Below are 54598 nucleotides of genomic sequence, written 5' to 3' on the forward strand. Positions count from 1 at the left end.
AGCAGCAACAACCGGTCTGCCTTGAGCGCTGCAGCGATGGCACCGGCAGCGGTGTCCCCGTTAATATTGAAGGTCTCGCCATTCCGGCCCATCCCGAGAGGCGCAATCACGGGGATGATCCCCTTGTCGGCCAGATCGCGCAGAAGACGGGGATTTACTTCGGTAGGGGCACCAACAAGGCCCAGTTCGGGGTCTTCCTGATCGCAGATGATCAGACCACTGTCCTTGCCCGACACGCCCACACAGCGGCCGCCTTGGGCGGTGATGGCCTGAACGATGCGCGCGTTCACAAGACCGGACAGGACCATTTCAACCACTTCCATGGTCGCTGCATCAGTGACCCGCTTGCCGTTTATGAACTCCGATTTGATGTCCAACCGACGAAGCATGTCATTGATCATCGGTCCGCCACCGTGAATGATCACGGGGTTCACACCAACCTGTCGCATCAGGGCGACATCACGGGCGAATTCTTCCATCGCCTCGTCGCTGCCCATGGCATGGCCGCCCAGCTTTATCACAACGGTCGCATCAGCGTAGCGCTGCAGATAGGGCAGGGCCTGGCTTAGGGTTTGGGCGGTAGCGATCCAGTCGCGGTTCATGTCTTGTTTTCTCATTCTTTGCCTCGGTGACCTCGCCGGAGCATTACTCCAACGTGGCGATGATGGCACGAAGCGTGGGAATGCCCCAGCCCTTTTCCGACGACGTTACAACGATTTCCGGATAGGCGGCCGGGTGTTTGGCCAAGGCACCGCGTACCTGGTCCAAAATCTTCGCGCGTTCAACTTCCTTGACCTTGTCGGCCTTTGTCAAAACGCATTGAAAGGTCACTGCCGAACTGTCGAGCAGGGACATGATTTCTTCGTCGACCTTTTTGACCCCGTGGCGGGCGTCAATCAGGACAAAGGCGCGGCGCAGGGTCTGGCGACCGGACAGATATTGCTTGAGCAGCCGTTGCCATTTTTCCACGATGGGCAGGGGCGCGTTGGCATAGCCGTAGCCGGGCAGGTCGACCAGATAATGATCTTCTCCGGCGGTGAAATAGTTGATCTCTTGTGTGCGGCCAGGTGTGTTGGAGGCCCGCGCAAGTGCCTTCATCCCGGTAAGCGCATTAATCAGCGTGGATTTCCCGACGTTTGACCGGCCGGCAAAGCAAACTTCCATCCGGTCGGCAGGGGGCAGGCCGTCCATCGCGACCACGCCTTTGACGAATTGGGTTTCGCCAGCGAACAGCAGGCGGCCTTTTTCAGCCGTGAACGCGTCGGGTTCGTCTGCGATTTTGAACTGGATTTGCATCAGATCACCTTTGCTGTGTCGCCAAGCGCGATGTCGCCTGTGGTTATGACTTCGGCGTAAACGCCAAAATTCCGGTGGCCGAACTGGCTGCTCAAGATATCCAGAGTAGCCGTATCGCGCAGGCCTGTGATGGGGTTCGTGTTGGTCACTTGGCAGCGTTCGATCGGTTCGCGCACACGCAGCACGGCAGAGCCTATGCTGATGTCACGCCCGATCCAACCCAGTTCGACCCATTCTGCCAGATCGTCGAGCCAGATGTTACCGCGCCAGCGTTCCTTTGTGATCGAGGTGCCCAAGGCATCTGCAACGGCGCTATGAGACGCCGCATTCATGATCGAAATCGAAGGATAGGTCGTGTCGGTCATGCCGCGTCCCTGCACACGTACGATGCCCCTGGGCTGCGCACGGTTGGAAGGGCAAAGCGGTGCGACCCACGCCAGAAAACGGTCGCTGTCGGCTGGATTGTCCGGGTTAAAAGACAGCGGCTCAAGGTCCTGATGGGTGAGGGTCACCATCTGTGTTTCTTCGTCCAGCTTTGCCCAGATACCCGCAAGGGCGGGGGTCCGTGCACCAATCATGAAGTTATTGTAGCTCGCCCAGGCGGGGCTTTCCGTGCTGAATTTAGAGACCTCATGCGTTACCGCCCACGCGCGATCCCAAGGCATGGTCTTGCCTTGGGTCAGGTGCACATGCTTGATCGCCTCGCGCCCGTGGCTCTTTATGGGATGCCGGTAAAGGGCGCGGACGTGCATTACTTCTTGCCTTTGCTCGGTGCCTTGGTGTCATTCGCTGCGGCCTTGGCCTTGCGTTTGGCCCCACCGGTTATGTTCCCTAGAAGGTCCGGTTTATAGCCCTGGCTGCGCATGATCAGGTATTGCTGTGTGAAGGTGATCGTGTTGTTTGCGATCCAGTACACAACCAGACCCGATGCAAAACCACCCAGCATGAACATGAAGACCCATGGCATCCACGCAAAGATCATCTGCTGCGTGGGGTCTGTGGGGGCCGGGTTCAGTTTCTGCTGCAGGAACATCGAGATGCCCAGAAGCAGTGGCAGAATACCGATGAAGATCAACGCCATGACGCTGCCGGCCTCGGGCACACCCCAGGGAAGCAAGCCATAGAAGTTGAAGATCGAGGTCGGATCAGGGGCGCTGAGGTCCTGGAATGGGCCAAAGAACGGCGCGTGACGCAGTTCCAGTGTGACAAAGATCACCTTGTATAGCGAGAAGAAGATCGGGATCTGCATGATGATGGGCAAACACCCTGCAGCCGGATTGACCTTTTCGCGCTTGTAGAGCTCCATCATGCCTTGCTGAAGTTTCTGGCGGTCGTCGCCGGCATCCTTCTTCAACTTCTCCATCTGCGGCTGCAGTTCCTTCATCTTGGCCATCGAGACGTAGGATTTGTAGGCGAGCGGGAAAAGCAGTGCTTTGATCAGAAGGGTCAGGCCGATGATGGCGACACCCATGTTCCCGATCAGGATATTCAGGTGGTGGAGGACCCAAAAGATCGGTTTGGTCAGGAAAAAGAACCAACCCCAGTCGATCGAGTCGACGAACTTGTAAACGCCGGCGGCCTCGTAGTCGCGTAGTGCTTCCCATTCCTTTGCACCGGCGAAAAGCTGCGTCGACACCGAGGCAGAGCTGCCAGCGGCGATGACCTGCGTCGGCAGTACCGCTTCGGTCTGGAAGATGTCGGTACGGGGCAGATATTTGGCGGTCAGGCGCGATTGTTGTGCCGGGTCGGGGATCAGGTTGGTCATGAAGTAGTGACCGGTGAAGCCGATCCATCCGTTCGTGACGCCATCAATACGCTTTGACGGCACGCCACCGACCGGGTCAAGGTCAGGAATGTCTTCCCAACCGGTCTCGATCAGCTCGCCATTGTTCATGGCGACCATGCCTTCGTGCAGGATAAAGAAATTCTGGGCATCGGTCGGAATGCCATGGCGTGCGATGATGCCATAGGGCGCAAGGGTGACCGAAGTTTCGGATGTGTTCTGAACCGATTGTTCGACTTCGAACATGAAGTTCTCGTCGACCGAGATCACCCGTGAAAAGACCTGACCGGCACCATTGTCCCAGGTCATGGTCACAGGGCTGCCGACAGAAAGCGTGTCGCCGGACGCAAGGGACCAAAGCGTGTTGGGGCCGGGGACCTGTTCTGGCGCGATGCCAGCACCTGCGGCCCACCCATAAAGCGCATAGTAGGCGTCGTCGGTGCCTGCTGGCGACAAAAGCGTGACGATCGGCGCATCATCTTCGATTGTGGTGCGGTAATCTTTCAGCCTGAGGTCATCGATCCGCCCCCCCAGCAAAGAAATCGATCCTGTCAGGCGGCTTGTTTCTACGGGCACGCGTGGTGCCTGTTCCAGCGAATCTGCGCGTGTTTCTTCCGGATCAGCAGTCGTTGCCGGAAGCGCTGTCCCCGCAGGAACCGCTGCGTCAGGGGTCGTGACATCTGTTGGCGCGGTCGCGGAAATCTCTGTTCCGTCAAGTGGCGTGTTCGGCTCTGGCGGTGGGAAAAGTAAAAACCACCCAAGGATCACTATGAAACTTAGAACCGTCGCAATGATGAGATTCTTGTTCTGATCGTCCATTTGACCGCCACCCGATGTCTATAATATCAGCGTGGGTTCAACAGAGTGCAGCACCAAAGGTCAAGCAGATTCGGGGCAGGTTGTTCTGGAATGGCCTATTGGACTGGCAATACACTCAGGGTTTCCCGTCCATTATCCGAGGGACCTCGCGCAGTTTGGTGCAATGTGTCTCAATCCAGCTTAATGTCTGCTCTATGGGCATCGGGCGGGCAATCCCAAATCCTTGTACATGATCACATCCCAATTGCGCCAGAATGACGTGTTCCCCAACGCTTTCGACGCCTTCGGCCAGGGTTTCGACGCCCAACCGTTCGGCCATCGTCAGGATGGCGCTGATCATACGCTGCTGTTCCGGGTCCCTGTCCGCTTTCATCACGAAAGAGCGATCAATCTTGATGCGATTTACCGAGAACCGGCGGATCGACGCAATGGACGCGTGGCCGGTGCCAAAATCATCAAGGTCAATGCGGCAACCCAGCTTGCCTAGCGCATTGATGTTGCGGGTGATCATGTCATCCGGTGCGCTGGCGACGACGGTTTCAAGGATTTCTATGGCTAGACGGTCGGGCGTCAGGTCAAAACGATCCAGTTCCCAAGTGATCTTTTCAATCAGACGGGGATTGCTGAGTTCGGAACCTGCAAAATTCACCCCGATCTGGGGTACTTTTACGCCCGCTGTATCCCACGTCTTCAGTGCAGCAAACGAATGGTACATCATCAATTCTGCGAGACGCTCAAGAAGTTCGGCGCGTTCCAAGGCTTGCAGAAAATCGGACGGGTTAAGGACGCCCCGGGTTGGATGCACCCAACGCGCAAGGGCTTCGAATCCGGTGATTTCGCCCGTGTCGGTAGAGATTTGCGGTTGAAACCACGGCATAATCTGACCGTCTTCCAATGCCTGGGCGACTTCTTCCATAAGGGCATTGGAATGTTCCGGTTGCGGCAGCATCTTGGTCGAGAACGCGCGTATTGCCGAAGGGCCACGGCGGAGCGCGGCGGAAAGCGCTGTCGAAGCTGCCTCCAGCCATGCGTCGCCATTTTTTTCGGGGGTCCGGGACTGCTGGCAAAAACCCACCGAAACGGAGATGTAGATTACTGTCCCATCTACGGAAACGGGTTCTTCCATCGCGCGCTGCAGACGGCCTGCCATCTGGATGCAAAGTTCTAGATCCAGGTGGCGAACAGGGTCGAGGCAGACGCCAAACCGTGAGTCATCGAGAACACCGACGCAATCCCGGTCACGCAGCGCAGCAATCAGCCTTTCGCCGGTCCGCGCAATGACCTGATCCGCGGCTGCTTTGCCGTAGCGGTCATTCAATTCGCCAAACTCTTCGACCGCAAAGGCAAAGGTGGCAGATTTCCAGCCCAATTCCTCTGTCCGATCGAATACCTGATTTGTAAGTTCTTCAAATGCGCTGCGTTGCAACAAGCCTGTTATGCCGTCGCGCGCGTACAAAAGCGATGCCGTAGGGCCGTGAAATCCACCCAAAAAAAGATAGGCCAAGGGGATCGCTGCCGCACAGATCAGCAGCGCACCTTCGCCCCCGAACCAGAAAGTAGCCAGGCAGATCGCCGGCAGGAAGGCCAAGGCGGGCGGACCAGACATCACGATGGAAAGTTTTCGTGCCCATCTGAGAAGCTTCGTTTCCAGTCTTTGCGCCATGCAACCGATCCCCCTGCCAATGCGACCGTGCGCACTGCTAGGATTTTTTTAGCGCAGGTCGGGTGTCGGGGGGGTTAATGTTCTCTTTTTGATCTTCGAGAAATGCAAAAATTTTGAAATAGATTGCAGACTAGGAGTTTCGGACCAGTGCATTGAAATCAAACAGTTCAGGATCCAAAAGATGTGAGGGCCGTGCATTCATCAACGCGCGGAACATCACTTGGCGGCGGCCGGGGCTGTTTGTCTCCCAGCCATCCAGAATCGCCTTGACCTGTTGGCGTTGCAGACCGTCCTGCGACCCGCAAAGGTCGCACGGAATAATGGGGTAATTCATCGCTTTCGAGAATTTTTCGCAATCTATTTCAGCGACATGCGCCAAGGGGCGGTACACGAACAGATCGCCTTCTTCATTGACCAGTTTCGGCGGCATCGTCGCAAGGCGACCACCGTGGAAAAGATTCATGAAAAACGTCTCAAGGATGTCATCGCGGTGATGGCCAAGGACCACGGCGGTGCAGCCTTCCTCGCGGGCGATACGGTACAGGTTACCGCGGCGCAATCGGCTGCACAGCGCACAAAATGTCCGGCCCGACGGAATTTTATCCATGACGATCGAATAGGTGTCCTGGTATTCGATCCGGTGTTTTACGCCCATTTTCTCGAGAAACTCGGGCAGCACGGTGGCGGGGAAATTCGGCTGCCCCTGATCCAGATTGCACGCCAGAATCTCAACTGGCAGCAAGCCGCGCCATTGCAGTTCGTGAAGGACTGCCAGCAAGGTATAGCTGTCCTTGCCGCCGGACAGACAGACCAGCCATTTGCCGCCCGGTTCTATCATGCCGTATTGGTCAATCGCCTCGCGCGTCTGACGCACAAGGCGTTTACGCAGCTTGCGGAATTCAGTGCTTTGGGGGGCACCGTGGAAAAGCGGGTGAATGTCGTCAGGTTGATCCAGCATGGGTTTGGCTTAGATCATGTCACATTGCCGATCAAGCGGCGGATAGATCAAGGGGCCAGGTGATGCGAAATATTATGATGATGCTGGCAATGATGCTGGCGCTGGCTGCCTGTACCGCCAAACCGGATGCGGATGATCCGCTGCTGTCTGACCGTGTGCTGAAGATCGAAGAGTATTTCGACGGCCATGTCGTTGCCACGGGGCAGTTTCAAGACACGTTTGGCACAGTGCGCCGCCGCTTTGTCGCGGACATCAACGGCACTTGGGATGGTCAAACCCTGACCCTGATCGAGGATTTCGTATATGAAGACAAAAGCACCGAACGGCGCATCTGGAAAATGACCAAGACCGGTCCTGATACGTGGACAGGTCAGGCGGATGGCGTGATTGGCACGGCGAAGGGGGTGGCGCGTGGCGATACGTTCAACTGGACGTATAAAATTGACCTGCCCGTGCCGGACGGCACCTTGCGCGTAAACTTTAACGACTGGTTCTGGCAGCTTAGCGAGACGCGAGTCTACAATCGCGCCTATATGAAGAAGTACGGCGTCGATATCGGCGAGGTACAGATCACCTTCGACAAGAAGCGCTAATCCGGTACGTTGTCGATGCCGCTGTCGCCCCAGGGATGGCAGCGTGCTATGCGCCGCGCCGCAAGCCACCCGCCTTTGAGGCCGCCATGTTTGCGCAAGGCCTCAAGCGCATAGGCGCTGCAGGTGGGGTGATACCGGCAGTTGTGACCGACCCAGGGGCTGAAAATCAGCCGGTACCCTTTGACGGGCAAGGCCAATAGCCGGGCGAGCGGAGTCATCTGAGCTTGCCGTGCAGAATACCAAGGGCTTTGGCGAAATCATCCTGCAACTGGCAAAAGGGCAGGATGGCCGTGGACCCCTGACGCCCAACCAAGACGTAGTCCATGCCATCAACCCCCTGATCGGGCAGCGCCAGACGGGCGACCTCGCGCAGGCGACGCTTGGCGCGGTTGCGCGCAACGGCATTGCCAACCTTCTTGGAGCAGGTGAAGCCGACCCGGATTCCATCGGCTTCGCCTTCAGCACGTTTGCGCATCTGAAGGATAAAGCCGGGCATCGCCACGCGCGGCGATCTGGTGGCGCGTTGGAAATCAGGTCTGTTCTTTAGGGTCGTAACACGCAAAGAAACCGCCGGTGGCGTTTCCCTTTGGGCGGCTGTTGTGCCATCCATGGGTGCCTCCGACGGTGTCATATCTTGCAAGAACCGAAAACGCGTATTACGCGCTCAGTTTGGCCCGGCCTTGTGCGCGGCGCGAGTTGATGATCTTTCGGCCCGCTTTTGTTGCCATGCGTGCGCGAAAACCGTGGCGACGCTTGCGCACCAGGTTTGAAGGTTGAAAGGTGCGTTTCATCGCTCCGACTCCACTTTATACGTTAGGTTTGCACCGGATTCGGCACATCACTGTCAATTCAAGCCCTGCCTCTAAAGGTGCTGCGCGCTCAAGTCAAACACTTGGGGCGGCTAAATTCACAACATTGCAATAAATTTGGCAAAACCCGGCGCTAATGTTTCAATATGGTGGCCAAGGCTGCGGTTTCCGCCTGCAACTGCACTATGTGATCAAGCACCCGTGATCCCCCTACCTACCTGCGTGGTTTGGGGCCATTTATGACGCAGGGGTCTTGCGACCGCGGAATTGAAAGTGACTTGACGTATGATCGACCAGAGAACCGACAAACCCGCATGGCTTGGATATCTTCCGCTGGCGGTGATCTTGACGGTCGCTATCATAGGTTTCTTCACCCTGCGGGAGTATTTGAGCTTTGAAACGCTGCGCGATAATCGCGAGGCGTTGATCGCCTTTCGTGACGCACATTATGTGCTGACAGTAACCATTTTCATTGCAGCCTATATCCTGATTGTCGCCTTTTCACTGCCTGGTGCGGGGATTGCCACGATCACGGGCGGTTTCCTGTTCGGGACGGTCTTCGGCGTATTGTTCAATGTCACGAGCGCAACCATCGGTGCCGTCTTGATATTCATGGCGGCCCGCATGGGGCTCGGCGAACGGCTCAAGGCGCGGATGGATGCCTCAGAGGGGATGGTGCGCAAGATCAAGGAGGGAATCGATCAAAACCAATGGTCGATGTTGTTCTTCATCCGGCTGGTCCCGGCTGTGCCCTTTTTCGTGGCAAACCTGATTCCCGCGTTTCTGGGCGTGCTGCTGCACCGCTTCGTCATTTCGACCTTTCTTGGAATCATTCCCGGCTCGCTTGTGTATACTTCGGTCGGGGCCGGGCTGGGGGCGGTGTTCGCCCGCGGCGAGACACCGAATTTCGGGATCATCTTCGAACCGCACATCTTGTTCCCCATTCTGGGCCTTTGCGTACTTTCCTTGCTGCCCATCATCATCAAAGCCGTGACCGGCAAGAAGGAATTGCTGAAATGAATCGCATCACAACAGATCTTTTGATTATTGGGGCCGGTTCCGGCGGGCTGTCCGTTGCTGCGGGCGCGGCGCAGATGGGGGCGGATGTCGTGCTGCTTGAGGGGCACAAGATGGGCGGCGATTGCCTGAACTACGGTTGCGTGCCCTCCAAGGCGCTGATCGCGACGGGCAAGGCGGCGCATAACCAGCGTCATAGCGCGCAATACGGCGTCGCGGATGGCCCTGGCGAGGTTGATTACGCCGCCGCCAAGGACCACGTCGCGGACGTCATTGCACAGATCGCCCCGGTGGACAGCCAGGAACGGTTCGAAGGCTTCGGCATCAACGTGATTCGTGAATTCGGGCGCTTTATCTCGGCAGACGAGGTGCAGGCGGGCGATACGATCATCAAGGCCCGTCGCATTGTAATTGCCACAGGGTCATCCCCGCTGGTGCCGCCGATTCCCGGACTGGATAAGGTCCCCTACGAGACCAATGAAACCCTGTTCGATCTGCGCGAAAAGCCGGAGCATCTGCTGATTATCGGGGGTGGCCCCATCGGGATGGAGATGGCGCAGGCGCATATTCGCATGGGCTGCAAGGTGACGGTGATCGAAGGCGACAAGGCCTTGGCCAAGGACGATCCCGAAATGGCGCAGGTCGTGTTGCAGTCGCTCAAGGACGAAGGCGTCGAAATCGCCGAAGGTGCGCTGGCTGCGGAAATTCGGGGCAATGCCGGCGCAATCGAGGTTGAGGCGAAAGATGGCCGCATCTTTAAGGGGTCGCATCTGTTGGTCGCGGTGGGGCGCAAGGCCAATACCGACAAACTGGACCTCGAGAAAGCCGGTATCGAGCCGATCAGAAACGGCATTAAGGTCGATGCATCCCTGCGCACCACCAACCGCAAGGTTTACGCCGTCGGAGACGTGGCCGGTGGGATGCAATTCACCCATGTGGCGGGCTACCATGCGGGCGTCGTGATCCGGTCGCTGATGTTCGCTATTCCGTCCAAGGCAAAGACGTCCCATATCCCGTGGGCGACCTATACCGATCCGGAACTGTCACAGGTCGGTCTGACCGAAGCGCAGGCAAAGGAAGAGCACGGCGACAAGGTCGAAATCGTAAGGTTTCACTACAACCACAATGACCGCGCCATTGCGGAGCGCAAGACCAAGGGCCTGATCAAGGTCATGGTCGTCAAGGGCCGCCCCGTCGGCGTCAGCATCGTTGGCCATCAGGCGGGCGAATTGATCAACCTGTGGGCTTTGGCGCTGGCAAATAACATGAAAATGAGCCAGATTGCCGGCATGGTTGCACCGTATCCTACCATTGGCGAAGTGAACAAACGTGCCGCAGGGGCTTATTTCAGCCCGCGCCTGTTTGAAAGTGATCTGGTCAAGACCGTGGTGCGATTCGTACAACGTTTCATCCCCTAGGGCGCAGGTATGTTCCGGTCCCTCTCTGGTAGATTGCTGATCCTGACCACCGTCTTCGTGATGTTGGCCGAAGTTCTGATTTTTGTGCCGTCAATCGCGCGGTTTCGCGAAGAATACATGATGAACCGGCTTCAACGGGCGCAGATCGCGTCTTTGACCTTGCTGGCGAATGACATGATCGACCCCGCGCTCGAGGCTGAATTGCTGCGCACTGCCGAGGTGTTCAACGTGGTGCTGCGCCGCAACGAGGTGCGCCAGCTTGTGCTGTCATCGCCAATGCCGCTGACGATCAAGGCGACCTATGATTTGCGCAATGCCTCTGCGTTGGTTCTGGTGAGGGACGCATTCTTGCAACTGGCCGATACCCAGGACGGGGTGATCCGGGTTATCGGTGCCCCGGTGCAGGACGCAGGCCTGCTGATCGAGATCACGATGGAAACGGCCCCGTTGCGCTCGGCAATGCTTGATTATGGCATTCGTATCCTCATCCTTTCGGCCGTGATCTCTTTCATCACTGCCTTTTTGCTGTTTCTGGCGATGCGGGCGTTTTTGCTAAAGCCGATCAAGGGCGTCGTCGGGCATATGCAGAACTATGCGCTGGCCCCCGAAGATGCGCGGCGCATCATCACGCCCTCTGCCGGTGTCACCGAGGTCCGCGAGGCCGAAGAGGCGTTGATGAAGCTTGAAACGGAACTGACACAGGCCTTGCGCCAAAAAGAACGACTGGCCCAATTGGGTCAGGCTGTCAGCAAGATCAGCCATGATTTACGCAATATCCTGACCTCGGCGCAGCTGTTCACCGACAGGATCGAGATGTCCGAAGACCCCACTGTCAAACGGATGGCCCCCAAGCTGGTCAGTTCGATCACCCGGGCTGTGCATCTTTGCGAATCGACGCTCGCTTTTGGGAAGGCGGAAGAACCCAGTCCGACGCTCACGGTCGTCTCGCTGGATCACATCGTCGATGATGTCATGGTCAGCGAGCGTTTGGCAGTAGGGGACGCCAAGATCGGCTTTACCGCTCATATCCCGCCGGATTTGATGATCCGTGCCGACCCCGAACAGATTTTCCGGGTGTTGGCCAATCTGGTCCGCAACGCACGTCAGGCGATTGCCGCAACCGGACAGCCCGGCCACATCAGCGTGACGGCCTTGGATCATCCGAAAAACTGGTGCATCGAAGTCCATGACAGTGGCCCGGGCTTGCCGAAAAAGGCGCAAGAGCATCTGTTCACGGCCTTCAGGGGCGGTGCACGCAAGGGCGGTTCGGGCCTTGGGCTGGCAATCGCTGCTGAATTGGTGCGCGGTCATGGTGGCGCGTTGGAACTGGTGGAAACAGGCGCTTCGGGTACCGTATTCAAGATAACCCTGCCGAAAGGCGACGGTACCTTTTAGTGCCGGTTTTGTAAGCTGCGTGCTGCCGGGTGCTGGCAATCCCTTAGATGAACGCGGCCAATTCGTGCGGGCATTAAGATGATTGCCGGGCGGGGGGACCAAATTCGTCTTGGCGCTTTTGGATGTTTTGATGGTGTCGAATTTTAAACCTGCAACGTGGATTTTTCTGCTTGACGCTGACGGGCGCGCACCCTATTCCACCCCCAACATCAAGCGACGAACGAATGCTTGGTGGCTAGTGCACCCGTAGCTCAGCTGGATAGAGTACCTGACTACGAATCAGGGGGTCGGGCGTTCGAATCGCTCCGGGTGCACCACTTCAACCTTCTTGGACAATTTGATTAGAACGGTATCGCTTGTCGGATGATATTCATCATCTTTGACCGGTGTTCAGGTATGACGTAAGATTGACCGGACTGCTTCCGTCAATCTAGGCTTCACAGCTTTTCGCCGAGGCCCTGCACTACATCGCTTAAGGTTTTGGTAGCGTTCTTCTGCAAGTGTAGCCCTGCATTTTGTCAGGGGATTTGCATGAACCTTTATCACTGCTCAGTAGATTTACGAGACAACGCAAAAGCTGTTGGGTTTGCCGTCGCTGTCGAGGCGTGGATGGGGCATCTGAAATCCAGCGGCGTCATTCAGTCTTGGCGGTTATGTCGGCGAAAATTGGGTTTCGGTGCACCGCGTGCCCGTGATTTTCTGCTGGAGATTGAGGTCGAGGATATGACCCAACTGGATATGGCGTTTCGGTTCACAGCCACCAGCGATGAAAACGTCGAGAGACTTTATACCACCGTTCATCAAATGGTGGGGGAGGTCGATATTGCGCTTTACCGCCCTTTCCCGGATCCTGAACGCGCGGAAAGAATGGCCCTGATTTGATGGGGTACGCATCTTCACCCCGAACACCGACAATCACTGCGAACTTTCCGAAGAAACGACCTGAATCGTTGTAAAAGGCTTGCATGCCCCGATAACGTCTCGGCTACAGGGGGCATGCGCACCGCACCGCATCTTGGCGGGCAGACGTCGGCGGATCTAACCATCCGCCGACGTGGGTCTTCCAGACTGGACGAGGTAAGCCCGCTGGCAGACGTGTTTAGGCCTCTTTCGCGGCCAAAGTACCGATGGTGACGGCGCGCGTGACCTGCTCGCCCTTGTGCAGGACCACGACATCAGCCGTCTCGTCGGGGTCGGTTTCGGCCACGGCACGGGTCAGATCGCGGAGTTCGTCGATTGCGGTGCCGTTGAACGACAAGATGATATCACCCTTCACCAACCCCGCTTTCTTGGCGGGGCTATCATCCCCAACGGCCTCGATCACCGCACCTTTCGGCGCGTCATACCCCAGAAGCTGAGCAATTTCGGCGGTCATCGGGCGGATTTGCACGCCTAGCCAGCCGCGGGTGATGGTGCCGTCATCGGCCAGATCCGCGACGATCGTCTGCACCAGATCAGAGGGCACCGAAAATCCGATCCCGACAGAGCCGCCACCGGGGGACAGGATCGCGGTGTTCACGCCAATCACCTCGCCAGCGTTGTTGAACAGCGGCCCGCCCGAATTGCCGCGGTTGATCGCGGCATCGGTCTGGATGAAATCATCGTAGGGGCCTGCGTGGATGTTGCGCGACTTGGCCGACACGATTCCGGTGGTGACGGTCCCGCCCAGGCCAAAGGGGTTGCCCATGGCGACCACTTCATCGCCCACACGCATGGCATCCGACGATCCGAAGGTAACGGCGGGCAGGTCGACATCCGCTTCGATCTTGAGCAGGGCAATATCGGTCATCGAGTCACTGCCGACGACAGTTGCGTCAAAGCTGCGGCCATCGGAGAGTTTCACGGTGACCTTGTCTGCGCCTTCGACTACGTGATTGTTGGTCACGATCTGCCCGTCTTTCGACACGATAAAGCCCGAACCAAGCCCCTGAACCGGCTGCGCGGGCGCATCGCCGTTGGGCATCATCTGTTCGAACCGGCGGCGCAATTCTTCGGGCATGCCTTGGGGCATTTCCATCTTGGGGCCGGATTGCGCGGCCTGGCCGGACACTTCGATAAACACCACCGAAGGCGAGATGGTTTCGACCAGATCGGCGTACCCGCCTGCGGGTACCGCAAGGGCCGTGGTCGGGGCCAGGGCAAGGGCCGAAGTCGAGGCGAGGGCCGCTGCCAGAACGAACGGGGCTGCGCGGCGGGGGGCTTTGAAAAGGGATGTCATGTCTGTTTCCTTATGTCTTCAGGGATGACACCCAGATGGCAGCCCAGTCTTACAGAGTGTTTCAGCGTGCTATACAAATTTGTTAGGCTGCACTGCACTGCTGTCAGACGTGCCTATATGGGGTATCGAAACAGTATATTTGGAACGGAGCCGGCAAAAATGAAACTGCTTGTAGTCGAAGACGACGCCACCACTGGCAGCTATATCGCGCGGGGCCTGCGCGAAGAGGGGCATACCGTCGATCTGGTACCCCATGGCCGCGAGGGGCTGTTTCAGGCCAGTTCGGGCAGCTATGACGTGTTGGTCATCGACCGGATGTTGCCAGAGGTCGACGGGCTGACGCTGGTCAAGACCTTGCGCGGTGCGGGGAACACCACGCCCGTGCTTTTCCTGACCGCAATGGGCAGCGTTGATGACAGGATCAGCGGGTTGAACGCGGGGGGCGATGATTATCTGGTCAAACCCTTCGCCTTCGGAGAATTGTCCGCCCGCGTCGCAGCCCTTGCGCGGAGGCCGCAGGTGTTGGAGCAGGATACCGTCTTGCGCGCCGGTGATCTGGAAATGCATCTGATCACCCGCAAGGTCACGCGGGGCGGTCAGGACATTGATCTGCTGCCACGCGAATTTGCCCTGCTGGAACATCTGTTGCGCCGCAAGGGCAGGGTGCAGACGCGCACCATGCTGCTCGAGGCGGTCTGGGACATCAGCTTTGATCCGATGACCAACGTCGTCGAAACCCATATCAGCCGGTTGCGCGCCAAGGTGGACAAGCCCTTTGACCGCGAACTGATCCATACGGTGCGCGGCGCGGGCTACAGGATCGACGGATGACAGGGCGGATTGCGCACCTGTGGCGCTCCATGCCGGTACGGCTGGCACTTTTGCTGGTGCTGCTGTTCTCGACCGTGAGCCTGCTGAGCCTCGCGGGGAGCTATGCGGTGACGCAGAATTCGTTTGAAACGGCGATCCGAGCGGATCTGGAACAGGACATCGCGGGCTTTCGCGCCGCCCCCAATGCGCGGGCAGTCGCCTTGCTGGTGGAGGGGGAATCGCGCGATGCCGACCCGGGCCGCGTGATCCTTAGCTATATCATGCCGTCCGGGCGCATCTATGGAAACGGTGCGATTGCGCGCGACGATGAAGGTTATCACATTGTGTCGCTGGCGCGGGACCGGGCGGAATATGACGGGGATTATCTGTCACTGACCACCCGGCTTTACGGGGGCCAACTGACCGTGGCACGCAGCCGCGCGCAGATCGAAGCGCTGCGCACAGTGTTTTTGAACATCCTGCTGATCAGCCTGCTGCCGACCGTATTGATCGCCCTTTCTGGGGGGCTTTATCTTGCCAGGCGCAGCAAACATCACGTCGAGGTCATCGGTGGCACGCTGGATGATCTGACCAATGGCGATCTTTCCGCGCGGGTCAGGGTGTCGCCCCATTGGGCGGATGACCTGGTACGGATCGGCAACAAGGTGAACCAGATGGCCAGCGCGCAAGAGGCGCAAACCCAGATGCTTCGGCAGGTGTCTTCTGACATTGCCCATGATCTGAAAACGCCGATACAGCGGGTCGCCGTGCATCTGGATGACCTTGCCCGCACCGTCCCGCCCGAAACCGAGGACGGTGCGTTGCTGGCGAAGGCGCAGGACGAGGTGACCGGTATCGCATCGGTGTTCCAGTCGCTGTTGCAGATCGCATCCGTCGAAGCCGGTTCGCCCAAGGCGCATTTCAAGCCGGTCGATCTGAACCGTCTGTGCCAGACCATGACCGAGGTGTACGAGCCCGCAGCCATGGCCAAGGACCAATCGCTGGTTTGCGAGGTGCCAAAGGATCCGGTCCTTGTGCAGGGCGACAAGAATCTGTTGGGGCAGGTATTGGCCAATCTGATCGAAAACGCACTGCGCCATACGCCACAGGGCAGCCGGATCAGCGTATCGCTTTGCATGTCCCAGGGCCGCCCCACACTTGAGGTTGCGGATAACGGTCCGGGTATCCCCGAAGCCGAGCGTGAAAAGGTACTGCGCCGGCTTTACCGTCTGGATACCAGCCGGAACACGCCGGGCAACGGGCTGGGGCTAAGCCTGGTGGATGGGGTCGTGAAACTGCACGGGGGTGCGCTGGGCCTGCTGGACAATGCACCCGGGCTGAGGGTGCGGATCGTTTTTTGAAGATCGATTGCCCTTTGAAAGGTGACGCGCGGATGGGGTTGCAAAATCGCCCGACCTCTGGCCCATTCGCATCCAGCCAAATCAAAGGACCCGCCCCATGCGCGCCATGCAAGTCACCGCCTATGACCAGCCCCTGACCCTTCAGCATCTTGATGTGCCGGTGCCCCGGGCCGGAGAGGTTCTTGTTCAGGTCGATACTTGCGGTCTGAACTTCGGCGATCTGCTGGTGATCAAAGGCACCTATCAGGAAAAGCCCGCGCTGCCCGTCACCCTGGGGATGGAGCTTGCGGGGACGGTCACGGCCCTTGGTGACGGTGTTACGGACTTGAAGGTGGGGCAGCGCATCGCGGCCTATAGCGGCTTTCACGGCCTTGCCGAATACGCAGCGGTCCCCGCCGATATTTGCGTGCCGATCCCGGACAGGATGACATCGGTCGACGCCGCGGCCTTTCTGATTGCCTATGGTACCAGCCACGTGGCGCTGGACTATAAGGCGCGGCTGCAACCGGGCGAACGCCTGCTAGTGCTTGGGGCATCCGGCGGTGTGGGGCTGACGGCGGTCGAACTGGGCAAGCTGATGGGGGCAGAAGTCATTGCCTGCGCACGCGGCCAGGCCAAGCTCGAGATTTGCCGCGCGGCAGGGGCCGATCATCTGATTGATTCCGACACGGACGATATCCGCGAGATCGTCAAATCCCTTGGCGGTGCCGATGTGGTCTATGACCCGATTGGCGGCGATCAATTCAAGGCGGCCCTGCGCGCCTGCAACCCCGAAGCGCGGCTGCTGCCGCTGGGCTTTGCCTCGGGCGAGGTGCCGCAAATTCCCGCGAACATCCTGTTGGTCAAAAACCTGAACGTGCTGGGCCTGTTCTGGGGCGGCTATAAAAAGTTCAAACCCTCGGTGCTGACAGACAGCTTCAAGACGCTGATCGACTGGTATGTCGCGGGTCAGCTGAAACCCCATGTCAGCCATGTGCTGCCGCTGGAACAGGCGAACGAGGCGCTGGATCTGCTGCGCAGTCGCAAGGCGACCGGCAAGGTCGTGGTGCAGGTGGCGGGCTAAATACTGCGCAGGGGCCGAGTCTTCAGCAGGCGGCGAGCTTTTTGGCGTTCACGCAGGAACACGAAAAGCCCCGATCCCAGAATAAGCGCGATGCCGACCCAGATCTCCCAGACGGGCAGGTCTCCGAAGATCACGAGGCCCCAGAACACGGCAAGCGGCAAGCCGATGTATTCAAACGGTGCGACGGTGGCGGCATCCGCGATGCGGTAGGCCTGGCTTAGGCAATAGCCGATCACCGCCGCGTTGACCCCGAGGCCCAGAAATACCCATAGATCTTCTTGCGCGGGCCAGACCCATTCCCGCAACAAGAATAGCATGGACGGCGCGCTGTTGGCGTCGACGAAACGGCCATCGCCTGCAATCAGGAAGAACCCCAGCGATACGATCAGAAACGTCCCCTGAATGTATATCGATAGGGCGGATGCTTTGCTGTGAACGCCCAGACGGCGGGTCATCAACTGGTTCAATGCATAGGTCAGAGCCGAGATTACCGGAAGCAATAATACAAGCCTTGAGACTTGCAAAGCCTGCGTATCGGCCCAAGGCCGCTGCATGATGATCACCCCGACAAACCCTACGGCCACCGCCGTCAATCGCATGATGCCGACTTTTTCGCCCAAGATAGGGATCGACAAAAGCGTGATGAACAGCGGGGCCACAAAGAACAACGCCGTTGCATCCGCCAAGGGAATCGCGGCAAGGGCAAGGAAAAAGGTCATATTCGCCACGACCACCAGCAGGCCGCGCAGAATATGCCAATGCGCTTGGGTGGTTTTCAAAATGCGCCACCCGCCCTCAAGCTGGACCAGCACAAGACTGAACAGAATGCCGATAAAGGCCCGCGCAAATACGATCTCGTGGAGGGGGTAGCCACCTGAGAGCTTTTTGATCAGCATATCATTGATCGAAATCGCCAGGATTCCGGCCAAAACGAAACCGATGGCAGCTCCCGACCTGTTATGTGCATCTGCATTCATATTCGAGACTTACCACCTTTGGGTATCCTGTCCAGCGCGTTTCATCTTGGCGCGGGGGCTGCATCTGGGCTAGGTTGTCGAAAACACCGCCTGCACAAGGATACCGCCCATGCAAATGTCAGATACCCGCCAGATCGCAGCCACGCCCGCCGAAGTTTACGCCGCTTTGTTGGACCCCGACATGCTGATCAAATGTGTGCCCGGTGCGACCGAGGTGTCCGGTTCCGCAGAAGAAGGTTTCGAGGCGACAGTCGTGCAAAAAGTCGGCCCGGTGAAGGCGACATTCAAGGGGCAAGTTGTGATGTCCGACATGGTGCCTGACCAGTCGATCACGATCACGGGCGAAGGCAAGGGCGGTGCAGCGGGTTTCGCCAAGGGCGGCGCGGTCGTGACGCTGCTTGAAAAAGACGGCGGAACCGAACTGACCTATGATGTCGAGGCAAAGATCGGCGGCAAGCTGGCGCAGCTTGGCAGCCGGATCATTGATGGTTTCGCGAAAAAGATGGCCGATCAGTTCTTTAACAACCTGCAAGAAACGCTTGAGGGGCCAGCCGATGAGGGCGCGCACGCAACCGATGAGGCAGCAGACGGCAAATCGAAGAAAAAGGGTTGGTTCGGCCGCGAAAAGACCTGAACAGCACCTCTGTTAACCCGCTGCTAATCAGGCTAGTTTCCGGCAAAATCATCCGGAGGCTTCGATGCCAGATATTGTAGAAATCAACGACCTGCGCAAAGCCTACGCCGATGGGTTCGAGGCGCTCAAAGGGGTCACTCTCAAGATCAAACAGGGCGAAATTTTAGCGCTGCTCGGGCCCAATGGTGCGGGCAAGACAACCCTTATTTCAACGGTTTGCGGGATTACCACGGCAACCGGCGGGACCGTCAAGGTCGGGGGGCATGACACGATCACCGATTACCGCGCGGCCCGTGGGATGATCGGTCTGGTTCCCCAGGAAATAAACCTTGAACCCTTTGAAAAAGTCATCAGCACCGTAAGGTTTTCCCGCGGATTGTTCGGCAAGCCCAAAGATGACGCTGCGTTGGAAAAAATCCTGCGTCAGCTGTCGCTTTGGGATAAAAGAGACAGCCAGATCCGCGCGTTGTCAGGTGGTATGAAGCGCCGGGTGCTGATCGCCAAGGCGTTGGCCCACGAGCCGCGCGTGTTGTTTCTGGATGAACCGACCGCCGGCGTCGACGTCGAATTGCGTCGCGACATGTGGGAAATCGTGGCAGGTCTCAAGGCCGATGGCGTCACCATCATTCTGACAACCCATTACATCGAAGAGGCCGAAGCCATCGCCGACCGCATCGGCGTCATCGCTCATGGTGAATTGCTGTTGGTCGAAGACAAGAACAAGCTGATGGCGCGGATGGGCAAGAAACAGCTTCAGGTCCATCTGACCAAGCCAATCGATGCCGTTCCCGCCAGTTTGGTGTCAGACGCGCTGACCCTGTCCGAAGACGGTAGCACGCTGATCTATACCTATGACACCCGTGCAGAACGCACCGGGATCACGAAACTTCTGTCCGATGTTGCCGCTGCCGGGCTTGTTCTGACGGATCTTGAAACCTCGCAAAGCAGTCTGGAAGAAATCTTTGTGGATCTGCTCAAGGAGGACGCGGCATGAACTGGATCGCAGTCAATTCCATCTACAAATTCGAGATGGCGCGCTTTTTCCGCACGATCACCCAAAGCTTCGTCTCGCCCGTCCTGTCCACATCGCTTTATTTCGTGGTCTTCGGCGCGGCCATCGGCAGCCGCATTCAAGAGGTCGAAGGCATCAGCTACGGCGCGTTCATCGTGCCGGGTCTGATCATGCTCAGCGTGATCACGCAGTCGATCTCCAATGCGTCCTTCGGCATCTATTTCCCGAAATTCATCGGCACGGTGTTCGAACTGCTGTCCGCCCCGATCAACTTTATCGAGATTGTGCTGGGCTATGTCGGCGCTGCGGCAACCAAGGCGCTGTTCATCGGGGTCATTATCCTTATGACCGCGTTTTTCTTTGTCGATATTACCATAGCACACCCCTTCTGGATGGTCGTTTTTCTGGTGCTGACCTGCATCAGCTTTTCCTTGTTCGGCTTTATCATCGGTATTTGGGCGGGCAATTTCGAACAGTTGCAACTGGTGCCCTTGCTGATCATCACGCCTTTGGTGTTCCTTGGCGGATCGTTTTATTCGATCTCCATGTTGCCGCCCGTGTGGCAGGTAATCTCGCATTTCAATCCTGTGGTGTACCTGATTTCGGGCTTCCGGTGGTCGTTCTTCGGGGCGGCGGACGTGCCGATCGTTACAAGCCTGCTGGCGATTGCCGGGTTCACAGCATTGTGCCTCGCGGTGATCTGGTGGATTTTCCGCACAGGCTGGCGAATTCGGCAATAAGTATCCGGCGCTTGCCTTGTTTGGCGACGGGTCGCACTCTACATGGAGCGATATGATAAATTATCTTCCTTTCCTCCCCAAGCATCCCACCGTCGCCGTTATCCGCCTCTCCGGCGTAATCGGGGGCCGCGCACGCGGCGGCCTGAACGACGGTGGCATCGGACCCGCGATCGACAAAGCCTTCAGCCGCGGCAAACCCGTGGCTGTCGCCCTCGAGATCAGTTCGCCCGGGGGCAGCCCTGTACAGTCGTCCCTGATCGGCGCACGCATCCGGCGGCTTGCCGATGAAAAGAAAATTCCCGTGATTGCTTTCGTCGAAGACGTCGCTGCTTCGGGGGGGTATTGGCTGGCCGCCGCGGCTGACGAGGTGTACGCCGACCCAAGTTCCGTCGTTGGGTCCATCGGGGTCATTTCGTCATCCTTCGGCGCGAGCGAACTGATCAGCCGTCATGGGATTGAACGGCGCGTTTATACCGCAGGTCAGTCGAAATCCATGCTTGACCCGTTCCGCCCGGAGAAACCCGAGGACGTCGAACGGCTGAAACACATCCTTAATGACATCCACACCAATTTCATCGACCACGTCAAAGCACGGCGGGGCGACAAACTGGCACCCGATGTGGATCTGTTCACCGGAGAAATCTGGCTGGCCAAGCGCGCGGCTGAATTGGGTTTGATCGATGGCATCGGCCACCTGCGACCGTTCCTGAAAGAACGCTTTGGCGACAAGGTAAAGTTCGCGCGGTACGGCACCAAGAAAGGTCTGCTGTCACGCTTTGGCGCGCAGATCATCGGGGATGCGGTTGACAGTATCGAAGAGCGCGCCGCCTATGCGCAGTTCGGCCTGTAAATCATGGTTCTTAAAGTCGTTATTCTGTTTCTGGTCGCCATGGGCACGCTTGCATGGTTCGGCAAGATGCATTGGCTGGGCGGCAAGACGCTAACCCAGAAAAAATGTAATTCCTGCGGACGGTTCCGCATCGGCAAGGGCCCCTGCGGCTGTGGGGGGAAGCGCGGATGATTATGCCTTGGGTTCTAAGTGTTCTTGGGTTGGCTATTCTGCTGCTTGCGGGCGATGCCTTGGTCAAAGGGGCGGTCAACCTGTCCTTGCGCCTTGGCGTCCCTGCGCTGATCGTCAGTCTGACCATCGTCGCTTTCGGGACGTCCGCACCCGAACTGCTGATTTCGATCAAGGCTGTGCTTGAGGGGGCTCCGGGCCTTGCCCTGGGCAATGTCGTGGGGTCGAACACGGCCAATATTCTGATGGTGCTGGGCATTCCTGCGCTGCTTGCGACGATGCACACGTCTGAATGCAAGACCCGGAAGACCTTCAACATGATGATCGCAGCATCGGTCCTGTTCATGCTGTTGGCCTTGCGCGGCGTCTATGATGTCTGGGCGGGTCTGATCCTGTTGGCCTGTCTGGGATTTGTCCTGTTCGACGCCTTTCGCGACAGCCAAAAGCACCGTGAAGGGGCAAAGGACGCCGCCGCAGACGATCTGGAGGAACCCGAGGGGGCTGATCCGGACCTGCCCGGCTGGCGCATCGCGCTGTTTTTGGTGCTGGGTTTGGTCGGTCTGCCGCTGGGGGCCAGCCTGTTGGTCGATAATGCTTCGATCATCGCGCGGGCTTACGGCGTGAGCGATACGGTGATCGGTCTGACGCTGGTCGCCATCGGAACATCCTTGCCCGAACTGGCAACGACCGTGATGGCCGCGTTGCGCCGTCAGGCAGATGTGGCGTTGGGCAATGTGATCGGCTCAAATATCTTCAACCTGTTGGGGATCATCGGTGTCGCAAGTCTGGTTGGCCCGATCGAGGTGGACCCCGAGTTCTTGCAGTTTGACTTGTGGGTCATGCTGGGCGCGTCGTTGCTGCTGATCCCATTCGTTTATCTTGGGCGGGATATAACGCGGATCTGGGGCATTGCACTTTGTGCGATCTACGCGCTCTACCTGACTGCTGTGCTGATTTAAGAGAAAGACCAAGCCATGAAACATGCGTTGGTAACGGGGGCAGGTGCACGTCTGGGGCGTGCGATGGCGCTGTATCTGGGTGATCGCGGCTTTGACGTTGCGGTGCATTACAACACGTCTTGCGAGGGCGCGGACGAGGTTGTCGCCCAGCTTGCCGCGAAAGGCCAGCGCGGGGTTGCCGTTCAGGCTGATCTGCTGAACGAAAGCGAGACGCAAAACCTTTTCCCCCGCGCACTGGAAGCGTTGGGCGGGCCGATCACCTGCCTGATCAACAACGCGTCGATCTTTGAATATGACAACGTTGCGACCGCCACCGAAGAAAGCTGGCACCGTCATATCGGCAGCAATCTTCGCGCGCCGTTCGTGCTGACCCAGGCGATGGCGGCGCAGGGGCTGGTTGCCGAAACTGATGACAGGGGCGAACCCCGGGGGGCCGGTCTGATCATCAACATGCTGGATCAACGGGTGCGCAAACTGACACCCGAGTTTATGACCTATACGATCGCCAAAATGGGGCTGTGGGCGATGACACAGACCACCGCGCAAGCGCTGGCCCCGACGATCCGGGTCAATGCGATCGGACCGGGCCCGACGTTGAAAGGGGCCAACCAGACCGAAGATCATTTTGCCAATCAACGCGCGCGGGTGATTCTCGAGCGTGGGTCGAACCCGGAAGACATCAGCGCCGCTTTGGGGTATTTTCTGGACGCACCATCGGTCACCGGACAGCTTTTATGCACGGATGGCGGGCAGCATCTGGGATGGCGCACGCCGGATGCACAGGGCCTCGAATAACCGACGCTCCGAAAGTTTTGCACTTTGGTGGAGGTAGTTAACAAATCTGTTACAAATAGCACCTTGTTATCAGTGGCTTGCAGGTGGTTTATAAAAATAACGTTTGAAAACAGTGCGTTAAAAAAGTGCTTAAAATTTGTGCGATCAAGGGAAGGCCGTTAAAAACAAGGGAAATTTCGATTTCACAGAAAGTTATCTGCACAGTTATCCACAGGAGTAGGGGGTATGTTTTTCCTTGTCGCCAAGGCCAAGCTATTGCAGCACTTCAGCCAAAGAAGCCGAATCAATGACTGAGACCACCGATACCCCAAAGACTGGCCATGAGGTCATTCAATCCTATCTTAAGACCATTGACAGCTCGCCCGGCGTGTACCGCATGCTCGATTCCGAGAGCAGGGTTCTGTATGTCGGCAAGGCGCGCAATTTGCGCGCGCGGGTCAGCAACTATGCGCGGTCATCGGGGCATTCGGGGCGCATCGCGCGGATGATATCGAACACAGCGTCGATGATGTTTCTGACCACCAAGACCGAAACCGAAGCGCTGCTGCTGGAACAAAACCTGATCAAGCAGCTCAAGCCCAAGTTCAACGTGTTGCTGCGCGACGACAAAAGCTTTCCGAACATTCTGGTGACGGCGGATGGCGATTACCCCCAGATCAAAAAACACCGCGGTGCGAAAAAGGAAAAGGGCAATTACTATGGCCCCTTCGCCAGCGCGGGCGCGGTGAACCGGACGCTGAACCAGTTGCAACGCGTGTTCTTGCTGCGTGATTGTTCCAATGCGATGTTCGACAGCCGCACGCGGCCCTGTCTGCAACACCAGATCAAGCGGTGCTCGGCCCCTTGCGTGGGCAAAATCTCGCCCGAGGAATATCGAAAGACGGTGCAGGATGCGCAGAAGTTCCTGAATAGTAAATCGACGGATATTCAGGTGCGCCTTGCGGCTGATATGGCTGCCGCGTCCGAGGCGATGGAGTTCGAACGCGCTGCCGCCCTACGCGACCGGATCAAGGCGCTGACACAGGTTCAGACAGCACAGGGCATCAACCCTCAAGGTGTGTCCGAAGCCGATATCATCGCGCTGCATCTGGATCAGGGACAGGCCTGCGTGCAGGTTTTCTTTATTCGGGCCAATCAAAACTGGGGCAATCGCGATTACTATCCCCGCGTCGGTCCGGACGTGGACGCCGCCGAGGTGCTGGAGGCGTTCATCGGCCAATTCTACGACACCCGCGAACCTCCGCGGCAGTTGATCCTGTCGAACGAGATCGAGAACCCCGATCTGATGGCGGATGCCTTGTCAGGCAAACTGGGCCGCAAGGTCGAACTGCTGGTCCCGCAACGCGGCGAAAAGGCAGAGCTGGTCGACGGTGCCTTGCGTAACGCGCGCGAATCGCTGGCCCGCAAACTGGCCGAGACAGCGACCCAGACCAATCTGCTGAAAGGTCTGGCCGACGCTTTCGAATTGCCTGCGTCGCCGCAGCGGATCGAGGTCTATGACAACTCTCACATTCAGGGAACCAATGCGGTCGGGGGGATGGTCGTTGCCGGGCCGGACGGCATGATGAAGAACCAGTACCGCAAATTTAACATTCGCGGAGATGAACTGACCCCCGGTGATGACTTTGGCATGATGAAAGAGGTGCTGACCCGGCGTTTCAAACGTCTGCTAAAGGAAGACCCCGACCGCAAACTGGGCATGTGGCCCGATCTGCTGCTGATCGATGGCGGGGCAGGGCAGGTAAGCGCCGTTGCCTCTATCATGCGCGAATACGGGGTCGAGGATATTCCGATGGTCGGTGTCGCCAAGGGCGTTGACCGCGATGCGGGCAAGGAAGAGTTCCACCGCGTCGGCAAGCGGCCGATGGCGCTGCGGCATAATGATCCGGTGTTGTATTTCATCCAGCGCATGCGGGATGAGGCACACCGCTTTGCGATCGGCACCCACCGCGCCAAGCGGGCCAAGGCGGTCGGCGCAACACCGCTGGACGAGGTGCCCGGTGTCGGCGCGGCGCGCAAGCGGGCCCTGCTTGCGCATTTCGGATCCGCCAAGGCCGTGGGCCGCGCGAATCTGAGCGATTTGTTGGCTGTTGACGGTGTCTCGCGGGCATTGGCAGAGCGGATTTACGCTTTTTTCCACGAACGTGGCTGATGGGGCCGCGGGCGTGATCATGATTTGCAAGGGCGGGACGCTCCGCGGGGAGTTTATTTTGCAAAATGAAGCGGATATGTTGGTGCTTTCCCCTCTGTGCCTTGCGCTGTAGAGTGCGGGAATGAAGTGGAATGTCCCCAATATCCTGACGCTGATGCGTCTGATCGCGGCACCGGGTGTGGCTGTGATGTTTTTGTATTTTACCAGGCCTTTTGCGGATGGTCTGGCGATGCTGCTGTTTGTGTCTGCGGCGATTACGGACTGGTTTGACGGCTATCTTGCACGGGCCTGGAAGCAGGAGACCAAGCTGGGTGCGATGCTGGATCCGATCGCTGACAAGGCGATGGTGGTGATCGCGTTGATGGTCATCATCGCGTTTTCAAGCTGGTCGCCCTGGCTGGTTCTGCCTGCCACGGTGATCTTGTTTCGTGAGGTTTTCGTTTCGGGATTGCGGGAGTATCTGGGGAATGTCTCGGGCACGCTCAAGGTCACGCAACTGGCCAAGTGGAAGACCACGGCGCAGATGGTGGCGATTGCGGTTCTGTTCAGCCAGGGTGTGTTCGAGCATTATTTCGGGATGTCGATTCTTGGCATGAATGATGAACTGGTATCGGCCATTCTGATGGGCCAGCAGGAAGACATTCACGGGCTGAACTGGAAGTTGGACGGCATGATCTGGGCCGGGCGGATCGGACTTGGCCTGCTGTGGATTGCAGCTACGCTGACGGCGATCACTGGCTTTGACTATTTGCGCAAGGCGCTGCCGCATTTGACGGAGACACGGTGATGGATGTTTTGTATTTTGCATGGGTCCGCGAACGGATCGGTCTGCCCCGCGAGCAGGTCCAGACCAATGCGGCCACGGTGGCCGATCTGGTGGCTGAACTGCGCGCGCGCGAAGACCGCTATGATATGGCGTTTTCGGATCTGAGCAGCCTTCGGGTTGCCGTCGACCAAGAGCTGGCCGATTTTGACGCTCCCTTGGCCGGTGTGCGTGAGGTCGCGTTTTTTCCACCGATGACCGGAGGCTGACATGCATGTTTCGGTGCAGGAAGGTCCGTTTGATCTGGGCGACGTGTCATCGGAATTCGCAAGCGGGCACAAGGATATGGGCGCGATCGTGACCTTTACCGGCATCGTGCGCGATTTGCCCGGTGATCCCCTTCAGGCCATGGAAATTGAACATTATCCCGGCATGACGGAATCGGCGTTGAAGTCGATGGCGCAGACGGCGATTGATCGATTCTCGCTTGGGGATGCGCTGGTCATTCATCGCTACGGGCGGCTGGTTCCCGGTGAGATGATTATGATGGTGGCCACCGCAGCGCGGCATCGCAAGGACGCTTTCGAGGCGGCTGAATTCCTGATGGATTACCTGAAATCACGGGCACCGTTCTGGAAGCGCGAGATTACTGCCAGCGGTGCGGAATGGGTCGAATCCAAGGATGAGGACGAGGACGCCCTGGCGCGCTGGTGATCAGCCCGCCTGCTGGCGGTCGATATAGCTGCGCATTTCTTCCGCCTCGTGACGGGCGTCGCGCAGGCCATCCATGGCGGCACGCAGCTCTGCTTCAGTCTGGCTTAGCTGGTTGGTCAGCTCCGCCTCGCGTTGTTGCAGGTAGGTGATCGCCTGATCGCGGGTTTCTTCGGCTTCGTGTAGTTCCTGGCTCATCCGGTCCAGCTGTGCCACGTCGTCGGCAGCCACGCGGGTAAAGCGGTGCAAGAGCCAGTTCGCAAACCACCCCAGGCAGAAGGCGACGAACAGGATGATCGCGGTCGCGATGACAAATTCGGTTCTGCTCATGTCAGTTGCCTTCTTGGGTCGTGTTTGCAGGTTCGTCTGTATCACCTGAATCGCCGGCGTTTTCCAGCGTTGTTTCGGGTGTTGTGGCACCTTCTTCGGGGCGGATCAGGCGAAATTCGATGCGGCGGTTGGCTTCGCGGCCCTCTTCGGTGTCGTTCGACTCAACCGGGGCCTCTTCGCCAAAGCCTTTGGCGACGAATGATGCAGTCAGAACCCGGCGTGCGCGCAGTTCGTTCAACACCGATTGCGCCCGCGATTGGCTGAGCGCCAAGTTCATTTCTTCGCGGCCCTGGCTGTCGGTATAGCCCTGAATTTCAAGCGCGATGTCACCGCAGGGTTTCAGAATTTCCGCAATTTGATCCATCGTCGACAGGGCCGAGGCATCAATTGTTGCACTGCCCGGTTCAAAGTTGATCTTGCCAGCTTTCACGACCTCGCCGATCTGGGCCTCGCATTCCTCGGGGGTGGGCAGACCCAGAACAGGGTCAAGTTTTTCCTGATACACGACTGCGATATCGTATTGCTGCCCTTCGCCAAGTTTCCCCGCCAGAAGCGTTGCGATCTGCGAGCCGGCGTCAGGGTTGCCTGTATTGCCTTTGACGCTGACATTGTCCGGCTGGACGATCACCGACCCGTTCGCCAGCTTTGACAGGGCATCAAGGCCCGAAAGAACGCGGGTCGGCCAATCTGCGGGCAGATCATCGACGATCCGCGCGGCGGTATAGACCTTGTCCGTGCCAAAGCTGGCCTTGGCATAGCTATCAGCCAGTTCACGCAGCTCCTCGTCGCTGAGCCGTCCGCGCAGCTGGACCTTGCCGTCCGTTGACAAGGTCGCAACAAATTCAGGGGGGCCGGCATTGGGGTCGACGGCTTCGGTCAGGCGCGCGTCGAGCGCAAAAACATCGGGAAGCGCGTTTTCAAGCTCTCCTACCACGCGGTCGAAGAGGTCTTGATCGGTGCCTGCGGCGGCGACAAGCGTGATGTCGGCATCCACGAAGTTTACAGACCCTTGACCGATTTCAGTCAGGGCCTTGATGGTTTTCTCGACCGCTTCGGCCCAGCGTGGGCTGGGTACGCCAAGGCCGACCGTGCAGCGGATCGTGCCGGTCGCACCTGCCGTCTTTGCGGCGGCGGTGATCTTTGCACTGGCTTTTTCGGTGTCGGCGCTGCAGGCGTCAAACCCTGTGGCGTCTTCGGTGATCTGAAAGCGCAGGGTGAACGGCGTCAGGACCGGGCGCGGCGTTGCGATGTCCAGCGTCATGGACAGGCCCGGCGGCGCGGCGCGGCGCAGCTGTTCCTCAAGGCGGGCCTTTTCAGCTGCGCTATCGGAAATGGCGGTAATGTCGATGCGACCGGCGGAAACGGATGCTTTGGCGCGGGGGAGCTTCTCCATCGCGAGAATCGCAAAGGCAAAGGCGTCTTCCCAGCCGTCGGGGGCGGGGTAGTTGGCGGACTCCAGAAGATCGGCGACGTTTTCGGACCCCACAATGGAGTAGAATCGGCTGATGGCGGCGTCCCGATCGGTGGTCGTGGGGATCAGCCCGATGATGGAAACGCCAGAATCGTTGCGCAGTATTTCAGCCGAGAACCGGGGGGCTGCGATTGTCGCTTGGGACACGACCTCCATGTCGTCAATTACCCGTGCGGCGTCTACAATCGACCCCGCGGCGCTGAGCGCGTTAAAACGGACCACCTCGTTCGGGGCTGTACCGGACAGGGTGACCTGCAGGCCGTCAGCCTCTACCTCCGCCCAGACCATGCCCTTTTCATCAAGTGCATCGCGCACGCCGATTTCGGAATTTTCCTCGATCAGGGTTACCGAAAAATTGGCCGCGACAAGCGACAGTGCCGCCGCTGCCGAAAAGGTCAGCGCGATGATCAGGATGACGGATAGACGCATAGGCTCGTTTCTGGGACAGTTGACGTTAGCGCCGTTGATACGCGCGGGTGCGCTGTGGTGCAATCACGCCAGCAGCGCTGCGGCGAAAAAGATCAGCGGGATCATGCCAGTGTCCCGGTTCACGCGAAACAGCTGCAGCAGCTTTGCATTGTCGGTGATGTCGAACCCGCGCAGTTGCCACGCCATGTGCCAGCCCATCGCCCAGGGGCCGCCAAGCGCCAGCACCATCGCAAGAAACGATGCGTTTTCGCGCAGTGCGAAGATCACGGCCAACCCCATCAGACCTACCGTGGCCATGAGGAAGCGGCGCAACCATTGCGCGGTGTTTTCGCCGAACAGGCGCGCGGTGGATTTGACGCCGATCAGGGCGTCGTCTTCTGTGTCCTGATGGGCATAGATCGTGTCGTAAAACAGCGTCCAGGCGATGCCGGCGAGGTAAAGAACCACCGCAGGGGCCGCCAGCGATCCGGTATGGGCCGTCCAGGCCAACAATGCGCCCCAGTTGAAGGCGATGCCGAGAAATACCTGCGGCCACCACGTGAACCGTTTGGCAAAGGGATAGATCGCCACAGGCAACAACGCCAAGATCCCAAGTGAAATAGCGGCATAATTGAACGTCAGCAGGATGCAAAAGGCGATCAGGGCTTGGGCGATCATCCAGGCCGCAGCGCCTTTGACGCTGACCTGGCCCGACGGGATCGGTCGCGACCGTGTACGGGCGACCTTGGCGTCAATGTCGCGATCGGTGATGTCGTTCCACGTGCAGCCCGCCCCGCGCATCAAGAACGCACCAAGGCCGCAGCCTGCGAAAATCCAAAGGTCAAACCAGCGGGGCTGCTGGTCGAATAGTATCGCCAGCGCCAGCCCCCACCAGCACGGCAGCAGCAGAAGCCACGTCCCGATCGGCCGGTCCGCGCGGCTTAGCCGAAGATAGGGTCGCGTGAAGGCGGGCGCATAGCGGTCAACCCAATTGTCCGAGGCCGCATCTGCCACACGGCTATTTTCGCGGGCATTTTCCGTGGCATCTGGTGTAGGAGGGTTGTCTTGCATATATCATGTCTCATGAACGCGAAAATCAGACTATATGTAGAGCATGGCTTGGGGCAGGGGCAATCGGTTCCTTTGGACAAAGCACAGGCGCATTATCTTTTCGGGGTGATGCGGCAGGCGGTTGGGGCCGCCGTCTTGTTGTTCAATGGCAAGGATGGCGAGTGGCGTGCCGAAGTTGTCGAGGCGGGCAAGCGGGGCGGCGTGTTGCAGTGCGTGGCGCAGACCAAGCCCCTGCAAATGCCGCCAGATCTGTGGCTGATCTTTGCTCCGATCAAGAAAACCCGCACCGATTTCATTGTCGAGAAAGCCGCCGAAATGGGCGCGCGTCGCATCGTACCGGTGCAGACCGACTTTACCAACGCAGGCCGCGTGCAGCGCGACAGGCTTCAGGCCCATGCGGTCGAGGCCGCAGAACAGTGCGGCGCGACCTTCGTGGCTGAGGTGACCGAGATGGTGAAGCTGGACCGGTTGATTGATCAATGGGATGCCGGACGATCCTTGATGTTCTGCGACGAGGCGCTGGCGGGATCAGATGCGGTGCTGGGGCAGTCCGGGCGCGGCGCGTGGGGGATATTGATCGGCCCTGAGGGCGGTTTTTCGGACCGGGAACGCAGCCGTTTGCGCGGTCTGGAGTATGCCAGGTCGGTCACTTTGGGCCCGCGCATCTTGCGGGCCGATACGGCGGCGGTTGCCGCGATGACCGTCTGGCAGCAGGCATTTGGAGATTGGACGTGATATATGGTTTTGATTTGACCGTCGTGCCAGCGGGGGTTTCACACCCCCGAACCCCCGTGGGATATTTGAAAGCCAGAGAAGTCGGGAGCCGGACATGTCGTTTCTGAGGCCTGAGGCAAAGGCGGAGTTGTGGCGCTGGCGCGAGGTTCTTGTCGGAGTGACCGCGGCGTTGTTTGGGCTTTGGTTGATCATAGGGCCCGGATTGTTGCTGGCGCTGCCGGGTGCTGCCTTGGTGGCGACAGGGGCGGCCTTTACATGGGTTGGCGTGCAGCGCGTGCGGTTTCGCAAAAGCGGCATGGGGGCCGGGGCGGTTCAGGTTGATGAAGGGCAAATTGCCTATTTCGGACCGTTGACGGGCGGCGTCGTGTCCCTGCGCGAGATGGAGCGGTTGAGCCTTGAGCGGGGGGGCTATCCTGCGCATTGGAAGCTGGAACAGCCCGGACAAGATGCCGTGAGGATCCCTGTGGATGCTGCAGGATCAGAGGCGTTGTTTGATGCTTTTGCATCGCTGCCGGGCCTGCGGACAGAGCGTATGTTGGCCGAATTGGCGGATGACAGGACGCTGTCGGTTGTGATCTGGGAAAGACAGACGTTGCGGCCAAGATCTGCCCTGTTGCATTGACACCTCCGGCAATTCGCACCATCCCTAAGTCAAAGCGAAACAAACCCGGAGCCACCCCTTATGTCCATCCCTCAATCCGGCGGCGGCCCGATCGAACATCACGACCAACTGGCGCAATATCTTGCCGATGGCTGCAAGCCCAAGGAAGATTGGCGCATCGGAACCGAACACGAGAAGTTCGGCTACAACAAGGAAACGCTGCTGCCCCTGCCCTATGAGGGGGAGTGTTCGATCCTTGCGATGCTGGAAGGGTTGCGCGATGGTCATGGCTGGGACCCGGTCGAAGAGGGCGGCAAGCTGATCGGTCTCGTCAAGGACGGTGCCAATGTGTCGCTTGAGCCCGGCGGTCAGCTTGAATTGTCCGGCGCGCCTGTCGAAACGATCCACGAGACCTGCGACGAGGTGAATGCGCACCTGCGTGAAGTGCGCGATGTGGCGGACCGGATCGGTGCCGGTTTCATCGGGCTGGGCGCTGCGCCTGAATGGTCGCATGAGCAGATGGATCTGATGCCCAAGGGCCGCTACAAATTGATGAACGAATACATGACCAAGGTTGGCACGATGGGCCAGGTCATGATGCGCCGGACGTGCACCGTGCAGGTGAACCTTGATTTCGGTTCCGAGGCTGACATGGTGCAAAAACTGCGCGTCGCCCTGGCGTTGCAGCCGGTCGCGACCGCTCTTTTTGCGAATTCACCGTTTTTCGAGGGAAAGCCGAACGGTCATAAATCCTGGCGCAGCCGGGTTTGGCGTGACCTTGACCCTGCGCGCACAGGCATGTTGCCGTGGGCCTTTGAGGACGGCATGGGCTTTGAACGCTGGGTTGAATACGCTCTCGATGTGCCGATGTATTTTGTGTATCGCGACGGAAAGTATATTGACGCTTTGGGGCAATCCTTCCGCGATTTCCTGAAGGGCCGGCTGCCGGCATTGCCCGGTGAAATCCCGACGCTGAGCGATTGGGCCGATCATTTGACAACGGCCTTCCCAGAAGCGCGGATCAAGAAATTCATCGAGATGCGCGGCGCGGATGGCGGCCCTTGGCGGCGGCTGTGTGCCCTGCCTGCGTTCTGGGTCGGCCTGATGTACGACCAGACGGCGTTGGATGGCGCATGGGATCTGGTCAAGGGCTTTGATGCCGAAACGCGCGAAGGAATGCGGGTCGCAGCATCGGTAGACGGGCTTCAGGCACAGGTGAACGGCGTGAAGATGCACGATCTGGCCCGCGAGGCAGTCGCATTGTCAGAGCTTGGTTTGAAAGCGCGTGCGCGCGCCGGGGCCGGTGGCCTGGTGCCGGACGAGACGCATTTCCTGAACGCCCTGAAGGAAAGCATCGAGACAGGGAAAACCCCTGCGGATGAGCTGCTTGACGACTACCACGGCAAGTGGGGCGGCGATCTGAGCCGGATCTACGCCGATTATTCCTATTAAGGCGGTTTAGGAACGACCCACTTCGCGGGGTAACCCCAATGCCTTTGAAACGCAAATCGTGATGGGGCCTTGCGGGGTCATCATGTTCGAGAAGCGTTTTGACCTTCAAGCGTCAGCCCGCAGACAAAGGCGATCACCTTTTCTGCGGGCATTTCGCAAGGATAGAGGCGTGGGCCGCTGGCAAGATCGTACAGGTTCAGGCTGATATAGTCTGTTCCGCCCAATTCCTCGGCGACCAGTTTCCAGCTTTTGCCAGCGTTGAAGACGGATTTCGATACGATATATCGTTTTCCGTCGAACTCCCCGGTATGGGTGCCAGTCGGAAGTGCTGCAAAGGCGGCGAGGAAAGCGTCCAACGCTGCGTTATACCTTCTTCGCGCCGATCTTGGGTTCTTCGCCTGCCCTGATGCGTTTGATGTTGGCGCGGTGACGCCAGAAAATCAGCAAGGTCAGCACGATCCCGAGGGTCAGGGCCGACGCGTAGCCCATGAACACCAACAAGAACGTCGAGGCTGCCGCCGAGGCCAATGCACCCATTGACGAGATGCGCGTGGCATAAGAGGCGATCAGCCAGACGGCACAACAGGCAAGGCCGACGGGCCATGCCAGCGCCAGCAAAATCCCCAGAAAGGTCGCCACGCCCTTGCCGCCCTGAAAGCGCAGCCAGACCGGATAGCAGTGGCCAATCATCGCGGCGAGCGCGGCAATCTGGGCTGCGGCCTCTCCTGCGAAGTGGCGCGCGAGCAGGACGGCCACGGCCCCTTTGGCCCCATCCAGGATCAATGTAAGGGCCGCGGCTTTCTTGTTGCCGGTGCGCAGGACATTGGTCGCGCCGATGTTGCCAGAGCCGATGGCGCGCAAATCACCCAGGTTCATGACCCGCGCCAGCACCATACCAAAGGCGATGGAGCCGATCAGATAGCCAAGCACGGCCCAAAGCGCGAGCACGGCGAGCGAAGAATCAATAAAGGGCATAATCAGGGAGCCTTATAAATGGAGCGTCCGGAAACGAAAGTTTCCAAGACCTTACCTTGCATGCGCATGCCGTCAAAGGGGGTGTTGCGGGATTTCGATTTTAACGTCTCGCGGTTCATCACGAAAGGCGCGCCATCGTCAAACAGCACCAGATCAGCGGGGGCACCGGGGGTCAGGCGGCCACCGGGCAGGCCAAGCCGTTTTGCGGGGTTGAACGACAGTGCACGCCACAAGGTCGCGATATCCATCATCTCGGAATGGACAAGGCGCAGGGCGGCGGGGAGCAACGTCTCAAGGCCGACGGCACCCGATGCGGCTTCCTCGAAGGGCAGGCGTTTGGATTCTTCGTCCTGCGGTGTGTGCATCGAACAGATTATGTCGATCAGGCCCGAAGCTACGGCTTCGATCACGGCGATGCGGTCGTCTTCATCGCGCAGGGGCGGCTTGAGCTTGAAGAAAGTCCGGTAATCGGCCACATCAAGCGCGTTCAGCGTCAGATGGTGAATGCCCACACCCGCCGTGATGTCCAGCCCGTTCTTCTTGGCGCGTGCCAGCGCGGGCAATGCGCGGGCGGTGGTGATCTGATCGGCGTGATAGCGTGCGCCTGTCATCTCGATCAGCGCGATATCACGGTCCAGACCCATACGTTCGGCCATGGGCGACACCGCCGGCAGGCCGCGCAGGGATGCGAATTTGCCCGACGTTGCGGCAGCACCATGGCTGAGGATCGGTTCCTGCGGGTGGGCGATGACCAGCGCGCCAAGGCTGCGGGCATAGGTCAGCGCGCGGGAAAAAACCTTGGTGTCGGTGATCACCTGATCGCAATCGGTGAAAGCAATGGCACCGGCATCCATGAGAAAGCTGATTTCCGTCATTTCGCGGCCTGCGCGGCCTTTGGTCAGGGCGGCCATGGGCACGACATGCACCGGCGACGCCTCGTTCGCGCGGCGGGTGACGAATTCAAGGACCTCGGGGCTGTCGATTGCAGGTTCCGTATCGGGTCGGGTGACCATCGTGGTCACACCTCCTGCCGCTGCGGCCAACCCTGCGGACCGAAAGCTCTCCTTGTGCCGCTCGCCGGGTTCGCAAACCTTTACACCCAGATCTACGATGCCGGGGGCAAGGTATTTGCCACTGCAATCAACAATGGTGGCATCACCGGGAATTGGCGCGCCATCGGGCAGGATCGCAGCGATCTTGTCGCCATCGACCCGCAAGGTGCCCTGGGTGACTGTCCTGGCTTCGGGGTCGATCAGTTTCGCGTTGATGAAATGCAGCATGGCGAAGTGTTCTTTCAAAATAGGGGCTTACGCGCCGATCCAGACCATCATGCCCGCCACGCCAAAGGCAACGAGCAGCGCGATCATCGCAATGCGACCGGACATCTTGGGATCAGGTTTGGGTTCTTTCATATCAGCCACCATAGGATCAGGCCCACCAGTACGAGGATTGCCAGAAAGATCATCGCCCCTCCGGCACGTCCGCCCGGCGGGGTTTTGGGTGTCAGGGACGGCACACCGGAATAGGGCTGGGCCGATTCCGCCGTCAGGGGCGGTGCGGTCCAATCGGGTTGTTCTTCGCCGTAGGTACCGATCAGCGTCAGGTCAGAACCGATGTTGAGCGTCGCCCCGTACCCCTCGAATGCCGAGGAGAACAACAGCAGCACATAGCCGTCCAGCGCTTCGATCCGGGTGTGGTCGCGTGCGATCTGGGCGTCGGTGGCCGTGTAGCCGTCGGTCAGATAGCGGGCCAGACCGACGCCGGTCAGGTCAGAGACGGGGAAAAGCTCGGCCGTGTCGGGCGGGGCGTCGAAGCCCAGCAGATCCGCAATCAGCGCGGTCTTTTCCACGCTGCGCAGATCGCGCGCCATCACATCTATCGGGCGGTTGACGGCAAACAGCCTGATCTGGCCGTGCTCGCCCTTGGGTATATGCAGTTCGGTCACTTGGGGTCCCCCTCAAAGCGGTTGGCCAGCAAGGCACCAAGCCCGTCGCTGTCATGAATATATTCAAATCCCAGATGCGCGGCCAGAACGGGATTGTCGGCCCGTTCCTGCCGGATAAAGAAAACCGACGGCGGGCTGGTTTTCTTGACGTCCGGCTTGGTTTCCGCGCTGCGCGGGAACGCTTTGACACGGGTTTCACCCTTTTGCAGGCGAAAGAAAAGCGCGCGGTGACTGGTCAGCGCGTAGCGGGTTCGGGCCAGGTCGGTCCAGCGGTTCAAACCCTTGACCAGTGACAGCACTACAAGGGCGATGATCACGGCCAGGATCACGGATTGCGACACGGGCAGGTCGTTGTAGGTCAGCAACAGGCCGCCCGCAATCACGGTACCGATAGCCCCGATAAAGGGTCCGAGCAGTTGAAAATTGCGCAAGGACAGGCGCGGCCGGGGGCGGCCCGTCCAAAGCAGGTCTTCGCCGGGTTCAAGAACCTTTGCCCAGAAATCATCGGTCATAGGACAGCCGCGCGGGCTGCCGCGATGCGGGCCTTCGTCCTGCGCAGGTCAGGGACCAGAGGCAAGGTGATGCTCTGCCGGTTTGGCAGGCGCAGGTTGATCGACCACAAGGACAGCTTTCCGATTGCGCTGATGTCCGTGAGCGCCAGCGTCAACGGGTCAAAAGCATCCGGTTCCTTGATATAAAGCGCGCGGTTTGTCAGCCGCCACACGGTCTTGCGATTGCTGTACCAGATCTGGAAATCCTCAAAGATCCACATGTAAAACAGCGCCGTCATGGCAGAGGCCAAGACCCAGGTCACCACATTGAAATAGGGCAGGATCGGCGCGCAGACCAGCATGGTCAGGGCCATCAGCGTCAAGGAACGCCACAGGAATGCGCGAGGGGAAATCCGCCAGCGCAGCAATTCCTGTTCGTCTTGCGCGTCTGGCGTCATGCGGCCCCCTTGCGGCTGTCAGCAAGGTTGCGCGCCAGCAGGTCCATCGCGGCCATGCGCACGGCGACGCCCATTTCGACCTGATCCTGAATGACGCTGCGGTTGATGTCATCTGCAAGCGTTCCGTCAATCTCGACCCCGCGGTTCATCGGACCGGGGTGCATGACGATTGCGTCGGGCTTGGCATGGGACAGCTTTTCGGCATCCAGACCAAATCTGTGATAATACTCGCGTTCGCTGGGGATAAATCCGCCATCCATGCGTTCTTTTTGCAAGCGGAGCATCATGACCACGTCGACGTCCTTTAGACCTTTTTCCATGTCGTCGAACACCTCGACGCCAAATTCGCCGATTTGCGCGGGCATCAGGGTGGGCGGGGCGATCAGGCGGATGCGGTTCTCCATCTTGCCCAGAAGCATGATGTTCGAGCGCGCCACCCGGCTGTGCGCGATGTCACCGCAGATCGCGATGGACAGGCGGTGCAGGCGACCTTTGGCGCGGCGGATGGTCAGCGCATCCAGCAAGGCCTGGGTCGGATGTTCGTGCCGCCCGTCGCCCGCGTTCAGGACGGCGCAATTCACCTTTTGCGCCAGCAGGTCCACTGCGCCCGATTGCGGATGGCGCACCACCAGAAGATCGGGATGCATGGCATTAAGGGTCATCGCCGTGTCGATCAGGGTTTCCCCCTTTTTGATCGAAGACGCCTGCATGGCCATGTTCATCACATCCGCACCAAGGCGCTTGCCTGCGATCTCGAAACTCGCCTGTGTGCGGGTGGAGTTTTCGAAGAACATGTTGATCTGGGTCAGACCGCGCAGCGCGTCGCTGTGCTTGTGTGGCTGACGGTTCAGGTCGACATAGGTATCGGCCAGATCCAGAAGCGTGGTGATGTCGGTTTGCGACAGGGGTTCGATACCCAAAAGATGTCGGTGTGCGAAACTCATACTGGCGGACCCCACTCTATTTGGGGCGTTATAGGCGGCGGCGGCCATGTGGGCAAGCATTCGGGCGCGCGTCTGGTCGCAGGTGTGGAATGGATTTAAGGCCATTTGGAAGTTGGGATTTTTATTGCCGGCCGCAGCGCGTAAGTTGGCGGCATGGAATCAGTCGAATATCATCAGGCATTGGCACTTTTGCACTGGCAGATCGAACTTGGCGCGACCGAGGCGATCTGCGACGCGCCGGTCAATCGTTATGAGGTACCGGCAGCCGTCGAAAAACCTAAACCGGCAAAGCCGGGGCCAGGGCGGGTCGTGCCGATGGCGGCGGGGATTGATCCGCTTGCGGAAGCGACCCGCTTTGCGGCCGCAGCCCAGACGCTGGAAGACCTGCGCGCTGCGATGCAAGCTTTCGAGCATTGCGAGCTGAAGCGCGGTGCGCGCAATATGGTGTTTTCTGATGGCACACCCGGCGCGCGGGTGATGATCGTCGGCGAGGCACCGGGACGCGACGAGGACCGCGAGGGCAGGCCGTTCGTCGGAGCCGCAGGGCAGTTGCTGGACCGGATGCTGGCCGCGATTGACATGGGGCGGACCCATGCCGATGCACCGGTTTACATCACTAACGTTCTGCCATGGCGGCCGCCGCAAAACCGCGACCCGAAACCTGATGAAATTGCCATGATGAAGCCGTTTCTGATCCGTCATATCGAACTGGCCAAACCCGAGGTGTTGGTGATTGTCGGAAACTGGGCGGCGCAGGCGTTGCTGGGCAAGCGCGGCATCACCCGGCTGCGCGGGCAATGGGCGCAGGTGCAGGGCCTGGCAGCACTGCCGATGTTCCATCCCGCCTATCTGCTGCGCAGCCCCGAATTCAAACGCGAGGCTTGGGCCGATCTGCTCGAGCTGAAAGCGCGGCTGGCCCGTGGTTGATCCGCTGACCCTTTTGGCGTTTGTGCCTGCGGCCCTGGCGCTGAACCTGACGCCGGGGGCTGATATGATGTTTTGTCTGGGGCAGGGCATGCGTTTCGGGCCCAGGGCTTCTGTCGCTGCAAGTGCGGGGATATCGCTGGGCGGAATGGTACATGTGACGCTGGCCGGACTGGGACTGGGTGCGGTGGTCGCTGCCGTGCCGTGGGCGTTTGACGTCATCCGATGGGGTGGCGTCGTCTATCTGTTGTGGCTCGCGGTGCAAACCTTGCGCGGTGGGGCGGAACAGCAGGCCGTAACGCTGCGGCCGTCGGCCTTTCGTGGCGCGTTGATCGTCAGCCTCACGAACCCCAAGGTCATTTTGTTTGTGCTTGCTTTCGTGCCGCAGTTCGTCGTGCCCGATGCGGGCCCTGTCCTGTTGCAATTCCTGATCTTTGGGGCAGTCCTGTCTGCTGGCGGGTTTGTCATCAACGCGGCGGTTGGCGTTTTTGCCAGCGGTCTGGGGCGCAAGCTGGCGAAAGGCGGGCAGGCCTTGCGGTGGATCAGCAGTGGAATTTTCGTGGCACTTGCCGCGCGACTGGCAGTATTGGAGCGGACATGAGCCGAATTGACGAAACGATAGATTTTATTCCTGTGCGTATCGCGGTGCTGACCGTATCCGACACGCGCAAACTGGCCGAAGACCGATCGGGCGATGCGCTGGTCGGGCGCATTTCTGAGGCGGGGCATACGCTTGTGCAGCGCGCGATCGTGCGCGACGAGCGTGACCAGATCGCTGATCAACTGCGGGCCTGGTGTGCCGATCCCGCGATTGATGTTGTCATCTCGACGGGGGGGACCGGGCTGACCGGACGCGATGTCACGGTCGAAGCGCACCGCGACGTCTATGAAAAGGAAATCGACGCGTTCGGCACGGTTTTCACCATCGTATCGATGCAAAAAATAGGCACATCAGCGGTTCAAAGCCGCGCGACCGCGGGCGTGGCGCAGGGCACCTATCTTTTCGCACTTCCCGGATCGCCGGGGGCCTGCAAGGATGCTTGGGATGAAATCTTGGTCAAGCAGTTGGATTACCGGCACAAACCCTGCAATTTCGTCGAAATAATGCCGCGTCTGGACGAACATAAACGCCGCAAATAGAAAAATCTGTTAAATCTTGCCTTGGTGCGACGGAATGCGCCTGTTTGGACGTATCATAACTGTGATTTGGTTGTTGGGACGTCTAGGCTAGCTTGCCGTGGACAAGGCAGTTTTTGGGATCGGATGGGTATGCGTTTTCTTCGGCAAAGCATGATCGGGCTGTTTCTTGCAGCGATGACGCTGGGGCTTTTGATCTTTGCGGTCGATCTGGTTGGCGGCGCTGTCCAGAAACGCATGGCGGATGAACCTGAGGCTCGCGTACCGCGCGAGCGGGTGTTCTCTGTCAATGTGCGGACGGCAACGCCCGGGACCGAAGTGCCAATTCTCGAAAGCTTTGGCGCAGTCCAAAGCCGCCGCACGCTTGAACTGCGCGCCGCGGTCGGGGGCCGCGTGACAGAGCTGGCACCGGGGTTTGAAGATGGCGGTGTTGTGGAGGCCGGGCAGGTCCTGATCCGGCTTGATCGCGCCGATGCCCTGGCCGAGGTTGCGCGCGCCAAAAGCGCTGTTCAGGATGCAACTGCCGAAGGCCGCGATGCCGCGCGTGCGCTTGATCTGGCCCGTGATGAGCAGGCAGCGGCCGAGGAACAGGCCGCCTTGCGCGCCCGTGCTTTCCAGCGTCAGGCTGATCTGGCGGATCGCGGCGTCGGGACGGCGATTGCAACGGAAACGGCAGAACTGGCAGCGTCAAGCGCGCGGCAGGCGGTTCTTGCCCGCCGTCAGGTCGTGACCCAGACCGAAGCGCGGATTGACCAGGCCGCGAGCCTTCTGTCACGGACGAAAATCGCGCTGGCCGATGCGGAACGGCGTTTGGCCGAAACGACGATCACCGCACCTTTCGACGGGACATTGACGGAAACAGCCGTCGTCGAAGGCGGGTTGGTGTCTGCAAATGAACGGCTGGCCGAATTGATTGACCCGCGCGATCTTGAGGTGTCGTTCCGCGTGTCAACGGCGCAATATGCGCGTTTGATCGATGAAAACGGCGCGCTGATCAAGGCGGATATCACTGCGCGGCTGGACGTGGCCGGCATTGACCTTGAGGCGACTGGGGCGATCACCCGCGCCAGTGCGGCAGCGGGCGAAGGGGCCAGCGGGCGGCTGATTTTCGCGTCGCTGACCCAAGCACGGGGCTTCAAGCCGGGGGATTTCGTCACCGTGAGTGTGCAAGAGCCTGCGCTGGACATGGTCATCCGACTGCCAAGCTCTGCGCTGGATGCGCAGGGCCGCGTGCTGGTCTTGGACGACGAGAACCGGCTTGAGACGACGCAGGTTGAAGTACTGCGTCGCGTCGGGGATGCCGTGCTGGTCCGCGGCACTATCGCGGGGCGTGAAGTGGTCGAGGCGCGGTCGCCCTTGCTGGGGGCTGGTATCGCCGTCAAGCCGCTGCGCGCGGGTGCTGCGCCGGACGTCCCTCAAATGATCGAGCTTACCCAGGAGCGCCGGGCCAAGCTGGTGGCCTTTGTCGAAGCCAACACCCGCATGCCCAAAGAAGCGAAAGCCCGCGTATTGGCGCAGTTGTCAGAACCGCAGGTGCCCGCGCAGATGATCGAGCGGATTGAAAGCCGGATGGGGGGATAAGCGGATGGCCGAACCTGCGTTCCGCAAATCCGGCGGCATCCTGTCCTATTTCGTGCGCCACAAGACGGCAGCGAATTTGTTGCTGGTCTTGCTGCTGGTGTCCGGTGTGGCCTCCGCCCCCAATATGCGGGCGCAGTTTTTTCCCGACGTTATTCTGGACAGCGTGACCGTCACGACCGTCTGGACAGGGGCGGGGGCCGAAGACGTGGACAGCGCGATCGTTCAGGTGCTTGAACCGGCGCTGTTGACGGTAGAAGGGGTCGAAAGTTCGACCGCCGCATCGCGCGAAGGCAGCGGGACAATCACGCTTGAGTTCGAGCCGGACTGGGACATGGCCCGCGCGGCGACCGATGTGCAGACAGCGGTTGATGCCGTGACGACACTGCCCGAAGATGCCGAAGACCCGGTCGTGCGCCGTGGCACATGGCGCGACAGGGTGACAGATGTGGTGATCACGGGGCCGATCAGCCCCGAACAGTTGGGCCGCTTTGCCGACGAATTTGTCTCGCGGCTTTTTGCGGTCGGGGTGACGCGCAGCACCATTCAGGGTGTCGCATCGCCCGAGACCTTGATCGAAGTGCCGTCGACCAAGCTGATCGGCTATGACATCACCATGGCTGAAATTGCCACCGTCATCGCAGCCGAGGTTGACGCCGACCCTGCTGGCGATGTGACGGGGGCCAATGCCCGCGTACGCACGGGGACGGCAAAACGCAGCGCCGAGGCGCTTTCAGGTGTGGTCTTGCGTAGCAATGCGGATGGATCGACGCTGACCGTGGGCGATGTGGCACGGGTGATCGAGCGTGGCTCTGACCGCGAGGTGGGGTATTTTGTCGGCGAAGACCCCGCAATTTCCGTGCGCATCGACCGCTCTGACGGGGGGGATGCCATCGGCATCCAACACAGCGTCGAAGAAGTCGCGGGTGATATGGCCGTCATGCTGCCCCAGGGGGTGACGATCGAATTGATCCGCACGAGGGCGGCGGCGATTACTGGCCGTCTTGACCTGTTGATTGACAACGGTCTGATGGGGCTGGCGTTGGTTGTCAGTCTGTTGTTCCTGTTTCTGAATGCGCGCACCGCGTTTTGGGTCGCAGCGGGCATTCCGGTCGCCATGGCGGCAGCGATTGCGCTGATGTATGCGGGCGGCATTACCATCAACATGATTTCGCTTTTCGGGTTGATCATCACGCTGGGCATTGTTGTCGATGACGCTATCGTGGTCGGAGAGCACGCCGATTACCGCCATAAGGAGCTTGGTGAGACACCTTATCAGGCGGCTGAAAACGCCGCGCGGCGCATGTCAAAGCCGGTATTTGCGGCAACGATGACCACGATCATCGCATTCTTCGGGTTGCTGGCCGTGGGCGGGCGCTTTGGCAGTCTGATCGGGGATATCCCTTTTACGGTGATTGCCGTCCTGGCCGCGTCCTTGGTGGAATGTTTCTTGATCCTGCCCAACCACATGGCCCACGCGATGATTTCCGGTGCCAAGGAACGCTGGTACGACATCCCGAGCCGCGTGGTGAACAAAGGCTTTGTCTGGGTGCGGGAAACCCTGTTTCGTCCCTTCATGGCGGGCGTGATCAAGGCTCGATATGTGGTGCTGGCGGGTGTGGTTGCTGTGCTCGCCTCGCAGGTCGCTTTGTTCATCCAGGGCGATGTGCAATGGCGGTTTTTCAACGCACCTGAACGCGGGTCGGTCACCGGTAACTTTGCCATGGTTGAAGGGGCCACGCGCGAAGACACGCTGGCGATGATGCGTGAAATGCAGCGCGCCACCGAGGCCCTGGGGGTCGAATATGCCGAGCGCCATGGCACCAACCCCATCGATTATGTGATTGCCCAGATCGGCGGCAATGCGGGACGCGGTCTGGATGGTGCCGACAGCAAGGACGAGGATTTGCTGGGCGGTATTTCGATTGAACTGATCGATGCTGATCTGCGGCCCTATTCCAGCTTTGCCTTTGTCGGCGAATTGCAGGAAGCCGTTGTGAATCACCCGCTGGTCGAGACAGTCAGCTTTCGCGGCTGGCGTTCGGGCCCCGGGGGCGATGCGCTGGATGTCCAGTTTTACGGTGCCGACACCGATGTGCTGAAAGCCGCGTCAGAAGACCTGCAAAACGCATTGCGCCAATTCCCCGAGGTTAGCGCCGTGCAGGACAATCTGGCCTATGACAAGGAAGAGCTGATCCTTGATCTGACCCCCCAAGGGCAGTCGTTGGGCTTTACCATCGACACGCTGGGCCGCGCGTTGCGCAACCGTCTTGCCGGGATCGAGGCCGCGACCTATCCCGATGGCCCCCGCTCCGCCACGATCCGGGTCGAACTGCCCGAAGGTGAATTGACGGCCGATTTTCTGGACCGCACCCAAATGCGCACGCCGGGGGGCCAATATGTGCCGTTGGCCGACATCGTCAGTGTCGACAGGCGCACGGGGTTCAGCACGGTGCGGCGCGAAAACGGGATCAGGTTGATCTCGGTCACCGGTGACATTTCGGAAGACGATGCCGCCCGCGCGACAGAGATCACTGCGGCGATGCAGGACGAGATCCTGCCGCGCATTGCGTCCGAACGGCAGGTCGAATTCCGCATTTCTGGCCTGAGTGAACAGGAAAACACCTTCCTGTCAGAAGCTTTGACCGGATTGATCCTTGTGCTGACGGGCATCTATCTGGTGCTGGCCTGGGTCTTTGGCAGCTGGACGCGTCCCTTGGTGGTGATGGCGGTGATTCCGTTCGGGCTGGTCGGGACGATCTATGGCCATGCCCTTTGGGATGTACCGCTAAGCATGTTCACCGTCGTGGGCCTGCTGGGGATGACGGGGATCATCATCAATGATTCCATCGTTCTGGTCGGGACAATTGACGAATATGGCGAAACGCGCGGATTGATCCCGTCGATCATCGACGGCGCGGCAGACCGGTTGCGGCCCGTCATGTTGACCACTCTGACCACCGTGCTGGGCATGGCACCGCTGCTCTACGAGCAAAGCCAGCAGGCCCAGTTCCTGAAGCCGACGGTGATCACACTGGTCTATGGCTTGGGTTTCGGGATGTTTCTGGTCTTGCTTGTGGTACCTGCGCTGATTGCCGTTCAGCATGATGTTTCGCGGCAAATCCGCGCGATGCGCCGCGGGTTGCGGGGGCGGGCGCGCGGGTTGCGTTTTGGGCTGATCGGGCTTTGGGCCGTGATGCTGGCGTGGGCTGCGATCACGTTGGGCTGGGCGGGGATTTACGGCGCGCTTTATCCGGGGCTCGCAGCCATGATGCCGTCTTTGGCGGGAATGGCTCCGCTCACGGCTGCGTTGGTGATCTTTATCGGCGGGGCTGCGGTGATCGCGCTGGGCGGCTATATCATCGGTGCGGTTGCGTTCGGCGTGCAGCGGCGCAAACAGGCGGGCTGATCAATCGGGCGTGCAGCCCAGAATATCAACCGAATGCTTGCTGCCCAAGACCGTGATGCGGACCGCCGCGCGGCTGATGGCCACGGTCGCACCGCCGACATGGGCCATATCGACCTTTGCCTTCAGGATATTGCCTTTGCGGCTGGTGTCGGCTTCGCTGACCCAGATGTCGGGGTTGCCGGATTCGATCACCACCACTTCCTGACCTCCGGCATCGGGGAGGGTCAGCGAGGCCTCAAGCTGCACGTCACCGTCCGTGACCGTCATGGTGCAGGTAGCCTTGGTCACGCCTGCCTCTTTCGCGGAATAGGGGCGCTGCGCAAGCGATGCGGCAATGGCGGGCACGGCACGGGTGGCTTCCGTGTCGATCAGGCCCTGAATATGCAGCGTTGCTGGCACGCAGATATCAAGGCAGACGCCCATGTCGATCGTGGTCTTCAGCATCACCGGCGCGCCCTTGTCCGGCGTGGTGATCATCAGGGGCAGCAGCACCTGGTCGCGGTAGCCGATCGTCGTGAGGTTCTTTTCGCGAAACACGGTGGGGGCTGGCCATTCAACATCGACGGCGGACAGATTTTCAGAGCCGGTCCAGTCGAAATGCGGCGGGATGCCCATGTCACCGGGGGCGCGCCAATAGGTTTTCCACCCGGGTGCCATGGTCATGCGGATCGCCGCGACACGGTTGCCATCGGGCAGCACCCATCCTTGCAACAGTTCGCCCTTGATCACATCCATGGCGACGGCGGGCAGTGGTGCCAGCATCATGGCAGCCAAAAGGGGGATCATTTTTGTTTTCATACCCCTTCATGGTGCAAGAGCGGTAGACTGCCAAGTCACGTTTGTATCATGAAACGCTACAAAGCGGTGGGTTGAAAGCAGCGCCGCGCCGCGCCATGCTGTCTGCAATGGAAAGGGGCCTTTAGACATGGAAATGGACCTGACAGGTCAGTTGCTGATTGCGATGCCCGGTATGGGTGACCCCCGATTCGACCATTCGGTGATTTTCATCTGCACCCATAATGCGGATGGCGCGATGGGATTGATCGTCAATAAACTGGCATCCACCCTGAAATTGACCGACGTCCTTGAACGGCTGAGCAGCGTCGACATGGAAGACAAATCCGGCCTTGGCGTTCACATCGGTGGCCCGGTCGAGACCGAGCGCGGCTTTGTGCTGCACAGCCCGGAATACCGGTCTGTGATGCAAACGCTTGATGTGTCTGATGATTTCGCCATGACGGCGACTTTGGATATTCTCGAAGACATCGCGCGGGGCAAAGGGCCTGAACACGCGATGCTGATGCTGGGCTATGCGGGCTGGGGCGCGCACCAGCTTGAGAATGAGATCGCGCAAAACGGTTGGCTGACCTGCAAGGCCACGCCCGAGATCGTGTTCGACGCGCATAATGACAGGAAATGGTCCGCCGCGCTGTCGTCCTTGGGAATCGATCCGCTTGGCCTAAGCGCGACTGCCGGGCACGCCTGATCAGCGCGGTGCCGCCGCGCGTTCCAGCCTGTCGTTGATTGCGCGGCCTAGCCCGTGATCGGGTACCGGGGCCACGGCGATAGGCTTGTCCATCGCGTCGAGGGCATGCAGGTGATCAAATAGATGTGCGGCTGCTTCGATCAGATCGCCCGTCGGTGACAGGTTCAGATCGCCATCGACGGGACCAAAGCCCAGCATCACTTCACCGGGATTGGCGGACAGCGCATTCAGCCTTACCCGCGCGTTCGGCGCATAATGTGACGCAAGCTGACCGGGGGCGATGATCTCGGCCCCATTTGCGATCTCAAGTGGCTCACCCAAGGCGGCCTCGATCGCCTCGACCGGCAGACCGCCTGCGCGCAGCAGTGTCGGGCGTGGCGTATGAAGGCCAATGATCGTGCTTTCCAACCCGACGGGGCAGGGGCCGGCATCCAGTACCGCGTCGATCTTGCCGCCCAGACCGTCCAGCACGTGCCGGGCTGTCGTGGCGCTGATCCGGCCCGACGGGTTGGCAGACGGGGCGGCGACCGGCCCGCCGAAAGCGGTCAGAACCTGATGCGCCGCGTCCAGCGCAGGAACCCGTATTGCCACGCTGTTCAGGCCGGCGGTAACAAGGGACGACAACCCGTGATCGGGGGCGAGAGGCAGCACCAGGGTCAGGGGGCCGGGCCAGAAAGCGGTCGCCAGAACCTCGGCCAGATCGGACCAGAGGCCGTAGCGCCGGGCCTGCTGCGTTTCAGCCAGATGAACGATCAGCGGATTGAAGCTGGGCCTGCCCTTGGCGGCATAGATGCGTGCCACTGCCGCGCCATTGCACGCATCAGCCGCCAGCCCATAGACCGTTTCCGTAGGGATCGCGACCAGACCGCCACTGCGTAAAAGGGTCGCAGCGCGGTCGATACCGGCCAGATCAGGGCGCAGAATTTCGGTCATCGCGTCATCATCACCTCTATGACGCCGCGTTTCGGGTTGCGGCGGGATGGCTTGCACATCATTCTGACAAAAAAGCGCCCATGATTTCAGACGTGGGCTTATCAGATCGCCGTTCGGTTTGCCACGCGAACCCACGCGCATAAAGGGGGAAAACCATGCCATATCGTGCAGCCGTCGAAGATTACAACTTTTTGTTCGACCATGTCGTCAAACTGGACGCGGTCCGCGGCACCGACAAGTTCGAGGATGCCACGGATGACGTGATCCGCGCGATCCTCGAAGAGGCAGGCAAGCTGTGCAACGAGGTGCTGGCCCCCTTGCAGCGCCCCGGCGACCTTGATCCGGCGCGGCTGGAAAACGGTGTGGTGCGGACATCGAACGGCTATGCCGACGGGTTCAAGGCCATCGCGGACGGCGGTTGGATCGGCATCAGCGCAGACCCGGAATATGGCGGCATGGGCTTGCCCCTTAGCCTCGCCAGCGCGGTGAACGAGATGATGAGCGGCGCGTGCCTGTCGCTGCAACTGGCCCCCTTGATGAGCCAAGGCCAGATCGAGGCACTGGAGCACCACGCCAGCGACGCGATCAAGGACCTGTACCTGCCCAAGCTGATCTCGGGCGAATGGACCGGGACGATGAACCTGACGGAACCGCAGGCAGGGTCCGACGTGGGTGCGTTGGCGTCCAAGGCCGAAGACAACGGCGACGGGACGTTCAGTATCTCGGGCCAAAAGATCTACATCAGCTGGGGCGACAATGATTTCGCGGAAAACGTCTGCCATCTGGTACTGGCGCGCTTGCCGGGAGCCCCTGCGGGCACCAAGGGGATCAGCCTTTTCCTTGTGCCGAAAATCCTGCCGAATGACGACGGGACACTGGGCAAGGCGAACAGCCTCAAGGTCGTGAGCCTTGAACACAAGATGGGCCTGCACGGATCGCCGACATGCGTGATGCAATATGACCAGGCCACCGGTTGGCTGGTGGGGCCTGAACAAGGCGGGATGGCCGCGATGTTCACCATGATGAACAACGCGCGTCTGGGGGTTGGCGAACAGGGCATCGGCGTGGCCGAAGGCGCGTATCAGCACGCGCTGGCCTATGCGCTGGACCGCAAGCAGGGCAAGACCTCAACCGCTGACGGCACGGGCAGCATCGTAGACCACGCCGATGTGCGTCGCATGCTGATGACGATGAAGGCCGACACCTTCGCCGCCCGCGCCATCGCCCTAAGCTGCGCGGTCGCCATCGACATGACCAACGCCACGGGCGAGGCCGACTGGAAATCCCGCGCGGCCTTCCTGACCCCGATTGCCAAGGCATTCGGCACCGACACCGGCATAGCCGTGTCAGAGACCGGTGTGCAGGTTCACGGGGGCATGGGCGTGATCGAAGAAACCGGAGCCGCGCAATATTGCCGCGACGTACGGGTGACGGCGATCTACGAAGGCACCAACGGCATTCAGGCGATGGACCTTGTGGCACGCAAGATGATGGATGGCGGTGATGCCGCGTACCGTCTGCTGGACGAGATCGAAGCCGATGCCGAAGCCGCCCGCGAGGCGTTTCCGAACATGGCCGACGCGGTCTGGCAGGCCTCTGAAACACTGCGCGAGGCAACGGAATGGCTGGTGTCGCAGACCGATCTGGACAACCGTTTCGCCGGGGCCGTGCCTTATCTGCGGGCCTTCGCTCGGGTCTTGGGTGCTCATCTGCACCTCAAGGCGGCGCTGGCAGACAAGGGCGGCGCGCGCGAGAAGCTGGCACGGTTCTACATCCTGCGCCTGCTGCCCGAACATGTCGGTCTGCTGACCCATGCACAGGCAGGCAAGGCCGACCTCTTTGCCATGACCGCTGACGAATTGGCCGTTTGATGTTAGATAAAAAACCTGTCGGCCTTCGGTATCCGTGGGAAACGCCACCGGCCCATGATGCGGCGATCGAAATTGCCCCCGGTGTCTTGTGGTTGCGCCTGCCGCTGCCGATGAAGCTGGACCATGTGAATGTCTATGCCTTCGACGAGGGCGACAGCTGGACCATCATCGACACCGGCTTTTCGTCGAAAAAGGCCAAGGCGATCTGGGGCGATCTGATGGCGGGCCCCTTGGGCGGCAAACCGGTTTCGCGGGTCATCGTGACCCACCACCATCCCGATCACATCGGGTTGGCGGGCTGGTTCCAGACTGAACACGGGGCCGAACTGGTCACCACCCGCACCGCGTGGCTGACCGCGCGGATGTTGACGCTGGACGCGCAAGAAGCCCCGGCCGCCGAAACGCTGGCGTTCTACAAGCTATCCGGCATGGACCGCGACTTGCACGACAAACGCGCCGCCGAACGGCCGTTCAACTTTTCCGATGTGGTCGACCCGCTGCCCTTGGGCTTTACCCGGATCAAGCAAGGCGACCGGATCACCATCGGTGGGCGGGTGTTCGACGTGCATATGGGGAACGGCCACGCCCCCGAACATGCCACATTCTGGAGCAGGGACGACCATCTGGTGATCGCGGGTGATCAAATCCTGTCGTCTATCAGCCCGAATGTGGGCGTATATGCTACTGAACCCATGGCCGATCCCATCGGTGAATGGCTCGAGGCGTGCGAACGGCTCGCTCCGCTGGCGCGCGAGGATCATCTGGTGCTTGGTGGCCACAAACTGCCCTTCACCGGCCTGCCCACGCGGATGCGGCAGTTGATCGAAAACCACCATGGTGCGCTCAAGCGGCTGGTCAAGTTTATCGATACCCCGAAATCCGCTTCCGAATGCTTTCCGACCTTGTTCAAACGCAAGATCGGCGAGGGGGAATATGGATTGGCCCTGGTCGAAGCTGTCGCACATCTAAGTCATCTGTATCAAACGGGCCTTGCCACCCGCAGCTTGCGCGCCGAGGATGGGGCGTGGGTGTATCAGGCAAAGGACTGACGGCATGGACAACCAGATCAAGACCGCTGCCGAAGCCGTCGAGGCGGACGCGCTGCCGCGCCTGCACGAGGTGCATTCGGACCCGACACAACGCAATGCGGCGGAGCAGGCGGTACCCAAGTCCATGACCGACACGCCCGTCGCCAAGAAATCACCGGCGCAATGGGCCTATGAGCGGGTCGTGCTGTACCTCAAGAATTTCGAAGAACAGTTGGACGGCGAACACGAGGTCGCCATGGGGTTTGCTGGTGGTGACGCAGGGGTGTTGCGGATTGAAGGAATGGGGTATTTCGACCCTGATATCGTTACGTTTTACGGCGCGGACAGTGACGGCACGCGGATGCAGCTTGTCCAGCATGTCAGCCAGTTGAACGTAGCCCTGCGCGCCTTGCCCAAGGCCAGCGGTCCTGCGCCGGCGAATCGCATCGGCTTTCGCCTGATCCAGGACCTCGAGGCGGATGCCACTGCTCAGCCCCCGAAAACAGGCGGTTCGCAAAGCGCTTAAGCAAAAACACATGAGATCGTGGTCTATCACATCGTGACATGACCGTACGAATGCAGTAACGACAGTTGAAAATCGCCCGAACACCAAGACAAAGGATTGCGCAGATGGCCAAACATGAACACGGCTCGATGGATACAACATCGCAGGAAAAGACCTTTGACAACTTCATGAACTGGGTCAAATGGTCCTGCATCGTGATCATCGGTATTCTTGTCTTCATGGCAATTTTCGCGCGCTAAGGCGTTGCGTCGTTTTTAATAGGTTTTTTTATGCGTATCTTGCAGGCACTAGCTTGCGTTTGTCTTGTTGCGGCGTGTTCCAACGACACCACCGGCGATAGCACCACAGCCGAGGTTGCAGCCGCGGCCTATGCTGCGTCTGGCCCGAAAACACTGACGCTGCTGACAATGGTGAATAACCGGAGCGGCAGCGGCGGCCATACTGCGTTGATCGTGAACGGATCGCAGCAGGTGATCTTTGATCCCGCAGGATCGTTCCGTGATCCGCGCGTGACCGAACGGGGGGATGTTCTGTACGGGATGTCGCCAAAGTGGATACAGGCCTATAAGTCTGCCCATGCCCGCAGCACGTTTCATGTTGTCAGTCAGGAAATCACCGTTTCGGATGCGCAGGCCGAACAGGTGCTGCGTCTCGTGATGTCCAATGGCCAGGTGCCGGGTGCCTATTGCGCGAATGCGACGTCGTCGTTGTTGCAAAAAGTACCGGGATTCGAGGGGCTTGGAACGACCTTTTACCCCGTTACCTTGTCCGAGAAATTTGCAAACTTGCCGAATGTCTCGACGACAAAATACTACGAAGACGATGATGGCGATGTGATCGACGCTGTGCGCGCCGGGCAATTAGCCCAATAACCACAGCAGCGCATAAAGCGTCGCGGCACCGCTGACGATGGCCAGCAGAACGTTTTTCGTGATCACCCCGACTGCCAGAGCCACGACAGCCGCGGCAAGCCTTGCAGGGTCCGTCTGTCCGTTTGTGGCGGCAGGCCACAGTACCTGCGGGGCAACCAGCGCCGGCAGGATCGCCACGGCCGTATAGCGCAGGTGGCGCAGCAGCCAAGCGGGCATTTCGCGGTCACCGACCAATCCGGTAAAGACAAAGCGCAAGGCAAAGCTGCCGATGCCAAGGGCGATGATCACGAACCACAGGGTGCTTTTCTCGATCATCATAGTGTGACCCTTTCGGCGCGGCGTGTCATCCAGACTTCGGTTTGTGCCCCCGCGACCATTCCCGCCAGCCCGGCGAGGATCAGCCCCAGCGAATAGGGCACGCCCGCGGTCAACAAGCCCGCGACCGACGCGACAAGGGCCGCGACGACATGGGCCGAGGTGCGAAACATCGGCGCGATCATCGCCAGAAACGTGATGGGCAGGGCAAAATCCAACGCCCAGCTTTCGGGGATCTGCGCGCCCAGCAGCGCACCGATCAGCGTGAACAGATACCACAACGGGACGATCGGCGTCACGCAGCCAAAGAAATAGGCCATACGCTGCGGAATCGTCATGTCCGGTTCTTTTTCATACTGCGCCATCGAACAGACATAGGATTGATCGACCGTCAGATAGGCCGCCAGCGCGCGCTGCCACAAAGGGGCCGCACCGATATAGGGGGTCAGCGACGCGGAATACATCGCCATGCGCAGGTTTACGGCCAAAGCCGATGCCAGCACGATGGCCGTCGGCGCATGTTCCTGCATCAGTTGCAATGCTGTGAATTGGGCTGCCCCGGCAATCACCACGACGGAAAAAGCCAGTGTTTCGAATACGCTCAGGCCTGCTTCGGTGGCGAGAATGCCAAACAGCGATGAAAACGGGATGATTACCAGAACAAAGGGTGCCGCATCGGCAAGACCTTTGCGAAAGGCTGATTTCGTGGTGGTGATGGCCATGCGTTGCCCCTAGATTACCGGGACCTGCTTAACTGTCACCCGAGGGGGATGCAATTGTCTGTCAAGACCGACACCGACGCTTATTTGATCGCACCGCAACCGGGGTTGGCGCGGTTGACCCGTGCCGTGGTGGGCCGCGATCACACCGGCACCGAAACGACGATAAACGTGGTCGAGGAACGCCCGCTGACGATATTTCTGAACGCGCAGGAAATCGTCACGGCGATGACCATTGGCGACTACCCTGAATATCTGGCACTGGGTTTTTTGCGCAACCAGGGCATGCTGCGCGACGGAGAGGAAATCACTGCCGTCGATTATGATGAAGACCTCGAGGTTGTCGTGGTGCGCACCGCCCGCAAGACCGATTACGAAGACAAGATGCGTAAGAAGACCCGCACCAGCGGCTGCGCCGTCGGCACCGTCTTTGGCGACATGATGGAGGGGCTGGAAGGGGTGACCCTGCCTGCGACACCCGTGCATACCTCGTGGCTCTATGGCCTGAGCGCGCAGATCAACCGTACCCCCAGCCTGTACCTCGAGGCGGGGGCGATCCATGGCACGGTTCTGTGCCAAGGCGACAAGCCCTTGGTTTACATGGAGGATGTCGGTCGCCACAACGCCGTCGACAAGATCGCGGGATGGATGTTGTCCGAAGGTGTCAGCGCCGATGACAAGATTTTATATACCACCGGGCGTCTTACCTCCGAGATGGTGATCAAGACCGCGATGATGGGCATCCCCGTGCTTGCATCCCGGTCCGGCTTTACCGCCTGGGGGGTCGAGATTGCCAACCAGGTCGGGCTGACTTTGATTGGCCGGATGAAGGGAAAGCGGTTTATCTGCCTCGCGGGCGAGGACCGTCTGGTGCGGGATGCGGACCCCGATCAGGTGGTGGATGAACCGAAGCGATCTGGCCGAAAGGGTTCCGTATGAAACAGCCCCTTGGTGTAATTTTGGCGGGCGGGCAGGCGACCCGCATGGGCGGCGGCGACAAGGGTATGCTGACCCTTGGTGGGCAAACGATCCTGGGCCATGTGGTTGAACGGCTGTCGCCCCAGGTCGCGGGGCTTGCGCTCAACGCGAATGGTGATGCGGAACGGTTTGCCGCGCTGAATTTGCCCATAATACCAGACAGCATCGACGGCTTCGCGGGCCCCTTGGCGGGGGTTCTGGCAGGGCTGGATTGGGCCGCAAGCCTTGGGGCCGATACGATTGTGACGGCTGCGGCGGATACCCCGTTCTTTCCCGGTGATCTGGTGCCGCAATTGCTGCTCGCCAGCGAGGGGATGGACCATCCATTGGTTTTGGCCGCAACGCCTGATGCCGAACGCGGCAAGGCGCGTCATCCGACCTTTGGTTTGTGGCCCGTCGCCCTGCGCGATGATCTGCGCGCCGCTTTGCAGGGCGGTCTGCGCAAGGTCGTGTTGTGGACGCAGGCGCACGGGGGGCGCGAGGCGCTGTTCCCCCACGAGCAGGCATTTTTCAACATCAACACGCCCGAAGACCTGAAAACTGCGGAAGGGATGCTATGAAGATTTACGGCGTCGTCGGCTGGAAAAATGCGGGCAAGACCGGCCTGATGGAACGGCTTGTGACCGAAATCACGGGGCGTGGCATCAGCGTCTCGACCGTGAAGCACGCGCATCACAGCTTTGACGTGGATCACCCCGGCAAGGACAGTCACCGCCACCGGATCGCCGGCGCGCGCGAGGTTCTGCTGGCGTCGCGCAACCGCATCGCCCTGATGCATGAATTGCGCGACGAGGATGAACCCCCGCTTGAGGCGTTGCTGGTGCGTCTGTCCCCCGTCGATCTGGTCCTGATCGAAGGCTATAAACGCGATGCCCACCCCAAGGTCGAAGCGCATCGGGCCGAGACGGGCAATGCGTTGATTGCACCCGATGATACGACGATCAGGGCGGTGGCAAGTGACACGGCGTTGACACTGG

Annotated in this window: 60 protein-coding genes and 1 tRNA gene (2 of these 61 running past the window's edge); 36 read left to right on the forward strand and 25 right to left on the reverse strand. The window is 59.7% G+C overall.

Translation table 11 applies throughout. The annotated features are described in order from the left end of the window. The 6 genes from argB to ttcA form a co-directional block, all read right to left on the reverse strand. Nucleotides 1-617 carry the 5' portion of an acetylglutamate kinase gene (argB, locus tag RGAI101_RS15715; protein ID WP_008225788.1) on the reverse strand. 247 nt of this gene lie to the left of the window's left edge, so only the first 617 of its 864 coding nucleotides appear in the window; it begins with the start codon at nt 615-617; the stop codon falls past the left edge of the window. 28 nt (nt 618-645) lie between these two features. Beyond that, the gene (gene yihA, locus RGAI101_RS15720; RefSeq protein ID WP_008227430.1) at nt 646-1296 is read right to left on the reverse strand and encodes a ribosome biogenesis GTP-binding protein YihA/YsxC; all 651 of its coding nucleotides are present in this window, start codon (nt 1294-1296) and stop codon (nt 646-648) included. Continuing rightward, a complete protein-coding gene (locus RGAI101_RS15725; protein ID WP_037228515.1) occupies nt 1296-2048 on the reverse strand; it encodes an MOSC domain-containing protein in 753 nt (250 codons plus the stop codon). Before RGAI101_RS15725 ends, yihA begins: the two co-directional genes overlap by 1 nt. Continuing rightward, nucleotides 2048-3898: a membrane protein insertase YidC gene (gene yidC / locus RGAI101_RS15730; protein ID WP_008228344.1), complete on the reverse strand. Its 1851-nt coding sequence runs from the start codon at nt 3896-3898 to the stop codon at nt 2048-2050. The genes RGAI101_RS15725 and yidC overlap by 1 nt, the downstream gene beginning before the upstream one ends. 115 nt (nt 3899-4013) lie before the next feature. Next, nucleotides 4014-5561 (reverse strand): putative bifunctional diguanylate cyclase/phosphodiesterase, encoded by a 1548-nt coding sequence (locus tag RGAI101_RS15735; protein WP_037228517.1) that lies wholly within the window; start codon nt 5559-5561, stop codon nt 4014-4016. A 130-nt stretch (nt 5562-5691) separates the two neighbouring features. Further along, the gene (gene ttcA, locus RGAI101_RS15740) at nt 5692-6519 is read right to left on the reverse strand and encodes a tRNA 2-thiocytidine(32) synthetase TtcA (RefSeq protein WP_008227982.1); all 828 of its coding nucleotides are present in this window, start codon (nt 6517-6519) and stop codon (nt 5692-5694) included. A gap of 62 nt (nt 6520-6581) precedes the next feature. Here ttcA and RGAI101_RS15745 point away from each other — a divergent pair, with 62 nt between their 5' ends. Beyond that, the gene (locus RGAI101_RS15745; protein WP_037228519.1) at nt 6582-7112 is read left to right on the forward strand and encodes a DUF3833 family protein; all 531 of its coding nucleotides are present in this window, start codon (nt 6582-6584) and stop codon (nt 7110-7112) included. Here the strand turns inward: RGAI101_RS15745 and yidD are convergent. The 3 genes from yidD to rpmH are packed head-to-tail and all read right to left on the reverse strand — an operon-like array spanning nt 7109 to nt 7903. Beyond that, the gene (gene yidD / locus RGAI101_RS15750; protein ID WP_037228521.1) at nt 7109-7330 is read right to left on the reverse strand and encodes a membrane protein insertion efficiency factor YidD; all 222 of its coding nucleotides are present in this window, start codon (nt 7328-7330) and stop codon (nt 7109-7111) included. The two genes, RGAI101_RS15745 and yidD, sit on opposite strands and share 4 nt — an antisense overlap. Then, the gene (gene rnpA, locus RGAI101_RS15755) at nt 7327-7722 is read right to left on the reverse strand and encodes a ribonuclease P protein component (protein WP_083792059.1); all 396 of its coding nucleotides are present in this window, start codon (nt 7720-7722) and stop codon (nt 7327-7329) included. The genes yidD and rnpA overlap by 4 nt, the downstream gene beginning before the upstream one ends. A 46-nt stretch (nt 7723-7768) precedes the next feature. Next, nucleotides 7769-7903, reverse strand: a complete 135-nt coding sequence (gene rpmH, locus RGAI101_RS15760) for a 50S ribosomal protein L34 (protein ID WP_008228036.1) — start codon at nt 7901-7903, stop codon at nt 7769-7771. A 303-nt stretch (nt 7904-8206) separates the two neighbouring features. On the opposite strand from rpmH, the gene RGAI101_RS15765 reads away from it, so the two are divergent. The 5 genes from RGAI101_RS15765 (at nt 8207) to RGAI101_RS15785 (ending at nt 12633) form a co-directional block, all read left to right on the forward strand. Further along, the gene (locus RGAI101_RS15765; protein WP_008225246.1) at nt 8207-8941 is read left to right on the forward strand and encodes a TVP38/TMEM64 family protein; all 735 of its coding nucleotides are present in this window, start codon (nt 8207-8209) and stop codon (nt 8939-8941) included. Further along, a complete protein-coding gene (locus tag RGAI101_RS15770; protein WP_008227214.1) occupies nt 8938-10356 on the forward strand; it encodes a dihydrolipoyl dehydrogenase family protein in 1419 nt (472 codons plus the stop codon). The genes RGAI101_RS15765 and RGAI101_RS15770 overlap by 4 nt, the downstream gene beginning before the upstream one ends. 9 nt (nt 10357-10365) lie before the next feature. Continuing rightward, a complete protein-coding gene (locus tag RGAI101_RS15775; protein WP_008225488.1) occupies nt 10366-11751 on the forward strand; it encodes a sensor histidine kinase in 1386 nt (461 codons plus the stop codon). 240 nt (nt 11752-11991) lie between these two features. Continuing rightward, nucleotides 11992-12068, forward strand: a tRNA-Arg gene (locus RGAI101_RS15780). Between the two features lie 214 nt (nt 12069-12282). Next, nucleotides 12283-12633 carry a DUF6614 family protein gene (locus RGAI101_RS15785; RefSeq protein ID WP_037228525.1) on the forward strand — a complete coding sequence of 117 codons (351 nt, stop codon included), beginning with the start codon at nt 12283-12285 and terminating at the stop codon, nt 12631-12633. Nucleotides 12634-12850: 217 nt separating this feature from the next. On the opposite strand, the gene RGAI101_RS15790 is transcribed toward RGAI101_RS15785, so the two are convergent. Further along, nucleotides 12851-13969 (reverse strand): Do family serine endopeptidase, encoded by a 1119-nt coding sequence (locus RGAI101_RS15790; protein ID WP_008225417.1) that lies wholly within the window; start codon nt 13967-13969, stop codon nt 12851-12853. A 159-nt stretch (nt 13970-14128) separates the two neighbouring features. On the opposite strand from RGAI101_RS15790, the gene RGAI101_RS15795 reads away from it, so the two are divergent. The 3 genes from RGAI101_RS15795 (at nt 14129) to RGAI101_RS15805 (ending at nt 17203) form a co-directional block, all read left to right on the forward strand. Continuing rightward, nucleotides 14129-14800, forward strand: coding sequence for a winged helix-turn-helix domain-containing protein (locus tag RGAI101_RS15795; protein WP_008226170.1), 672 nt, complete (start codon nt 14129-14131; stop codon nt 14798-14800). After that, a complete protein-coding gene (locus tag RGAI101_RS15800) occupies nt 14797-16140 on the forward strand; it encodes a sensor histidine kinase (RefSeq protein WP_008227992.1) in 1344 nt (447 codons plus the stop codon). Before RGAI101_RS15795 ends, RGAI101_RS15800 begins: the two co-directional genes overlap by 4 nt. Before the next feature lie 97 nt (nt 16141-16237). Beyond that, a complete protein-coding gene (locus tag RGAI101_RS15805) occupies nt 16238-17203 on the forward strand; it encodes an NADPH:quinone oxidoreductase family protein (protein WP_008226541.1) in 966 nt (321 codons plus the stop codon). Here RGAI101_RS15805 and RGAI101_RS15810 read toward each other — a convergent pair. Then, nucleotides 17200-18180 (reverse strand): DMT family transporter, encoded by a 981-nt coding sequence (locus RGAI101_RS15810; RefSeq protein WP_008225148.1) that lies wholly within the window; start codon nt 18178-18180, stop codon nt 17200-17202. The two genes, RGAI101_RS15805 and RGAI101_RS15810, sit on opposite strands and share 4 nt — an antisense overlap. A gap of 109 nt (nt 18181-18289) precedes the next feature. On the opposite strand from RGAI101_RS15810, the gene RGAI101_RS15815 reads away from it, so the two are divergent. The 10 genes from RGAI101_RS15815 to RGAI101_RS15865 all read left to right on the forward strand — a co-directional run bounded on the left by RGAI101_RS15815 (nt 18290) and on the right by RGAI101_RS15865 (nt 26967). Further along, nucleotides 18290-18814, forward strand: coding sequence for a CoxG family protein (locus tag RGAI101_RS15815; RefSeq protein ID WP_008226835.1), 525 nt, complete (start codon nt 18290-18292; stop codon nt 18812-18814). A 64-nt stretch (nt 18815-18878) separates the two neighbouring features. Then, entirely contained in the window at nt 18879-19808 is a 930-nt protein-coding gene (locus RGAI101_RS15820; protein ID WP_008227893.1) for an ABC transporter ATP-binding protein, read from the forward strand. Next, a complete protein-coding gene (locus RGAI101_RS15825) occupies nt 19805-20566 on the forward strand; it encodes an ABC transporter permease (RefSeq protein ID WP_008228401.1) in 762 nt (253 codons plus the stop codon). Before RGAI101_RS15820 ends, RGAI101_RS15825 begins: the two co-directional genes overlap by 4 nt. Nucleotides 20567-20618: 52 nt before the next feature. Next, entirely contained in the window at nt 20619-21416 is a 798-nt protein-coding gene (locus RGAI101_RS15830) for a S49 family peptidase (RefSeq protein ID WP_008226790.1), read from the forward strand. 173 nt (nt 21417-21589) lie between these two features. Further along, nucleotides 21590-22543 carry a calcium/sodium antiporter gene (locus RGAI101_RS15840; protein ID WP_008228785.1) on the forward strand — a complete coding sequence of 318 codons (954 nt, stop codon included), beginning with the start codon at nt 21590-21592 and terminating at the stop codon, nt 22541-22543. A gap of 15 nt (nt 22544-22558) precedes the next feature. Further along, the gene (locus RGAI101_RS15845) at nt 22559-23338 is read left to right on the forward strand and encodes an SDR family oxidoreductase (RefSeq protein ID WP_008227247.1); all 780 of its coding nucleotides are present in this window, start codon (nt 22559-22561) and stop codon (nt 23336-23338) included. 286 nt (nt 23339-23624) lie between these two features. Beyond that, a complete protein-coding gene (gene uvrC, locus RGAI101_RS15850) occupies nt 23625-25490 on the forward strand; it encodes an excinuclease ABC subunit UvrC (protein ID WP_008227212.1) in 1866 nt (621 codons plus the stop codon). Nucleotides 25491-25611: 121 nt separating this feature from the next. Next, entirely contained in the window at nt 25612-26277 is a 666-nt protein-coding gene (pgsA, locus tag RGAI101_RS15855; RefSeq protein ID WP_008225120.1) for a CDP-diacylglycerol--glycerol-3-phosphate 3-phosphatidyltransferase, read from the forward strand. Next, nucleotides 26277-26522, forward strand: a complete 246-nt coding sequence (gene moaD, locus RGAI101_RS15860) for a molybdopterin converting factor subunit 1 (RefSeq protein ID WP_008226268.1) — start codon at nt 26277-26279, stop codon at nt 26520-26522. Before pgsA ends, moaD begins: the two co-directional genes overlap by 1 nt. A gap of 1 nt (nt 26523) precedes the next feature. Next, nucleotides 26524-26967, forward strand: a complete 444-nt coding sequence (locus tag RGAI101_RS15865) for a molybdenum cofactor biosynthesis protein MoaE (protein WP_008229250.1) — start codon at nt 26524-26526, stop codon at nt 26965-26967. Here the strand turns inward: RGAI101_RS15865 and RGAI101_RS15870 are convergent, their stop codons facing one another. From RGAI101_RS15870 to ubiA, 3 genes are all read right to left on the reverse strand, one after another. Next, the gene (locus RGAI101_RS15870; RefSeq protein WP_037228527.1) at nt 26968-27294 is read right to left on the reverse strand and encodes a hypothetical protein; all 327 of its coding nucleotides are present in this window, start codon (nt 27292-27294) and stop codon (nt 26968-26970) included. Nucleotide 27295: 1 nt separating this feature from the next. Beyond that, nucleotides 27296-29194, reverse strand: a complete 1899-nt coding sequence (locus RGAI101_RS15875) for an OmpA family protein (RefSeq protein WP_008228459.1) — start codon at nt 29192-29194, stop codon at nt 27296-27298. A 63-nt stretch (nt 29195-29257) separates the two neighbouring features. Continuing rightward, entirely contained in the window at nt 29258-30244 is a 987-nt protein-coding gene (ubiA, locus tag RGAI101_RS15880; RefSeq protein WP_008226990.1) for a 4-hydroxybenzoate octaprenyltransferase, read from the reverse strand. Nucleotides 30245-30256: 12 nt separating this feature from the next. Between ubiA and RGAI101_RS15885 the strand changes: the two genes are divergently transcribed. From RGAI101_RS15885 to RGAI101_RS15895, 3 genes are all read left to right on the forward strand, one after another. Continuing rightward, nucleotides 30257-30979 (forward strand): 16S rRNA (uracil(1498)-N(3))-methyltransferase, encoded by a 723-nt coding sequence (locus RGAI101_RS15885; protein ID WP_008226356.1) that lies wholly within the window; start codon nt 30257-30259, stop codon nt 30977-30979. 94 nt (nt 30980-31073) lie between these two features. Next, a complete protein-coding gene (locus RGAI101_RS15890) occupies nt 31074-31601 on the forward strand; it encodes a hypothetical protein (RefSeq protein WP_008229270.1) in 528 nt (175 codons plus the stop codon). Nucleotides 31602-31661: 60 nt separating this feature from the next. Then, the gene (locus tag RGAI101_RS15895) at nt 31662-33032 is read left to right on the forward strand and encodes a glutamate--cysteine ligase (protein ID WP_008227367.1); all 1371 of its coding nucleotides are present in this window, start codon (nt 31662-31664) and stop codon (nt 33030-33032) included. Between the two features lie 80 nt (nt 33033-33112). On the opposite strand, the gene RGAI101_RS15900 is transcribed toward RGAI101_RS15895, so the two are convergent. The 7 genes from RGAI101_RS15900 to RGAI101_RS15930 all read right to left on the reverse strand — a co-directional run bounded on the left by RGAI101_RS15900 (nt 33113) and on the right by RGAI101_RS15930 (nt 37845). Next, nucleotides 33113-33388, reverse strand: a complete 276-nt coding sequence (locus tag RGAI101_RS15900; protein WP_008224906.1) for a hypothetical protein — start codon at nt 33386-33388, stop codon at nt 33113-33115. 7 nt (nt 33389-33395) lie between these two features. Further along, nucleotides 33396-34007, reverse strand: a complete 612-nt coding sequence (gene plsY, locus RGAI101_RS15905; protein ID WP_008225801.1) for a glycerol-3-phosphate 1-O-acyltransferase PlsY — start codon at nt 34005-34007, stop codon at nt 33396-33398. 2 nt (nt 34008-34009) lie between these two features. Further along, entirely contained in the window at nt 34010-35287 is a 1278-nt protein-coding gene (gene pyrC, locus RGAI101_RS15910; RefSeq protein WP_008229037.1) for a dihydroorotase, read from the reverse strand. 128 nt (nt 35288-35415) lie between these two features. Then, a complete protein-coding gene (locus RGAI101_RS15915; protein ID WP_037228528.1) occupies nt 35416-35952 on the reverse strand; it encodes a hypothetical protein in 537 nt (178 codons plus the stop codon). After that, nucleotides 35949-36464: a hypothetical protein gene (locus RGAI101_RS15920; protein WP_037228530.1), complete on the reverse strand. Its 516-nt coding sequence runs from the start codon at nt 36462-36464 to the stop codon at nt 35949-35951. The genes RGAI101_RS15915 and RGAI101_RS15920 overlap by 4 nt, the downstream gene beginning before the upstream one ends. Further along, nucleotides 36461-36901 (reverse strand): hypothetical protein, encoded by a 441-nt coding sequence (locus tag RGAI101_RS15925; RefSeq protein ID WP_037228533.1) that lies wholly within the window; start codon nt 36899-36901, stop codon nt 36461-36463. The genes RGAI101_RS15920 and RGAI101_RS15925 overlap by 4 nt, the downstream gene beginning before the upstream one ends. After that, entirely contained in the window at nt 36898-37845 is a 948-nt protein-coding gene (locus RGAI101_RS15930) for an aspartate carbamoyltransferase catalytic subunit (RefSeq protein ID WP_037229706.1), read from the reverse strand. The genes RGAI101_RS15925 and RGAI101_RS15930 overlap by 4 nt, the downstream gene beginning before the upstream one ends. Nucleotides 37846-37998: 153 nt before the next feature. Between RGAI101_RS15930 and RGAI101_RS15935 the strand changes: the two genes are divergently transcribed. The 5 genes from RGAI101_RS15935 to RGAI101_RS15955 all read left to right on the forward strand — a co-directional run bounded on the left by RGAI101_RS15935 (nt 37999) and on the right by RGAI101_RS15955 (nt 44893). Next, entirely contained in the window at nt 37999-38772 is a 774-nt protein-coding gene (locus tag RGAI101_RS15935) for a uracil-DNA glycosylase (protein WP_008226852.1), read from the forward strand. After that, entirely contained in the window at nt 38765-39370 is a 606-nt protein-coding gene (locus tag RGAI101_RS15940) for a LysE family translocator (protein ID WP_008224907.1), read from the forward strand. Before RGAI101_RS15935 ends, RGAI101_RS15940 begins: the two co-directional genes overlap by 8 nt. Then, entirely contained in the window at nt 39367-39909 is a 543-nt protein-coding gene (moaB, locus tag RGAI101_RS15945) for a molybdenum cofactor biosynthesis protein B (protein ID WP_008226355.1), read from the forward strand. Before RGAI101_RS15940 ends, moaB begins: the two co-directional genes overlap by 4 nt. A 129-nt stretch (nt 39910-40038) precedes the next feature. Beyond that, nucleotides 40039-41487 carry an efflux RND transporter periplasmic adaptor subunit gene (locus tag RGAI101_RS15950; protein ID WP_008227715.1) on the forward strand — a complete coding sequence of 483 codons (1449 nt, stop codon included), beginning with the start codon at nt 40039-40041 and terminating at the stop codon, nt 41485-41487. A 4-nt stretch (nt 41488-41491) separates the two neighbouring features. Continuing rightward, nucleotides 41492-44893, forward strand: a complete 3402-nt coding sequence (locus tag RGAI101_RS15955) for an efflux RND transporter permease subunit (RefSeq protein ID WP_008227248.1) — start codon at nt 41492-41494, stop codon at nt 44891-44893. Here RGAI101_RS15955 and RGAI101_RS15960 read toward each other — a convergent pair whose 3' ends face one another. Next, the gene (locus RGAI101_RS15960) at nt 44894-45679 is read right to left on the reverse strand and encodes a protein-disulfide reductase DsbD domain-containing protein (protein WP_254655284.1); all 786 of its coding nucleotides are present in this window, start codon (nt 45677-45679) and stop codon (nt 44894-44896) included. It lies immediately after the preceding gene. A 145-nt stretch (nt 45680-45824) separates the two neighbouring features. On the opposite strand from RGAI101_RS15960, the gene RGAI101_RS15965 reads away from it, so the two are divergent. Beyond that, entirely contained in the window at nt 45825-46379 is a 555-nt protein-coding gene (locus RGAI101_RS15965; RefSeq protein WP_037229708.1) for a YqgE/AlgH family protein, read from the forward strand. Here RGAI101_RS15965 and RGAI101_RS15970 read toward each other — a convergent pair whose 3' ends face one another. Then, a complete protein-coding gene (locus tag RGAI101_RS15970) occupies nt 46380-47312 on the reverse strand; it encodes an L-threonylcarbamoyladenylate synthase (protein WP_037229711.1) in 933 nt (310 codons plus the stop codon). Nucleotides 47313-47467: 155 nt separating this feature from the next. Here RGAI101_RS15970 and RGAI101_RS15975 point away from each other — a divergent pair, with 155 nt between their 5' ends. The 5 genes from RGAI101_RS15975 (at nt 47468) to RGAI101_RS15995 (ending at nt 51609) form a co-directional block, all read left to right on the forward strand. Beyond that, nucleotides 47468-49183, forward strand: a complete 1716-nt coding sequence (locus RGAI101_RS15975) for an acyl-CoA dehydrogenase (RefSeq protein ID WP_008224937.1) — start codon at nt 47468-47470, stop codon at nt 49181-49183. Continuing rightward, entirely contained in the window at nt 49183-50232 is a 1050-nt protein-coding gene (locus tag RGAI101_RS15980) for an MBL fold metallo-hydrolase (RefSeq protein ID WP_008224905.1), read from the forward strand. Before RGAI101_RS15975 ends, RGAI101_RS15980 begins: the two co-directional genes overlap by 1 nt. Nucleotides 50233-50236: 4 nt before the next feature. Further along, entirely contained in the window at nt 50237-50737 is a 501-nt protein-coding gene (locus RGAI101_RS15985) for a DUF6173 family protein (protein ID WP_008229087.1), read from the forward strand. A gap of 104 nt (nt 50738-50841) precedes the next feature. Next, nucleotides 50842-50976 carry an aa3-type cytochrome c oxidase subunit IV gene (locus RGAI101_RS15990; protein ID WP_008225549.1) on the forward strand — a complete coding sequence of 45 codons (135 nt, stop codon included), beginning with the start codon at nt 50842-50844 and terminating at the stop codon, nt 50974-50976. 30 nt (nt 50977-51006) lie between these two features. Beyond that, nucleotides 51007-51609 (forward strand): hypothetical protein, encoded by a 603-nt coding sequence (locus tag RGAI101_RS15995; RefSeq protein ID WP_008227783.1) that lies wholly within the window; start codon nt 51007-51009, stop codon nt 51607-51609. Here RGAI101_RS15995 and RGAI101_RS16000 read toward each other — a convergent pair. Continuing rightward, nucleotides 51598-51924, reverse strand: a complete 327-nt coding sequence (locus tag RGAI101_RS16000; RefSeq protein WP_037229717.1) for an AzlD domain-containing protein — start codon at nt 51922-51924, stop codon at nt 51598-51600. The genes RGAI101_RS15995 and RGAI101_RS16000 overlap by 12 nt on opposite strands. Next, nucleotides 51924-52646 (reverse strand): AzlC family ABC transporter permease, encoded by a 723-nt coding sequence (locus RGAI101_RS16005; RefSeq protein ID WP_008225966.1) that lies wholly within the window; start codon nt 52644-52646, stop codon nt 51924-51926. The genes RGAI101_RS16000 and RGAI101_RS16005 overlap by 1 nt, the downstream gene beginning before the upstream one ends. Nucleotides 52647-52694: 48 nt before the next feature. On the opposite strand from RGAI101_RS16005, the gene RGAI101_RS16010 reads away from it, so the two are divergent. The 3 genes in view from RGAI101_RS16010 to mobB are tightly spaced (each overlapping or abutting the next) and all read left to right on the forward strand, a layout consistent with a single transcriptional unit that may run on beyond the window. Beyond that, nucleotides 52695-53582: a formate dehydrogenase accessory sulfurtransferase FdhD gene (locus RGAI101_RS16010; RefSeq protein ID WP_008228144.1), complete on the forward strand. Its 888-nt coding sequence runs from the start codon at nt 52695-52697 to the stop codon at nt 53580-53582. Then, nucleotides 53579-54181 (forward strand): molybdenum cofactor guanylyltransferase MobA, encoded by a 603-nt coding sequence (gene mobA / locus RGAI101_RS16015; protein ID WP_008228702.1) that lies wholly within the window; start codon nt 53579-53581, stop codon nt 54179-54181. Before RGAI101_RS16010 ends, mobA begins: the two co-directional genes overlap by 4 nt. Further along, nucleotides 54178-54598 carry the 5' portion of a molybdopterin-guanine dinucleotide biosynthesis protein B gene (gene mobB / locus RGAI101_RS16020; RefSeq protein WP_008227977.1) on the forward strand. Its footprint extends 71 nt past the window's final position, so the window shows 421 of its 492 coding nt (coding positions 1-421); its start codon is at nt 54178-54180; its stop codon lies beyond the right edge, outside the window. The genes mobA and mobB overlap by 4 nt, the downstream gene beginning before the upstream one ends.

This window comes from Roseobacter sp. GAI101 (genome assembly GCF_000156335.1).
GTDB lineage: Bacteria > Pseudomonadota > Alphaproteobacteria > Rhodobacterales > Rhodobacteraceae > Sulfitobacter.

Excerpts from the sequence above, each read along its gene's own strand:
- yihA (WP_008227430.1), bottom strand. The coding sequence starts at position 1,296 with ATGCAAATCCAGTTCAAAATCGCAGACGAACCCGACGCGTTCACGGCT.
- RGAI101_RS15725 (WP_037228515.1), bottom strand. The coding sequence starts at position 2,048 with ATGCACGTCCGCGCCCTTTACCGGCATCCCATAAAGAGCCACGGGCGC.
- yidC (WP_008228344.1), bottom strand. The coding sequence starts at position 3,898 with ATGGACGATCAGAACAAGAATCTCATCATTGCGACGGTTCTAAGTTTC.
- RGAI101_RS15735 (WP_037228517.1), bottom strand. The coding sequence starts at position 5,561 with ATGGCGCAAAGACTGGAAACGAAGCTTCTCAGATGGGCACGAAAACTT.
- ttcA (WP_008227982.1), bottom strand. The coding sequence starts at position 6,519 with ATGCTGGATCAACCTGACGACATTCACCCGCTTTTCCACGGTGCCCCC.
- RGAI101_RS15745 (WP_037228519.1), top strand. The coding sequence starts at position 6,582 with ATGCGAAATATTATGATGATGCTGGCAATGATGCTGGCGCTGGCTGCC.
- yidD (WP_037228521.1), bottom strand. The coding sequence starts at position 7,330 with ATGACTCCGCTCGCCCGGCTATTGGCCTTGCCCGTCAAAGGGTACCGG.
- rnpA (WP_083792059.1), bottom strand. The coding sequence starts at position 7,722 with ATGGATGGCACAACAGCCGCCCAAAGGGAAACGCCACCGGCGGTTTCT.
- rpmH (WP_008228036.1), bottom strand. The coding sequence starts at position 7,903 with ATGAAACGCACCTTTCAACCTTCAAACCTGGTGCGCAAGCGTCGCCAC.
- RGAI101_RS15765 (WP_008225246.1), top strand. The coding sequence starts at position 8,207 with ATGATCGACCAGAGAACCGACAAACCCGCATGGCTTGGATATCTTCCG.
- RGAI101_RS15770 (WP_008227214.1), top strand. The coding sequence starts at position 8,938 with ATGAATCGCATCACAACAGATCTTTTGATTATTGGGGCCGGTTCCGGC.
- RGAI101_RS15775 (WP_008225488.1), top strand. The coding sequence starts at position 10,366 with ATGTTCCGGTCCCTCTCTGGTAGATTGCTGATCCTGACCACCGTCTTC.
- RGAI101_RS15785 (WP_037228525.1), top strand. The coding sequence starts at position 12,283 with ATGAACCTTTATCACTGCTCAGTAGATTTACGAGACAACGCAAAAGCT.
- RGAI101_RS15790 (WP_008225417.1), bottom strand. The coding sequence starts at position 13,969 with ATGACATCCCTTTTCAAAGCCCCCCGCCGCGCAGCCCCGTTCGTTCTG.
- RGAI101_RS15795 (WP_008226170.1), top strand. The coding sequence starts at position 14,129 with ATGAAACTGCTTGTAGTCGAAGACGACGCCACCACTGGCAGCTATATC.
- RGAI101_RS15800 (WP_008227992.1), top strand. The coding sequence starts at position 14,797 with ATGACAGGGCGGATTGCGCACCTGTGGCGCTCCATGCCGGTACGGCTG.
- RGAI101_RS15805 (WP_008226541.1), top strand. The coding sequence starts at position 16,238 with ATGCGCGCCATGCAAGTCACCGCCTATGACCAGCCCCTGACCCTTCAG.
- RGAI101_RS15810 (WP_008225148.1), bottom strand. The coding sequence starts at position 18,180 with ATGAATGCAGATGCACATAACAGGTCGGGAGCTGCCATCGGTTTCGTT.
- RGAI101_RS15815 (WP_008226835.1), top strand. The coding sequence starts at position 18,290 with ATGCAAATGTCAGATACCCGCCAGATCGCAGCCACGCCCGCCGAAGTT.
- RGAI101_RS15820 (WP_008227893.1), top strand. The coding sequence starts at position 18,879 with ATGCCAGATATTGTAGAAATCAACGACCTGCGCAAAGCCTACGCCGAT.
- RGAI101_RS15825 (WP_008228401.1), top strand. The coding sequence starts at position 19,805 with ATGAACTGGATCGCAGTCAATTCCATCTACAAATTCGAGATGGCGCGC.
- RGAI101_RS15830 (WP_008226790.1), top strand. The coding sequence starts at position 20,619 with ATGATAAATTATCTTCCTTTCCTCCCCAAGCATCCCACCGTCGCCGTT.
- RGAI101_RS15840 (WP_008228785.1), top strand. The coding sequence starts at position 21,590 with ATGCCTTGGGTTCTAAGTGTTCTTGGGTTGGCTATTCTGCTGCTTGCG.
- RGAI101_RS15845 (WP_008227247.1), top strand. The coding sequence starts at position 22,559 with ATGAAACATGCGTTGGTAACGGGGGCAGGTGCACGTCTGGGGCGTGCG.
- uvrC (WP_008227212.1), top strand. The coding sequence starts at position 23,625 with ATGACTGAGACCACCGATACCCCAAAGACTGGCCATGAGGTCATTCAA.
- pgsA (WP_008225120.1), top strand. The coding sequence starts at position 25,612 with ATGAAGTGGAATGTCCCCAATATCCTGACGCTGATGCGTCTGATCGCG.
- moaD (WP_008226268.1), top strand. The coding sequence starts at position 26,277 with ATGGATGTTTTGTATTTTGCATGGGTCCGCGAACGGATCGGTCTGCCC.
- RGAI101_RS15865 (WP_008229250.1), top strand. The coding sequence starts at position 26,524 with ATGCATGTTTCGGTGCAGGAAGGTCCGTTTGATCTGGGCGACGTGTCA.
- RGAI101_RS15870 (WP_037228527.1), bottom strand. The coding sequence starts at position 27,294 with ATGAGCAGAACCGAATTTGTCATCGCGACCGCGATCATCCTGTTCGTC.
- RGAI101_RS15875 (WP_008228459.1), bottom strand. The coding sequence starts at position 29,194 with ATGCGTCTATCCGTCATCCTGATCATCGCGCTGACCTTTTCGGCAGCG.
- ubiA (WP_008226990.1), bottom strand. The coding sequence starts at position 30,244 with ATGCAAGACAACCCTCCTACACCAGATGCCACGGAAAATGCCCGCGAA.
- RGAI101_RS15885 (WP_008226356.1), top strand. The coding sequence starts at position 30,257 with ATGAACGCGAAAATCAGACTATATGTAGAGCATGGCTTGGGGCAGGGG.
- RGAI101_RS15890 (WP_008229270.1), top strand. The coding sequence starts at position 31,074 with ATGTCGTTTCTGAGGCCTGAGGCAAAGGCGGAGTTGTGGCGCTGGCGC.
- RGAI101_RS15895 (WP_008227367.1), top strand. The coding sequence starts at position 31,662 with ATGTCCATCCCTCAATCCGGCGGCGGCCCGATCGAACATCACGACCAA.
- plsY (WP_008225801.1), bottom strand. The coding sequence starts at position 34,007 with ATGCCCTTTATTGATTCTTCGCTCGCCGTGCTCGCGCTTTGGGCCGTG.
- pyrC (WP_008229037.1), bottom strand. The coding sequence starts at position 35,287 with ATGCTGCATTTCATCAACGCGAAACTGATCGACCCCGAAGCCAGGACA.
- RGAI101_RS15920 (WP_037228530.1), bottom strand. The coding sequence starts at position 36,464 with ATGACCGATGATTTCTGGGCAAAGGTTCTTGAACCCGGCGAAGACCTG.
- RGAI101_RS15925 (WP_037228533.1), bottom strand. The coding sequence starts at position 36,901 with ATGACGCCAGACGCGCAAGACGAACAGGAATTGCTGCGCTGGCGGATT.
- RGAI101_RS15930 (WP_037229706.1), bottom strand. The coding sequence starts at position 37,845 with ATGAGTTTCGCACACCGACATCTTTTGGGTATCGAACCCCTGTCGCAA.
- RGAI101_RS15935 (WP_008226852.1), top strand. The coding sequence starts at position 37,999 with ATGGAATCAGTCGAATATCATCAGGCATTGGCACTTTTGCACTGGCAG.
- moaB (WP_008226355.1), top strand. The coding sequence starts at position 39,367 with ATGAGCCGAATTGACGAAACGATAGATTTTATTCCTGTGCGTATCGCG.
- RGAI101_RS15950 (WP_008227715.1), top strand. The coding sequence starts at position 40,039 with ATGCGTTTTCTTCGGCAAAGCATGATCGGGCTGTTTCTTGCAGCGATG.
- RGAI101_RS15955 (WP_008227248.1), top strand. The coding sequence starts at position 41,492 with ATGGCCGAACCTGCGTTCCGCAAATCCGGCGGCATCCTGTCCTATTTC.
- RGAI101_RS15960 (WP_254655284.1), bottom strand. The coding sequence starts at position 45,679 with ATGATCCCCCTTTTGGCTGCCATGATGCTGGCACCACTGCCCGCCGTC.
- RGAI101_RS15965 (WP_037229708.1), top strand. The coding sequence starts at position 45,825 with ATGGACCTGACAGGTCAGTTGCTGATTGCGATGCCCGGTATGGGTGAC.
- RGAI101_RS15970 (WP_037229711.1), bottom strand. The coding sequence starts at position 47,312 with ATGACCGAAATTCTGCGCCCTGATCTGGCCGGTATCGACCGCGCTGCG.
- RGAI101_RS15975 (WP_008224937.1), top strand. The coding sequence starts at position 47,468 with ATGCCATATCGTGCAGCCGTCGAAGATTACAACTTTTTGTTCGACCAT.
- RGAI101_RS15980 (WP_008224905.1), top strand. The coding sequence starts at position 49,183 with ATGTTAGATAAAAAACCTGTCGGCCTTCGGTATCCGTGGGAAACGCCA.
- RGAI101_RS15985 (WP_008229087.1), top strand. The coding sequence starts at position 50,237 with ATGGACAACCAGATCAAGACCGCTGCCGAAGCCGTCGAGGCGGACGCG.
- RGAI101_RS15990 (WP_008225549.1), top strand. The coding sequence starts at position 50,842 with ATGGCCAAACATGAACACGGCTCGATGGATACAACATCGCAGGAAAAG.
- RGAI101_RS15995 (WP_008227783.1), top strand. The coding sequence starts at position 51,007 with ATGCGTATCTTGCAGGCACTAGCTTGCGTTTGTCTTGTTGCGGCGTGT.
- RGAI101_RS16000 (WP_037229717.1), bottom strand. The coding sequence starts at position 51,924 with ATGATCGAGAAAAGCACCCTGTGGTTCGTGATCATCGCCCTTGGCATC.
- RGAI101_RS16005 (WP_008225966.1), bottom strand. The coding sequence starts at position 52,646 with ATGGCCATCACCACCACGAAATCAGCCTTTCGCAAAGGTCTTGCCGAT.
- RGAI101_RS16010 (WP_008228144.1), top strand. The coding sequence starts at position 52,695 with ATGCAATTGTCTGTCAAGACCGACACCGACGCTTATTTGATCGCACCG.
- mobA (WP_008228702.1), top strand. The coding sequence starts at position 53,579 with ATGAAACAGCCCCTTGGTGTAATTTTGGCGGGCGGGCAGGCGACCCGC.